Origin of the sequence: Paraburkholderia ginsengiterrae, from assembly GCF_001645125.1 — a bacterium.
Classification (GTDB): domain Bacteria; phylum Pseudomonadota; class Gammaproteobacteria; order Burkholderiales; family Burkholderiaceae; genus Paraburkholderia; species Paraburkholderia ginsengiterrae.
On sequence record NZ_LXKA01000110.1, the window covers coordinates 461,085 to 516,557 of the forward strand.

General features: G+C 60.7%; 53 protein-coding genes and 1 riboswitch (1 of these 54 cut by a window edge). Of the genes, 33 read left to right on the top strand and 20 right to left on the bottom strand.

Going from position 1 to position 55,473, the window contains the following annotated elements; all coding sequences use genetic code 11:
- On the top strand, nt 1–567 hold the final stretch of the coding sequence (locus A6V37_RS10165; protein WP_064267116.1) for an OmpA family protein. Its footprint begins 1,179 nt before the window's first position; 567 of the gene's 1,746 nt are visible here — the last part of the coding sequence; its start codon lies off the left edge, out of view; its stop codon occupies nt 565–567.
- A gap of 100 nt (nt 568–667) precedes the next feature.
- Here the strand turns inward: A6V37_RS10165 and A6V37_RS10170 are convergent, their stop codons facing one another.
- Entirely contained in the window at nt 668–1,630 is a 963-nt protein-coding gene (locus tag A6V37_RS10170; RefSeq protein WP_064267117.1) for a LysR family transcriptional regulator, read from the bottom strand.
- A 169-nt stretch (nt 1,631–1,799) separates the two neighbouring features.
- On the opposite strand from A6V37_RS10170, the gene A6V37_RS10175 reads away from it, so the two are divergent.
- The 11 genes from A6V37_RS10175 (at nt 1,800) to A6V37_RS10225 (ending at nt 14,512) form a co-directional block, all read left to right on the top strand.
- A complete protein-coding gene (locus A6V37_RS10175; protein WP_064267118.1) occupies nt 1,800–2,564 on the top strand; it encodes a glycosyltransferase family 2 protein in 765 nt (254 codons plus the stop codon).
- A gap of 63 nt (nt 2,565–2,627) precedes the next feature.
- Nucleotides 2,628–2,763: riboswitch (S-adenosyl-L-homocysteine riboswitch) on the top strand.
- Nucleotides 2,764–2,796: 33 nt separating this feature from the next.
- The gene (gene ahcY, locus A6V37_RS10180; RefSeq protein WP_064267119.1) at nt 2,797–4,218 is read left to right on the top strand and encodes an adenosylhomocysteinase; all 1,422 of its coding nucleotides are present in this window, start codon (nt 2,797–2,799) and stop codon (nt 4,216–4,218) included.
- Nucleotides 4,219–4,340: 122 nt separating this feature from the next.
- On the top strand, nt 4,341–4,694 hold the full coding sequence (locus tag A6V37_RS10185; RefSeq protein WP_028198543.1) for a phage holin family protein: 354 nt from the start codon (nt 4,341–4,343) through the stop codon (nt 4,692–4,694).
- Nucleotides 4,695–4,705: 11 nt separating this feature from the next.
- Nucleotides 4,706–5,536: a methylenetetrahydrofolate reductase [NAD(P)H] gene (gene metF / locus A6V37_RS10190; protein WP_064267120.1), complete on the top strand. Its 831-nt coding sequence runs from the start codon at nt 4,706–4,708 to the stop codon at nt 5,534–5,536.
- Nucleotides 5,537–5,800: 264 nt separating this feature from the next.
- On the top strand, nt 5,801–7,441 hold the full coding sequence (locus tag A6V37_RS10195) for an ABC transporter substrate-binding protein (protein ID WP_064267121.1): 1,641 nt from the start codon (nt 5,801–5,803) through the stop codon (nt 7,439–7,441).
- Nucleotides 7,442–7,634: 193 nt separating this feature from the next.
- Complete coding sequence (locus tag A6V37_RS10200; RefSeq protein ID WP_064267122.1) at nt 7,635–9,263, top strand: ABC transporter substrate-binding protein; 1,629 nt, start codon at nt 7,635–7,637, stop codon at nt 9,261–9,263.
- Nucleotides 9,264–9,414: 151 nt separating this feature from the next.
- Nucleotides 9,415–10,425 carry an ABC transporter permease subunit gene (locus tag A6V37_RS10205; RefSeq protein ID WP_064285951.1) on the top strand — a complete coding sequence of 337 codons (1,011 nt, stop codon included), beginning with the start codon at nt 9,415–9,417 and terminating at the stop codon, nt 10,423–10,425.
- Between the two features lie 5 nt (nt 10,426–10,430).
- Nucleotides 10,431–11,348: an ABC transporter permease subunit gene (locus A6V37_RS10210; protein WP_064267124.1), complete on the top strand. Its 918-nt coding sequence runs from the start codon at nt 10,431–10,433 to the stop codon at nt 11,346–11,348.
- Nucleotides 11,348–12,352, top strand: coding sequence for an ABC transporter ATP-binding protein (locus A6V37_RS10215; RefSeq protein WP_064285952.1), 1,005 nt, complete (start codon nt 11,348–11,350; stop codon nt 12,350–12,352). Before A6V37_RS10210 ends, A6V37_RS10215 begins: the two co-directional genes overlap by 1 nt.
- The gene (locus A6V37_RS10220; protein ID WP_064267126.1) at nt 12,349–13,368 is read left to right on the top strand and encodes a peptide ABC transporter ATP-binding protein; all 1,020 of its coding nucleotides are present in this window, start codon (nt 12,349–12,351) and stop codon (nt 13,366–13,368) included. The genes A6V37_RS10215 and A6V37_RS10220 overlap by 4 nt, the downstream gene beginning before the upstream one ends.
- Nucleotides 13,361–14,512: a TraB/GumN family protein gene (locus tag A6V37_RS10225; protein WP_064267127.1), complete on the top strand. Its 1,152-nt coding sequence runs from the start codon at nt 13,361–13,363 to the stop codon at nt 14,510–14,512. The genes A6V37_RS10220 and A6V37_RS10225 overlap by 8 nt, the downstream gene beginning before the upstream one ends.
- Nucleotides 14,513–14,539: 27 nt before the next feature.
- On the opposite strand, the gene A6V37_RS10230 is transcribed toward A6V37_RS10225, so the two are convergent.
- The 6 genes from A6V37_RS10230 to pxpB form a co-directional block, all read right to left on the bottom strand.
- On the bottom strand, nt 14,540–16,360 hold the full coding sequence (locus A6V37_RS10230) for a tetratricopeptide repeat protein (protein WP_064267128.1): 1,821 nt from the start codon (nt 16,358–16,360) through the stop codon (nt 14,540–14,542).
- A gap of 215 nt (nt 16,361–16,575) precedes the next feature.
- Nucleotides 16,576–17,532 (bottom strand): DUF979 domain-containing protein, encoded by a 957-nt coding sequence (locus A6V37_RS10235; protein ID WP_064285953.1) that lies wholly within the window; start codon nt 17,530–17,532, stop codon nt 16,576–16,578.
- A complete protein-coding gene (locus tag A6V37_RS10240; protein WP_064267130.1) occupies nt 17,529–18,278 on the bottom strand; it encodes a DUF969 domain-containing protein in 750 nt (249 codons plus the stop codon). The genes A6V37_RS10235 and A6V37_RS10240 overlap by 4 nt, the downstream gene beginning before the upstream one ends.
- Before the next feature lie 190 nt (nt 18,279–18,468).
- Nucleotides 18,469–19,221, bottom strand: coding sequence for a 5-oxoprolinase subunit PxpA (gene pxpA / locus A6V37_RS10245; RefSeq protein ID WP_064267131.1), 753 nt, complete (start codon nt 19,219–19,221; stop codon nt 18,469–18,471).
- A gap of 19 nt (nt 19,222–19,240) precedes the next feature.
- Nucleotides 19,241–20,293 (bottom strand): 5-oxoprolinase subunit C family protein, encoded by a 1,053-nt coding sequence (locus A6V37_RS10250; protein ID WP_064267132.1) that lies wholly within the window; start codon nt 20,291–20,293, stop codon nt 19,241–19,243.
- Nucleotides 20,290–20,943 carry a 5-oxoprolinase subunit PxpB gene (gene pxpB / locus A6V37_RS10255; protein WP_064285954.1) on the bottom strand — a complete coding sequence of 218 codons (654 nt, stop codon included), beginning with the start codon at nt 20,941–20,943 and terminating at the stop codon, nt 20,290–20,292. Before pxpB ends, A6V37_RS10250 begins: the two co-directional genes overlap by 4 nt.
- Before the next feature lie 205 nt (nt 20,944–21,148).
- Here pxpB and A6V37_RS10260 point away from each other — a divergent pair, with 205 nt between their 5' ends.
- A complete protein-coding gene (locus A6V37_RS10260; RefSeq protein ID WP_064267134.1) occupies nt 21,149–21,661 on the top strand; it encodes a winged helix DNA-binding protein in 513 nt (170 codons plus the stop codon).
- A gap of 58 nt (nt 21,662–21,719) precedes the next feature.
- On the opposite strand, the gene A6V37_RS10265 is transcribed toward A6V37_RS10260, so the two are convergent.
- Complete coding sequence (locus tag A6V37_RS10265) at nt 21,720–22,262, bottom strand: 5-formyltetrahydrofolate cyclo-ligase (protein WP_064267135.1); 543 nt, start codon at nt 22,260–22,262, stop codon at nt 21,720–21,722.
- Nucleotides 22,263–22,339: 77 nt separating this feature from the next.
- Here A6V37_RS10265 and A6V37_RS10270 point away from each other — a divergent pair, with 77 nt between their 5' ends.
- The 4 genes from A6V37_RS10270 (at nt 22,340) to A6V37_RS10285 (ending at nt 27,269) form a co-directional block, all read left to right on the top strand.
- Nucleotides 22,340–24,307 carry a lytic transglycosylase domain-containing protein gene (locus A6V37_RS10270; RefSeq protein ID WP_064267136.1) on the top strand — a complete coding sequence of 656 codons (1,968 nt, stop codon included), beginning with the start codon at nt 22,340–22,342 and terminating at the stop codon, nt 24,305–24,307.
- Between the two features lie 81 nt (nt 24,308–24,388).
- Nucleotides 24,389–25,342: a complex I NDUFA9 subunit family protein gene (locus tag A6V37_RS10275; protein WP_064267137.1), complete on the top strand. Its 954-nt coding sequence runs from the start codon at nt 24,389–24,391 to the stop codon at nt 25,340–25,342.
- A gap of 44 nt (nt 25,343–25,386) precedes the next feature.
- Complete coding sequence (locus A6V37_RS10280) at nt 25,387–26,040, top strand: glutathione S-transferase family protein (protein WP_064267138.1); 654 nt, start codon at nt 25,387–25,389, stop codon at nt 26,038–26,040.
- Nucleotides 26,037–27,269 carry a multifunctional CCA addition/repair protein gene (locus A6V37_RS10285; RefSeq protein WP_064267139.1) on the top strand — a complete coding sequence of 411 codons (1,233 nt, stop codon included), beginning with the start codon at nt 26,037–26,039 and terminating at the stop codon, nt 27,267–27,269. Before A6V37_RS10280 ends, A6V37_RS10285 begins: the two co-directional genes overlap by 4 nt.
- A 68-nt stretch (nt 27,270–27,337) precedes the next feature.
- Here A6V37_RS10285 and A6V37_RS10290 read toward each other — a convergent pair whose 3' ends face one another.
- Together A6V37_RS10290 and A6V37_RS10295 are read right to left on the bottom strand one after the other, a co-directional pair.
- On the bottom strand, nt 27,338–27,532 hold the full coding sequence (locus A6V37_RS10290) for a DUF2905 domain-containing protein (protein WP_064267140.1): 195 nt from the start codon (nt 27,530–27,532) through the stop codon (nt 27,338–27,340).
- 10 nt (nt 27,533–27,542) lie between these two features.
- Complete coding sequence (locus A6V37_RS10295) at nt 27,543–28,733, bottom strand: class I SAM-dependent methyltransferase (protein WP_064267141.1); 1,191 nt, start codon at nt 28,731–28,733, stop codon at nt 27,543–27,545.
- Between the two features lie 13 nt (nt 28,734–28,746).
- Between A6V37_RS10295 and A6V37_RS10300 the strand changes: the two genes are divergently transcribed.
- The 5 genes from A6V37_RS10300 to glmS all read left to right on the top strand — a co-directional run bounded on the left by A6V37_RS10300 (nt 28,747) and on the right by glmS (nt 34,412).
- Nucleotides 28,747–29,565 (top strand): SDR family oxidoreductase, encoded by an 819-nt coding sequence (locus A6V37_RS10300; RefSeq protein ID WP_064267142.1) that lies wholly within the window; start codon nt 28,747–28,749, stop codon nt 29,563–29,565.
- A 46-nt stretch (nt 29,566–29,611) separates the two neighbouring features.
- Complete coding sequence (locus A6V37_RS10305; RefSeq protein WP_064267143.1) at nt 29,612–30,007, top strand: dihydroneopterin aldolase; 396 nt, start codon at nt 29,612–29,614, stop codon at nt 30,005–30,007.
- A gap of 3 nt (nt 30,008–30,010) precedes the next feature.
- Entirely contained in the window at nt 30,011–31,039 is a 1,029-nt protein-coding gene (gene ttcA, locus A6V37_RS10310) for a tRNA 2-thiocytidine(32) synthetase TtcA (RefSeq protein ID WP_064267144.1), read from the top strand.
- Between the two features lie 145 nt (nt 31,040–31,184).
- A complete protein-coding gene (glmU, locus tag A6V37_RS10315; RefSeq protein WP_064267145.1) occupies nt 31,185–32,546 on the top strand; it encodes a bifunctional UDP-N-acetylglucosamine diphosphorylase/glucosamine-1-phosphate N-acetyltransferase GlmU in 1,362 nt (453 codons plus the stop codon).
- 48 nt (nt 32,547–32,594) lie between these two features.
- A complete protein-coding gene (gene glmS, locus A6V37_RS10320; RefSeq protein ID WP_064285955.1) occupies nt 32,595–34,412 on the top strand; it encodes a glutamine--fructose-6-phosphate transaminase (isomerizing) in 1,818 nt (605 codons plus the stop codon).
- 308 nt (nt 34,413–34,720) lie between these two features.
- Here the strand turns inward: glmS and A6V37_RS10325 are convergent, their stop codons facing one another.
- Both A6V37_RS10325 and A6V37_RS10330 read right to left on the bottom strand, forming a co-directional pair.
- On the bottom strand, nt 34,721–35,131 hold the full coding sequence (locus A6V37_RS10325; protein ID WP_157447862.1) for a hypothetical protein: 411 nt from the start codon (nt 35,129–35,131) through the stop codon (nt 34,721–34,723).
- Between the two features lie 116 nt (nt 35,132–35,247).
- Nucleotides 35,248–35,514, bottom strand: a complete 267-nt coding sequence (locus tag A6V37_RS10330) for a YlcI/YnfO family protein (protein ID WP_064267148.1) — start codon at nt 35,512–35,514, stop codon at nt 35,248–35,250.
- A 183-nt stretch (nt 35,515–35,697) separates the two neighbouring features.
- On the opposite strand from A6V37_RS10330, the gene A6V37_RS10335 reads away from it, so the two are divergent.
- From A6V37_RS10335 to A6V37_RS39930, 6 genes are all read left to right on the top strand, one after another.
- Entirely contained in the window at nt 35,698–36,087 is a 390-nt protein-coding gene (locus A6V37_RS10335) for a hypothetical protein (RefSeq protein WP_131799842.1), read from the top strand.
- Nucleotides 36,088–37,271: 1,184 nt separating this feature from the next.
- On the top strand, nt 37,272–38,282 hold the full coding sequence (locus A6V37_RS10340; protein ID WP_064267150.1) for an AAA family ATPase: 1,011 nt from the start codon (nt 37,272–37,274) through the stop codon (nt 38,280–38,282).
- Between the two features lie 83 nt (nt 38,283–38,365).
- Nucleotides 38,366–40,915: a S8 family peptidase gene (locus A6V37_RS10345; protein WP_064267151.1), complete on the top strand. Its 2,550-nt coding sequence runs from the start codon at nt 38,366–38,368 to the stop codon at nt 40,913–40,915.
- A gap of 63 nt (nt 40,916–40,978) precedes the next feature.
- Nucleotides 40,979–41,776 carry a DUF6602 domain-containing protein gene (locus A6V37_RS10350; protein ID WP_064267152.1) on the top strand — a complete coding sequence of 266 codons (798 nt, stop codon included), beginning with the start codon at nt 40,979–40,981 and terminating at the stop codon, nt 41,774–41,776.
- An 86-nt stretch (nt 41,777–41,862) separates the two neighbouring features.
- A complete protein-coding gene (locus tag A6V37_RS10355; RefSeq protein WP_064267153.1) occupies nt 41,863–42,978 on the top strand; it encodes a hypothetical protein in 1,116 nt (371 codons plus the stop codon).
- 64 nt (nt 42,979–43,042) lie between these two features.
- Nucleotides 43,043–43,468 carry an AAA family ATPase gene (locus tag A6V37_RS39930; protein WP_082902655.1) on the top strand — a complete coding sequence of 142 codons (426 nt, stop codon included), beginning with the start codon at nt 43,043–43,045 and terminating at the stop codon, nt 43,466–43,468.
- Here A6V37_RS39930 and A6V37_RS40550 read toward each other — a convergent pair.
- The 6 genes from A6V37_RS40550 to A6V37_RS10385 all read right to left on the bottom strand — a co-directional run bounded on the left by A6V37_RS40550 (nt 43,370) and on the right by A6V37_RS10385 (nt 49,423).
- Complete coding sequence (locus A6V37_RS40550; RefSeq protein WP_064267154.1) at nt 43,370–44,047, bottom strand: hypothetical protein; 678 nt, start codon at nt 44,045–44,047, stop codon at nt 43,370–43,372. The two genes, A6V37_RS39930 and A6V37_RS40550, sit on opposite strands and share 99 nt — an antisense overlap.
- A gap of 151 nt (nt 44,048–44,198) precedes the next feature.
- A complete protein-coding gene (locus A6V37_RS10365) occupies nt 44,199–44,771 on the bottom strand; it encodes a hypothetical protein (RefSeq protein WP_131799843.1) in 573 nt (190 codons plus the stop codon).
- Nucleotides 44,772–44,984: 213 nt separating this feature from the next.
- The gene (locus A6V37_RS10370) at nt 44,985–45,671 is read right to left on the bottom strand and encodes an adenylate/guanylate cyclase domain-containing protein (RefSeq protein WP_064267156.1); all 687 of its coding nucleotides are present in this window, start codon (nt 45,669–45,671) and stop codon (nt 44,985–44,987) included.
- A gap of 3 nt (nt 45,672–45,674) precedes the next feature.
- Complete coding sequence (locus tag A6V37_RS10375) at nt 45,675–46,586, bottom strand: TIR domain-containing protein (protein ID WP_064267157.1); 912 nt, start codon at nt 46,584–46,586, stop codon at nt 45,675–45,677.
- A 1,245-nt stretch (nt 46,587–47,831) separates the two neighbouring features.
- Complete coding sequence (locus tag A6V37_RS41265) at nt 47,832–48,044, bottom strand: hypothetical protein (protein WP_064267158.1); 213 nt, start codon at nt 48,042–48,044, stop codon at nt 47,832–47,834.
- A 380-nt stretch (nt 48,045–48,424) separates the two neighbouring features.
- Entirely contained in the window at nt 48,425–49,423 is a 999-nt protein-coding gene (locus A6V37_RS10385; RefSeq protein ID WP_064267159.1) for an H-NS family nucleoid-associated regulatory protein, read from the bottom strand.
- 406 nt (nt 49,424–49,829) lie between these two features.
- Between A6V37_RS10385 and A6V37_RS10390 the strand changes: the two genes are divergently transcribed.
- The 4 genes from A6V37_RS10390 (at nt 49,830) to A6V37_RS40555 (ending at nt 53,175) form a co-directional block, all read left to right on the top strand.
- Entirely contained in the window at nt 49,830–50,690 is an 861-nt protein-coding gene (locus tag A6V37_RS10390; RefSeq protein WP_064267160.1) for an HNH endonuclease, read from the top strand.
- Between the two features lie 35 nt (nt 50,691–50,725).
- Complete coding sequence (locus tag A6V37_RS10395; RefSeq protein WP_244174029.1) at nt 50,726–51,214, top strand: hypothetical protein; 489 nt, start codon at nt 50,726–50,728, stop codon at nt 51,212–51,214.
- Between the two features lie 216 nt (nt 51,215–51,430).
- On the top strand, nt 51,431–52,231 hold the full coding sequence (locus A6V37_RS10400; protein WP_131799844.1) for a hypothetical protein: 801 nt from the start codon (nt 51,431–51,433) through the stop codon (nt 52,229–52,231).
- Entirely contained in the window at nt 52,231–53,175 is a 945-nt protein-coding gene (locus tag A6V37_RS40555; protein ID WP_131799845.1) for a hypothetical protein, read from the top strand. The genes A6V37_RS10400 and A6V37_RS40555 overlap by 1 nt, the downstream gene beginning before the upstream one ends.
- A 163-nt stretch (nt 53,176–53,338) precedes the next feature.
- On the opposite strand, the gene A6V37_RS10405 is transcribed toward A6V37_RS40555, so the two are convergent.
- Both A6V37_RS10405 and A6V37_RS10410 read right to left on the bottom strand, forming a co-directional pair.
- Complete coding sequence (locus A6V37_RS10405; RefSeq protein ID WP_064267163.1) at nt 53,339–54,235, bottom strand: DUF2971 domain-containing protein; 897 nt, start codon at nt 54,233–54,235, stop codon at nt 53,339–53,341.
- Between the two features lie 331 nt (nt 54,236–54,566).
- Nucleotides 54,567–54,839: a hypothetical protein gene (locus A6V37_RS10410; RefSeq protein ID WP_064267164.1), complete on the bottom strand. Its 273-nt coding sequence runs from the start codon at nt 54,837–54,839 to the stop codon at nt 54,567–54,569.
- Between the two features lie 135 nt (nt 54,840–54,974).
- Here A6V37_RS10410 and A6V37_RS10415 point away from each other — a divergent pair, with 135 nt between their 5' ends.
- The gene (locus A6V37_RS10415) at nt 54,975–55,370 is read left to right on the top strand and encodes a rhomboid family intramembrane serine protease (RefSeq protein WP_242665771.1); all 396 of its coding nucleotides are present in this window, start codon (nt 54,975–54,977) and stop codon (nt 55,368–55,370) included.
- Nucleotides 55,371–55,473: the final 103 nt, after the last annotated feature.

The window sequence follows — 55,473 nt, forward strand, 5'->3', positions numbered from 1 at the left end:
GAAGTGAAAGTGGACGGCACGCACGTTGAACTCAGCGGCACGGCGGCCGACCCGAAGTTCGGCTGGCTCGACAAACTGAAGTCGCTATTCGGTGCGTCGTACCAGATCGGTTCATTCGACGTCGCGCACGCGGTCGCCGATGCAACCGCCAATTTCCGCAACGCGGTTAAAGGCCTGCTCGCGCAGGACGGCTCCTGCGCCGCAGCGGACGTAGTCAAGGTGCTGAACCTGCAAGTGATCAATTTCGCGAGCGCGAGTGCTCGTGTGCCGGCTTCGGCGGTGGCAGACCTGGATCAGTCCGCGCAGGTACTGAATGCCTGTGTGCGCAACGGCAAGACAGCACGGCTCGAAGTGGCGGGCTATTCGGACAACGTGGGTGGCGAGCAAACCAATCAGCAGTTGTCGAAGCAGCGTGCCGAAGCGGTGCGTGCGTATCTGGTCAAAACGGGCGTGCCTGCCGATTCGCTGACTGCGCAAGGTTACGGCGAGGCGCGTCCGGTCGCGAGCAATGACACGGCTAGCGGCCGCTTCGCCAACCGCCGCATTGAGTTCATCGCTCAGCAATAGTCGCCGCGCTCACTTCCCCGCTCAGTCGTCCCCCGGAGATTTCCCGCGGGGGTTCTATATTTGGAATACACGCCGCCCGGCTCGCGCCGGGCGGCGTGTGTCATTGGTCCGGCGGTGTGTGAAACGTTGCGGCGATGCCGGTCATACCGACGGCCGGCCCTAGCATGAAATCGTCGCCGGCCTGGCCCGGCAAGGTTTCTCGCGCGACTTCGAGCCACGCGCGCGCGGCGTGCGACAGATACCCGTCGCGGCGCCAACCGATAGCCATTTCCCATGGAATCTCCGGCTCCACCACCGGCCGGCAGGTGAACTTGGCCGGATCGAGCCGCCGGCAATACGGCGCGGGCAAGAGCGCGATGCCCACACCGGCCAGCACCAATGCCGCCATGAAATCCCAGTGCCCGCTGCGGCCGACGATGGTTGGCGCAAAACCGGCGGTACGGCATGCGTTCAATACGACATCGTTGAGCGCCAGACTCTCGCCGTAGAACACGAACGGCTCGTTCGCGAGCTGGGCAAGCGGCACTTCGGGCTGATCGTCCCAGCGCGAGCCGGCGCGCGCGACCAGCCATAGCAGCTGGTGCGTCATGGGCAGCACGTCGATATTTTCCGGGTCGACCGGTTGCAGCACGCCGCCTAATTCCAGCTCGCCGTTGATCAGCGCTGTTTCGATGGCACGCGAACCCTGCTCGAACAGTTTCAGTTCTATCTTTGGATAACGCTGGCGGAACGCGGCGATAGCGGGTGTGAAGAGCGAACCGCCCATCGGCGGAATACCGATGGTGAGTTCGCCGCGGCCGAGCGTGTCGAGATCGTTCAGTTCGGCCTGCAATTGCGCGTGCGCCGCGAGCACGTCCTGACCGCGCTGATAGACGATCCGGCCGGCGTCGGTCAGCACCATCTGGCGTCCGTCACGCAGCAAAAGCGGGGAGCCGATTTCGTCCTCCAGCGACTTGACCATCTTGCTGATGGTCGGCTGCGTGACGAACATCAACTCGGCGGCGACGGTGAAACTCTGCTGACGCACCACTTCGACGAAATACCGCAGCGCACGTAGTTCCACGATCTCAGACTCCAGAATTCCAAATCGGAATGATTTGAGTGATTGTAAGTCATTAAGTTTATGCGGCAGTGCGACTCATGCCGGCGTTTAATCAAGATGGAATCGGCCGCAGACGGGATAACATCGACGTCTATCCCAGTTGCCCCGTCCTTCGCGACCGCTCAGATCCATGCCGCCCATCTCGATCATCATTCCCTGCTACAACGCCGCGGCGACGCTCGCCCGCGCACTGGACAGCTGCCGCATTCAACCGGAAGCGGCGCAGATCATCGTGGTGGACGATGGCTCGACCGATGCCAGCGCGGAGATCGTCGCGCATTGCGGCAGCCTCGATGCGCGGGTGGGCTTGCTGCGCATGCCGTACAACGGCGGCGCGGCGCGCGCGCGCAACTGGGGCGCGATGCATGCGTCGCACGATCTGCTCGCGTTTCTCGACGCGGACGACGAGTACGTGCCCGGCGCGCTGGCCGCCGCGAGTGAGTTTCTCGCGCACAACCCGCAGGCGGTGTCCGTGCGGCTCGACGTCGAGTACACGGATTTTCCGGGCGAGCTCACCGCTCATCCCGACTTTGCCGGGCACGCGGCAACGCTGAGCAATACGGTGCCGAGCAGCCTGGTCATTCGCCGCGCGGCGTACGCGGCCCTCGGCGGTTTTCCCATGGACGACGCGTTTCGGCGCATCGGCGGTGAAGACGGCGCGTTTTCGTGGGCGCTGCGCGAAATTTTCGGCAACCCGCGTCTGGGCGACGTGAAGCGCGTGCGCATGCACTATCACGCGGGCATTCACGCCGAACGTTACTTCCGCGTCGCACTCGGACTGCAAACGCCAGATCCCGCCGACGTCGAGGAAGCGTTCCGCGTATCGAAGCAGTTCGTCGAGCATGCGCGCGCCGGGATCGCGCAATTGCGCTCAGCCAGCGTGGCCGCTGGTTAAGCCGTCCTCCGAAAATCCGCTCCCTCGCCCCGAAGCCATCTCGATTTGCTACAATCGCCGTTCGTCTTCGAGGAGCGTTGCGACGGGTACCGCGAATCCCTATATTCGCCGGCCGCCCGCCAGGCTCGAAGGCTTCAATCGGAGGGGAGAATGCGCATAGCGCTTTTCCACCCACCGCATCGAACCGCGCTCACGTCAAATTTCTAGTCAATTTCTTAGAAAGGAGGGCGTGATGAACGCCGCTGTGATCGATTCCAAAGCTTCCCAGGATTACATTGTTGCCGACATGTCGCTGGCCGACTGGGGCCGCAAAGAGCTCAACATCGCCGAGACGGAAATGCCCGGCCTCGTGCAAACGCGCGAAGAATACAAGGCGCAGCAGCCCCTGAAGGGCGCGCGCATTGCCGGTTCGCTGCACATGACCATCCAGACCGGCGTGCTGATCGAGACGCTGACGGCGCTCGGCGCCGACGTCCGCTGGGCCTCGTGCAACATCTTCTCGACGCAGGATCACGCCGCCGCGGCTATCGCCAAGGCCGGCACGCCGGTGTTCGCGTTCAAGGGCGAGTCGCTCGACGAATACTGGGAGTTCTCGCACCGCATTTTCGAATGGCCGAATGGCGAATTCGCCAACATGATTCTCGACGACGGCGGCGATGCCACGTTGCTGCTGATCCTCGGCTCGAAGGCGGAAAAAGACCGTTCGGTGATCGCCAAACCGACCAACGAAGAAGAAGTCGCGCTGTACAAGTCGATCGCCCGTCATCTGGACGCGGATCCGGTGTGGTACTCCACGCGTCTCGCGCACATCCAGGGCGTGACGGAAGAAACCACCACCGGCGTGCACCGTCTGTACCAGATGGAAAAGGAAGGCCGTCTGCCCTTCCCGGCCATCAACGTCAACGACTCGGTCACCAAGTCGAAGTTCGACAACCTGTACGGCTGCCGTGAGTCGCTGGTCGACGGCATCAAGCGCGCGACCGACGTGATGATCGCGGGCAAGATCGCAGTGGTCGCGGGTTACGGCGACGTGGGCAAGGGCTGCGCGCAATCGCTGCGTGGCTTGGGCGCAACCGTGTGGGTCACGGAAATCGATCCGATCTGCGCGCTGCAAGCCGCGATGGAAGGCTACCGCGTCGTGACGATGGAATACGCCGCCGACAAGGCCGACATTTTCGTGACGGCCACCGGCAATTACCACGTGATCGGCCATGACCACATGAAGGCGATGCGCCACAACGCGATCGTCTGCAACATCGGTCACTTCGACTCGGAAATCGACGTCGCGTCGACCCGCCAGTACCAGTGGGACAACATCAAGCCGCAAGTCGACCACATCATTTTCCCGGACGGCAAGCGCGTGATCCTGCTGGCTGAAGGCCGCCTCGTGAACCTGGGTTGCGCAACGGGCCACCCGTCGTTCGTGATGTCGAACTCGTTCACGAATCAGACGCTCGCGCAGATCGAACTGTTCACGCAAGGCAAGAAGTACGAGAACAAGGTGTACGTGCTGCCGAAGCATCTGGACGAGAAGGTCGCGCGCCTGCATCTGGCGCGCATCGGTGCGAACCTGACCGTGCTGTCGGACGAGCAGGCCGGCTACATCGGCGTCGACAAGAACGGTCCGTTCAAGCCGAACCACTACCGCTACTAAGCAAGCCGCGGGCGGTTGGAACGCATGACAGTTTGAGGACAAAGCGGCGCATCATGCGCCGCTTTGTTCGCCATGCCCGCCTTATTTCATTCAACGGACATCCGGCCTACAAGGAGCTCTACATGACCGTGCTGCTGACCTGGCTGATCAACGCGCTTGCGCTGCTGATCATCACCTACCTCGTTCCGTCGATCCATATCCGCAGTTTCGGCACCGCATTGATCGTCGCGGTGGTGCTCGGATTGATCAACACGATCCTGCGACCGGTGCTGATCCTGTTGACGCTGCCCGTCACGATCGTCACGCTCGGACTCTTCATTCTGGTGGTCAATGCGCTGTGCTTCTGGCTGTGCGCGTCGCTGCTGAAGGGCTTCGAAGTGTCGGGTTTCTGGTCGGCGTTCTTCGGCTCGATTCTGTACAGCATTGTCTCTTGGCTGCTGTCCGCGCTTATTTTCGGCAACCGCAGCATCGGTTGAATCACTGAATCATGAACCCGATCGAACTTTCATTCGAATTCTTCCCGCCGAAAACGCAGGAAGGCGTCGACAAGCTGCGTGCCACGCGCACGCAGCTCGCATTGCTCAAGCCCAAGTTCGTGTCCGTCACGTTCGGCGCGGGCGGCTCGACGCAGCAGGGCACGCTCGATACCGTCGTCGATATGGCGAAGGACGGGCTCGAAGCGGCGCCGCACGTGTCGTGCATCGGCTCGTCCAAAGAGAGCCTGCGCGCGATCCTCAACGAGTACCGCGCGCATGGCATTCGCCATATCGTCGCTTTGCGCGGCGATTTGCCCTCCGGCATGGGCGAAGTCGGCGAGCTGCGCTATGCGTCGGAGCTGGTGAGCTTCATTCGCGCCGAGTTTGGCGACTGGTTCTGGATCGAAGTGGCCGGCTACCCGGAATACCACCCGCAGGCGCGCTCGCCGCGTCACGATCTGGAAAACTTTGCCCGCAAGGTGAAGGCCGGCGCGAATTCGGCGATCACGCAGTACTTCTTCAACGCGGACGCGTACTTCCATTTCGTCGACGACGTCAGGAAGCTCGGCGTTGAGGTGCCGATCGTGCCGGGCATCATGCCGATCACGAACTTCTCGCAACTAATGCGCTTTTCGGAGATGTGCGGCGCCGAAGTGCCGCGCTGGATCGCACGCCGGCTGGAAAGCTTCGGCGACGACCGCGAGTCGATCCGCGCGTTCGGGCTGGATGTGGTGACCGACCTGTGCGGACGTCTCATCGACGCGAAGGTGCCGGGCCTGCACTTCTACACGCTGAACGGCGCTGCGGCGACCAAGGCGATCTGCGAGCGTCTGGGCGCTTAAGGACCGGATGGCGTAGCGAGGACGAAACCGCGCGGCTGAATGGGCCGCGCGGTTTTTTTTGCGCCGGAACGGCTGCGCAGAGAGCGTTGCGACGGCCATCCCGGCGGCGAGCCTGCCACCGAATTTTCGCCCGCCGCTGTTGCTGCGTCGCAACAATGCGCTGCGCTGCGGCAAAGCTTGCGGCGCGTAAGCCCTCATTGAACCCGATTTTTGTGCTGTCTATGATCAAAGCGCAGCTGACGTGGCTGCTGTGCGGAGAACGTAATGACGGTATCCAAGTTGCTGTTTGCGGTTCGCCAAACCTGCTTGCCGGCGCTCGCCACCTGTGCGCTCCTGACTGCCGGATTTTCACCTGCCGCCGGCGCGGCTACGCTGCCCGACAAGACCCTCGTGTTCTGCTCCGAGGGCAGTCCGGCCGGCTTCGACACCGCGCAATACACGACCAGCGTCGAATTCAGCGCCGGCTCGTACACGGTGTACAACCGCCTGATCGAATTTGCGCACGGCAGCACCGATATCGAACCGGGCCTTGCCGAGAAATGGGATGTGTCGCAGGACGGCCTGACTTACACCTTTCATTTGCGGCACGGCGTGAAATTCCAGACCACGTCGTTCTTCAAGCCGACGCGCGAGTTCAACGCCGACGACGTCGTCTTCACCTACCAGCGGATGCTCGATCCGGATCAGCCGTTCCGCAAGGCCTACTCGGTGCCGTTCCCGTATTTCACCGATCTGGGCCTCGCCAAGAACATTGCGAAGATCGAAAAGCTCGATCCGTACACGGTGCGGTTCACGCTGAAGGAAGTCGATGCGCCGTTTTTGCAGCAGATCGCGATGCCGTTCGCGTCGATCCTGTCGGCTGAATATGGCGATCAATTATTGAAGGCGGGTAAAGCATCGGATATCAATCAATATCCGGTCGGCACCGGCCCGTTTATTTTCCGCAGCTACACGAAAGACGACACGATTCGCTTCGACGGTAATCCCGATTACTGGAAGCCGGGCGTCGTGAAAGTCAGCAAGCTGATATTCGCCATTACGGTCGATCCGGCGGTGCGGTTGCAAAAACTGAAGCGCGGCGAATGCCAAGTCATGGCTTATCCGCGGCCCGCTGATATTCCGGCGGTCAAAACCGACGAGACGCTTAACATGCCGCACGAGGTGGGTTTCAATCTCGGCTATATCGCCTACAACACCACCAAAAAGCCGCTCGACAATGTGCTGGTACGCCGCGCGCTCGATATGTCGATCAATAAGAAAGCGATTATCGAATCGGTGTATCAAGGGGCGGGCCAAGCGGCGACCAACCCCATGCCGCCGACGCAATGGGGCTACGACAAGAATCTGAAAGACGCCCCGTATGACGTCGACAAAGCCAAAGCGCTGCTGAAGCAGGCGGGTTATCCGGACGGCTTCGACCTGACCTTGTGGGCCATGCCGGTTCAGCGGCCTTATAACCCCAACGCGCGCCTGATGGCGGAAATGCTGCAATCCGATTGGGCGAAAATTGGCGTCAAAGTAAAAATCGCCACTTATGAATGGGGCGAATACATTCGCCGCGCACATTCAGGCGAGCATGAGGCAATGCTGATTGGCTGGACCGGCGATTATGGCGACCCGGATAACTGGCTGGGCGTATTGCTGGGCTGCGATGCGGTGAATGGCAGTAACTTTTCCAAATGGTGCTACAAGCCTTACGACGACCTGATCAAGAAGGGCCGCAGTACCACGGATATGACCGACCGAACCAAGGCCTATACGGATGCCCAGGAGATCTTCAAGGATCAGGTCCCGTTCACGCCGATCGCCCATTCCACGGTCTATCAGCCGATCAGCAAGAACGTCACGGGTTTCAGGATCGACCCGTTTGGCCCGACGCAATTCATGAACGTCGGCCTGAAATAGTGTTCGTGGGCAGGTTTTTGCCCGGCCTGGCCTCCAGCGCCGCACGCTCCGGCCCACGCCGGCGTGCGGCGGGCTATATGCCTGATTGGTTTCCGATCGTCAACAGAGGGATTTCGTCCGCTTGGTGCTGTGAGCAAAGCTCAAGTAATATCGCGCTACGCCGGCGGGAGCCGGCCACGAACCTGGAGGAAACATGAAGCAAAACAATCTGTTGCGCGCCGCGCGTGTTACGACGCTCGTCGCAGCTGCAGCGGCATCGATGGTGGGCGCAAGTGTCGCGCGCGCCGAGATTCCGAATAAAACCCTGGTCTACTGCTCAGAAGGCAGCCCCGCGGGTTTCGATCCGGCCCAATACACCACGGGCACCGATTTCACGGCTAACACGTTCACTGTCTACAACCGCCTCGTCGAATTCGAGCGCGGCGGCACGAAGGTCGAGCCGGGCCTCGCGGAAAAGTGGGATGTCTCCGCTGATGGCAAGACGTACACGTTCCACCTGCGTCATGGCGTGAAGTTCCAGACCACGTCGTTCTTCAAGCCGACGCGCGAATTCAACGCGGACGACGTCGTGTTCACGTTCCAGCGCATGCTGGACACGAACCAGCCGTTCCGCAAGGCGTATCCGGTCCAATTCCCTTACTTCACGGACATGGGCCTCGACAAGCTGATCACCAGCGTCGAGAAGGTCGATCCGTACACGGTCAAGTTCACGCTGAAGGAAGTCAACGCGCCGTTCATCCAGAACATGGCGATGGAATATGCGTCGATCCTGTCGGCTGAATATGGCGATCAACTGCTGAAGGCCGGCAAGGCGGCCGACATCAACCAGTTCCCGGTCGGCACCGGCCCGTTCATTTTCCGCAGCTACACGAAAGACGCGACGATCCGCTTCGACGGCAATCCGGATTACTGGAAGCCGAACGCCGTGAAAATCTCGAAGCTGATTTTCTCGATCACGCCGGATGCCGGCGTGCGCGTGCAGAAGATCAAGCGCGACGAATGCCAGGTCATGAGCTATCCGCGTCCGGCCGACATCGCGCCGCTGAAGGCTGAAGCGAACATCGACATGCCGTCGCAGCCGGGCTTCAACCTTGGTTACCTCGCGTACAACGTGTCGCACAAGCCGGTCGACAAGCTCGAAGTGCGTCAGGCGCTCGACATGGCGATCAACAAGAAGGCGATCATCGACTCGGTGTATCAAGGCGCAGGCCAGGCCGCGACGAATCCGATGCCGCCGACCCAATGGTCGTACGACAAGAACCTGAAGAGCGCCTCGTACGATACGGACAAGGCCAAGGCTCTGCTGGCCAAGGCCGGTTATCCGAACGGCTTCGACATCACGCTGTGGGCAATGCCGGTGCAACGCGCGTACAACCCGAACGCCCGCCTGATGGCGGAAATGATCCAGGCCGACTGGGCCAAGATCGGCGTGAAGGCCAAGATCGTCACGTATGAGTGGGGCGAGTACATCAAGCGCGCCCACGCAGGTGAAGACGACACGATGCTGATCGGCTGGACCGGCGATAACGGCGATCCGGACAACTGGCTCGGCACGCTGCTCGGCTGCGAAGCGGTGAACGGCAACAACTTCTCGAAGTGGTGCTACAAGCCGTTCGAGGATCTGGTCCAGAAGGGCCGTGTCTCGTCCGATCAGGGCGCGCGCACGACGGCATACACGCAGGCGCAGCAGATTTTCGCGCAGCAACTGCCGTTCTCGCCGATCGCACACTCGACCGTGTACCAGCCTGTCAGCAAGAAGGTGGTCGACATGCGCATCGAACCGCTCGGCTACGCGCGCTTCGACGGCGTCAGCGTCAAGTAACGCGACTGACAAGTCGTCAAGCAAGTCGTAATTTTCGCGCAGTACGCTTTTCGCACGGTTAGAAAACTGGTCGAAATGGTCCGGCGACCGGGGTCACGAGCCCTCGTCGCCGGTTGCGTTTTTTCTTCACCAAGACCATAGGGACAAAACCATGTTCCGCTTTGTTTTGCGCCGCATTGGCATGGTGATTCCGACCTTCATCGGCATCACGATCCTTGCGTTTGCGCTGATTCACCTGATCCCGGGCGACCCCATCGAAGTCATGATGGGCGAGCGCGGCGTCGAGCCCGCCATGCACGCCGCGGCGATGCACCGGCTCGGGCTCGACGAACCTCTGCCGATGCAGTACGTCCACTACATCGGTCGCGCGATGCACGGCGACCTCGGCACCTCGATCATCACCAACACCAGCGTGATGGGCGAATTCCTCGCACGTTTCCCCGCTACCGTCGAACTGTCGTTCTGCGCGATGCTGTTCGCGCTGATCGTCGGCTTGCCGGCGGGCGTGTTCGCGGCGCTCAGGCGCGGCACGGTGGTCGATCACGGCGTGATGGGCACGGCCCTGACCGGCTACTCGATGCCGATCTTCTGGTGGGGCTTGATCCTCATCATGGTGTTCTCGGTGAAGCTCGGCTGGACGCCGGTGTCCGGCCGCATCGCGGTCGAATACGACATTCCGCACGTGACCGGCTTCATGCTGATCGACGCGATGATGTCCACCGACGAAGGCGCGTTCAAGTCCGCGCTGAGCCATCTGATCCTGCCGGCCATCGTGCTCGGCACGATTCCGCTGGCGGTCGTCGCGCGCATGACGCGTTCGTCGATGCTCGAAGTGCTGCGTGAGGACTACATCCGCACCGCGCGCGCGAAGGGCTTGTCGCCGGGGCGCGTGATCGTCGTGCATGCGTTGCGCAATGCGCTGATTCCGGTCGTGACGGTGATCGGCCTGCAGGTCGGCACGCTGCTCGCCGGCGCGGTGCTGACCGAAACGCTGTTTTCGTGGCCGGGTATCGGCAAATGGCTGATCGACGCGATCGGCCGGCGCGATTATCCGGTCGTGCAGGGCGGTATCCTGATGATCGCCACCCTGGTGATCGTCGTGAACCTCGTCGTCGATCTGTTGTACGGCGTGCTCAATCCGCGCATTCGCCATACGAGGTAATCACGATGGCAGACATCCAAAACACAGTCCCCCAGTCGGTCACGCCTCCCAGCGGCCGCGCTATCGCCGCCCGTGAATTCTGGGCGAATTTTTCCCGTAACCGTGGCGCGGTCGGTGCCGGCATCATCGTGCTGGTGCTGATTTTCGTCGCGATCTTCGCGCCGTTGATCGCGCCGCACAGCCCGATCGAGCAGTACCGCGACTCCGTGAAGATTCCGCCGGCATGGCTCGACGGCGGCAACTGGAAGTTCATTCTCGGCACCGACGAAGCGGGCCGCGACATCCTCTCGCGTCTGATGTACGGCGCGCGCCTGTCGTTCTGGATCGGCTTCGTTTCGGTGGTGCTCGCGCTGATTCCGGGCGTCGTGCTCGGGTTGATCGCGGCATTCTTCGAGAAGTGGGCCGACACGCCGATCATGCGCATCATGGACGTGCTGCTCGCGCTGCCGTCGCTGCTGCTCGCGGTGGCGGTGGTCGCGATCATCGGTCCGGGTCTCGTCAACACCATGCTGGCGATCGCGATCGTCGCGTTGCCGGGCTATGTGCGTCTGACGCGCGCGTCGGCACAAGGCGAGTTGCAGAAGGAATACGTGACGGCTTCGCGCGTGGCGGGCGCCGGCACCTTGCGCCTGATGTTCTCGCAAGTGCTGCCGAACTGCACCGCACCGCTCATCGTGCAGGCTACGCTCGGTTTTTCGTCGGCGATTCTCGATGCGGCGGCCCTCGGCTTTCTCGGCCTCGGCGTGCAACCGCCGTCGGCGGAGTGGGGTGCGATGCTGGCCTCGGCGCGCGACTATATCGACAGCGCCTGGTGGATCGTCACCATGCCTGGCTTGTCCATCCTGATCTCGGTGCTCGCCATCAACCTGCTCGGCGACGGGCTGCGCGACGCACTCGATCCCAAACTGAAAAGGATGGCGTAATGACCAGCTTATTGACCATCCGCAATCTCGCGGTGAATTTCAGCGGCATGCCCGCTGTCGATCGGATCAACCTAGATGTCGCGGCGGGCGAAGTCGTCGGCGTGGTCGGCGAATCGGGCTCCGGCAAGAGCGTGACGATGATGGCGCTGATGGGCCTGATCGACGCTCCGGGCAAAGTGACGGCCGACGAGATCACGTTCAACGGCAAGAATCTGTTGAAGGCATCCGCGAAGGAACGCCGCAAGATCATCGGCAAAGACATCGCGATGGTGTTCCAGGACTCGCTCACCAGTCTGAATCCGAGCTACACCGTCGGTTATCAGATCAAGGAAGTGCTGAAGCTGCACGAAGGCTTGCGCGGCAGCGCGCTGGACAAGCGCGCTCTGGAACTGCTCGATCAGGTCGGCATTCCCGACCCGAAGGGCCGCATCGGCTCGTTCCCGCATCAGATGTCGGGCGGCATGAACCAGCGCGTGATGATCGCCATGGCGATTGCCTGCAACCCCAAGCTGCTGATCGCCGACGAACCGACCACCGCGCTCGACGTGACGATCCAGGCGCAGATCATGGAGTTGCTGATCAAGCTGCAGAAGGAACGCGGCATGGCGCTCGTGCTGATTTCGCACGATCTCGCTGTGGTGTCCGAAGTCGCGCAGCGCGTCGCGGTCATGTACGCTGGCGAAGTGATCGAAACCAACCGCGTGCCGGACATCTTCGCGGCTCCGCATCATCCGTACACGGAAGCGTTGCTGGCGGCGATTCCTGAGCACAATGTCGGCGCAGTGCGGCTCGCTGCCTTGCCGGGCATGGTGCCGGGGCGCGACGACCGGCCCAAAGGGTGCCTGTTCGCGCCGCGCTGCAAGTACGTGGTCGACGATTGCATGAAGGCGCGGCCCGATCTCGCGCCGATGCAAGGCCATACCGAGGTGGCGCGCGTGCGCTGCATCAAACCCCTGAACCTGAGCGGCGACGCCAACGTTCACACCCATGGAGGCGCACGATGAACGCAGTACTCGAAACGCGGCGCCAGTCGGACCATGCGGGCGATCACGTGCTGGTCGCCGACCAGCTCGCGCGGTATTACACGGTCAAGCGCGGCATGTTCGCCCAGGGCACGGTGAAGGCGCTCAATGGTGTCTCGTTCGCGCTCGAGCGCGGCAAGACGCTGGCGGTGGTCGGTGAATCCGGCTGCGGCAAATCGACGCTCGCCCGTCAGTTGACCATGATCGAAGCGCCCAGCGCGGGCCGCCTGCTGATCGACGGCCAGGACGTGGCGGGTGCCGATCACGCGAAGATCGCGGCGCTGCGGCGGCGTGTGCAGATGGTGTTTCAGAACCCGTTTGCCTCGCTGAATCCGCGCAAGACCGTCGAGCAGACGCTCGGCGAGCCGCTGGCGATCAACACGCAACTGAGCGCCTCCGAGCGCGCCGAACGGATCGCGCACATGATGCGCACCGTCGGCCTGCGTCCGGAACACGCGAAGCGCTATCCGCATATGTTCTCCGGCGGCCAGCGCCAGCGCGTGGCGATTGCGCGCGCGATGATTCTCGATCCGCAGATCGTGGTCGCCGACGAGCCCGTGTCGGCGCTCGACGTGTCGATCCAGGCGCAGATCCTGAACCTGTTCATGGATCTCCAGGAGCAGTTCAAGACCAGCTACGTGTTCATCTCGCACAACCTCTCGGTGGTGGAGCATATCGCCGACGATGTGATGGTGATGTACTTCGGCGGCGTGGCGGAGCTTGGCGACAAGACGCGGATCTTCTCGAAGCCGCGGCATCCGTACACGCGCGCGCTGATGTCGGCCACGCCGTCCATCTTCGAAGCGGATCGCACCATCAAGATCAAGCTGCAAGGCGAGATGCCGTCGCCGCTGAATCCGCCGTCGGGTTGCACGTTCCATCAGCGCTGCCCTTACGCGATCGACCGCTGCCGCAGTGAAGAGCCGAAGCTGCGTGAAGTGGATGGCCGTCAGGTGTCGTGTCACCGCGCTGAGGAGGTGGGGGACATGGATGCCTGATGTCGTGGCGGCGCGTCGTCTTGCGCGCCGCCCGGGTGATGGCGGCCGTCGTGCTGCTTTCGCACGGCGCTGGCGGGCGCGCGCACTGACCGGTGCCGCGCTCGTCGTCCTTTGTTCCATGATGTATCCGGGCGCGGGGCCGATCGGCCTCGCGCACGCCGCCGGCGCGGCCGCGAATGCGCCGGCTCAGGCAGGCCGTCCGGCCTTGCCGGTGCCCAATGTTCCGGCGCCGCCACGCGCCGCCTTGCCGGGCTTCAAGCCACCAGCCGCCCCGCCGAACACCACGGCGAGCGGTCCGGTGCGCGCGCAACCGGCGCGCATGCCGTTCTATGTCGCGACACGCGGCACGACGACCATCTATGTGCTGGGCACACTGCACGTCGGCGACCCCGCCGACTATCCTGCGGGCCAGCCGTTCCGCGCACCGATCCTCGGCGCACTGGCGGCCTCGCCGACGCTGGCGCTCGAACTTTCACCCGACGAACTGCTCGTCTCACAAGACGATGTCTCGAAGTACGGCGTCTGCCGGCGCGACTGTCTGCCGGGATTGCTGCCCGAGCCTTTGTGGCGCAAGCTGGCGCTCCGTCTGCGCGGCAACCCCGCCGCGCTGGATGCCATCAAGAAGATGCGGCCATGGCTCGCTTCGCTGGTGGTCGAAACCTACGATTCGCTGAGTGCCGGCTTGCAGACCGAGTACGGCACGGAGGCCCAACTCCAGAACGTGTATATCCGCACGCGGGGCAAGATTGTCGGCCTCGAAACGTTGTCGCAGCAGATGCGGGCGTTCACCGGCCTCACGCTCGCGCAGCAGCGCGAGATGCTGGCGCAGGATCTGGTGCAGACGCCTGCGGAGAACGTCGAGGATGTGCAGACCTTGCATCGTCTGTGGCGCGTGGGCGACGCCGATGCGATCGACGCCTGGCAGGCTGCGAAAACCGAAAAACTGGCGCGCGACAAGCGCGTCTCCGATTCGATCGACAACAAGATCGTTTATGAGCGCAACCGGCGCTTCGTGTCGCGGATGCTGCTGATTGCCGCACCGAACAAACCCGTGTTCGTGGCAATCGGCGCGTTGCATCTGGGTGGTCCCAAAGGCGTGTTGCAACTCTTGCGGCAGCACGGGTTTGTGGTGGAATCAGGGTGAGCCACCGGCAGCGGCGCAGCGTTGGGCTTATGCCCCGCCGTCTTGTAGTGCTGCGCACAGGCGCTCGACCACCGGCGCCCAATCGCCCAGCACCGTCTGACGGAACAGCTTCATTCCCGGATACCAGGGCGAGTCGCTGCGCGCTTCCAGCCAGCGCCAATCGGAGTTAGCCGGTAACAGCAGCCACACCGGCTTGCCCAGCGCGCCCGCCAGGTGCGCAACGCCGGTGTCCACGGCGATCACCAGGTCGAGATTCATGATCAGCGCGGCCGTCTCTTCGAAACTAGTCAGGTCGCCGGTGAAATCGTGGGCACGGAAAGCCGCTGGTGCATCGGCCAGCTGCGCATGCGCTGGCCCTTTCTGCAGCGCGTACCAACGGACATTTGGCAACGTGCCTAGCGCGCTCAGGTCGGCCAGCGCCATCGACCGGTAGCGGTCGTTGCCGAAGGTCGGACTCCCGGCCCATACCAGACCCGCTTTGCGAGCCGGCTGCCCGGACGCTTCGCCAAGCCGAACCCGCCACGTTTCGATCTTCGCTTGATCGGCGAACATATACGGCAAGTCCGCGGGCACGCTGGCGAGATCCATGCCGATGCACGATGGCACGCTCATCATCGGCACCCAGAAATCGTATGCGTCGCCGGATTGACTGCCGGGTTGCCCACTGAACGCGCGATGCACGCCAGGTATGCGTTCGACCAATGGCAGCAACGGCGCGCGCACAAGGAGATCAACTGTTGCGCCGCGCTGCGCCAGCACACTAGCAAAACGCAGGAACTGGAAATGGTCGCCGAAACCCTGCTCGCCGACCACCAGCAGACGGCGCCCTTCGAGTGATTCGCCACGCCATTCCGCCACACCCGGCACGGCGAGCGCGTCATAGTCGCTCTTGCGCCAGCGCAGCGCGAATTCGGCCCAGCCCTGGGCGTAATCGCCACGCTTGAGCAACAGCCACGCGAGATTCTGATGCGCGTCCGCGTAGTGTGGGTCGAGTGCCAGCGCCTCACGATAGTAGCCTTCCTCTTCGGCCAGCCGACCTTGCGCGCCGAGGGACCCGCCCAGACACACCAGGTGGGTTGGATTCCGTTTGAGCTCGACCGCGCGCCGGAAATGCGCTTCGGCGCCGCCATAGTCGCCGCCCTTGCCGATCAGACTTCCCAGATTGACGTGCGCCTGCGCGTAATCCGCGCGCAGCGTGAGAGCGCTTTCGAAACTGGCGATTGCCGCGTCCCGATCCCCTTGCGCGTTGTGCGCATTGCCCGCATTGAAATGCGCTTCGGCCGATGTCGGTTCGAGCGACAGAACCTCGCGATAGCACGCCAGTGCCTCGTCGAAACGATCGAGTTTGCTCAACGCGGTACCGAGGTTCAGATGCGCGTCGGCCAGTGCGGGGTTCGCCGCCAGCGCCAGCCGGTAGTGTTCGATTGCATCCGGCAACGCGCCTTGCGCTTGCAGTGCGACGCCAAAGTTGTTGTGCGCATCGGCGAAGTCGGGCTGGAGTTGCAGCGCCTGGTCGTAGCAGATCATCGCTTCGTCGAGATGGCCCAGCGCGGCGGCCACGAGCCCGCGGTTGCTCCAGCAGGCGGCGTTGCGGCGATCGAGTTTGAGCGCACGGCTCATCAGGCTGGCGGCGATATCGTGAGCGCCGCGCTGATAGTGCAGCACGCCGAAGTAGTGCAGCGCGCCCGTATGAGCGGGATCGAGTGTGAGGGCTTCGCGGTATAAGGGTTCGGCGGCCGCGTACTGACCGGCCTGATGCGCGGCGAGCGCGGCGTCGATCAGTGTGGTGAGGTGGGAGGAGGACGCAGAAGCGGCGTGCGCGCCGCGAGGCTGGGAATGCTGTTCCATGGAGATCCGCGGGAGAGCGTCGGCGGCGCATGCGGCACGCACCGGCGCATGTGGATGGGAGACCGTTCAGCATCGTAGGGTCGCCCCCCATTTCCCGACGATCGGACGCATCCTATTTCGGTTGCGTATTCGCCGCGCAGAGAGTCCTTTTCACCGACGTATCGCAGAGATTTCTCGCGACACGTCGGTGTCTGTCGACTGCGACAGTAAGAGTCCTATAGAAACATAAGAAAATTCAGCAACAAGATGTTCACCACCAGCAAGGTCAGGGCAGTGGGTATCTGAACCTTGATCACCGCGTTTTTGTCCGGCAGTTCCAGCAGCGCGGCCGGCACCATGTTGAAGTTCGCGGCCATCGGCGTCATCAGCGTGCCGCAGTAGCCGGAGAACATGCCGATCGCGACCATTACCGCCGGGTTGCCGTGAAAGACGCCCACCAGAATCGGCACGCCGACTCCGCCTGTCATCACCGGGAAGGCGGCGAAACCATTGCCCATCACCATGGTAAAAAGCGCCATGCCGATGCAGTACACGGCCACCGCGATGAACCGGTAGTCGAGGCTGATGTAAGCCGTGGTGACGTGCGCGACCGCCTTGCCGAAGCCCGCGTCGGAGAATACGAGGCCGAGCATGCCGAGCATCTGCGGCAACACCGCGGCCCATGACAAGGCATCGACCAGCCGCCGTGCTTCCTTCATCGACTGGCCGACGGTGTCACGCGTCAGCACGCAGGCAATCGCGAGCGCGATCACGCAGCCGATGCCGAAACCGATCAGCGTGACGTTGGCCTTCTCGATCAGCGGCAGGCCGCCGAAGATCAGGTGACTCGCCGACAGCGTGATGATCACGGTGACGACGGGAATCGTCAGCGCGGGCACGAACAGCTTGTTGCGAAGACGCGCGGCGCTGGCTTTGCGCGCTTCCAGCGACAGCACCTTCGGTTTACCGGCGGTCACCCCGCCGAAGCCGGCGATCAGCGCCATCACGATCACCAGCACGCCGACCACCGACGGCGGCAGCTTGTCGCCGATCAGGAAGATCAGTGCGTAGAGAATCCAGAATCCGCCGGCGGTGAAACGGCGCGGGTGGTCCTTGTCCGTAGCAATCATGCCGCCGATGATCAGCAGCACCACGCCCAGCAGCCAGAACAGATAGTTGATCGTGAACGTCATGCTTTGTCTCCTGCGGCGGATTGCGTGGGCGATACCGCGGCACCGGCGGACGTGGCGTTGCCGCGCAGTTCGCGCTCAAGCTTCCGGTCGAGCAGATAGAGGCGGAACCCGTGAATGATGAACGCGCTGATCGCAGTCGGAATGCCCCACACGGCCACGTGAATCGGCTCGACGATGATGCCCGCCTCTTTCAGGAACGTGGTCATCAGTACGATTGCGCCGAACGCGACGAAGATGTCCTCGCCGAAGAAGAGGCCGACGTTATCGGTCGCCGCGGAGAATGCGCGCAATTTGAAACGCACCGCGTCGCTGATCTTGCCGAAGCGGGTTTCGGTCGCGCCTTCCGCCATCGGCGCAATCAGCGGACGCACCATCTGCGGATGGCCGCCGAGTCCGGTCAGCCCGACTGCCGCGGTCAGTTCGCGCACCAGCAGATAGACGATCAGCAGGCGTCCGGCGGTCGCGGCCTTGATGCCGGCGATCCACGCTTGCGCGCGTTCGCGCAGGCCATGCCGTTCGAGCAGGCCGATCACGGCAAGCGGCAGCAGAATGATCAGCGGGATATTGCGGGTCTTGATGAAGCCGGTGCCGATTTCGGCAAGAATTTTTTCAGGCGGGAAGTGCGCGGCCAGGCCGGTGACGATCGCGGCGACGGCCACGATCAGCATCGGATTGAACCGCAGTAAAAAGCCGACGATGATGACGGCCACGCCAATGAGCGGCCATAGACTGACGGTTGTCTGCATCTGGGTCTCCAAACAGGATTTCAACCTTGCCGCTTGTGGCGGCTAACGTGGGCCGGCGCGTGGTGGTCCATGCGCCGGTTTGCCTTGCTGCCACGGCTCTTGATGGCCGCGTTGCTTCGTCTACTGCTTCAAGCGCTGATTCGTGCTTTGCTGCGTGCTTTGCGCTGCGTTTGCCGCCTGGCCGGCCTGCTCAGGCTCGCGTCGCACCGGCCGCGTGAACTTCGATGCCGGCGTCCTTCAGCGCCCCGCGAATGCGCCGCGCGAACGCGAGCGCATGCGGACCGTCGCCGTGTAGGCAGATGGTTTGCGCGTTGAGCGGCACCCATTGACCGTCCACGGCCTGTACGCGCTGTTCGCGAACCATCGCGAGCGTGCGCCTGAGCACTTCGTCTTCGTCGTCGAGCAGGGCGCCGGGCTCTTTGCGCGGCACCAGCGAACCGTCGGCGCGATAGCCGCGATCGGCGAACACTTCCTCGATGGCAATCAGGCCCGCGTTGCGCGCGGCCGTCACGAGACCGCTGTTGGCGAGCGCGAACACCGCCACTGAAGGGTCGAAATCGTGGACGGCCGAGACGATGGCGTCGGCGATCTTGCTGTCGCGCGCGGCCTGGTTGTACAGCGCGCCGTGCGGCTTGACGTGCGCGATACGGCCGCCTTCGGCCTGGGCAATCGCCGACAGCGCGCCAAGCTGGTACAGCACGCCCGCGTAAATTTCATTGACCGGCAGATCCATTTCCTTGCGGCCGAAATTCTGCGGATCGTTAAAGCTCGGATGCGCGCCGATCGACACGCCTTTCTGCACGGCCCAGCGCACGCAGTCGCGCATTGCGCTGGCGCCGCCTGCGTGCCAGCCGCACGCGATATTGGCCGAGCTGACGAGGTCGAGCAGCGCTTCGTCGGATCCGCAGCCTTCGCCGAGGTCGGCGTTCAAATCGATTTCCATGGTGTTCCTCTGCTTTGTGTTACAGCGCCGCGACGGCCAGTTGGCTCGCGCAGCGTTCTTCATGCATGGCGATCGCGGCGTCGATCTGCCGCAAATACGTGCGTTCTTCCAGTAAAGCCTGACGCGCCTCGTAAGGCGTCGTGGGGATAAAGCGGACGGCCGCGTTCAGGCGCACCTGCCCGAGCTTCCAGAGATCGGCCTGGATCACGGAGCCGATCTTCGGATAGCCGCCGGTGGTCTGAGCGTCGCTCAGCAGCACGATCGGCTGGCCGTTTGGCGGCACCTGAATCGTGCCCGGCAGGACCGCGTGCGAGAGCAGGTCGGTTTTCTGGGTGCGTTTGAGCTCTGCGCCGGCAAGGCGGTAGCCCATGCGATTGCTGTTCGGCGTGACGAGCCATTCGTCTGACCAGAACGACTCGTGGGCCTCCTTGGTGAAGCTTTCGTATTCCGGGCCGGGCAGTACGCGGATCGGCACGGCCCACGGCACCCCGGACGGATGGCGGCCACGCCGCAGCGGCTCGTGAACCAGCACGAACTTGCACCACGCGGGCGCCTTCACGCCGAACTCCGGCGCCTCGGGCGTAAATCCGGCATGGCCGCGCTGCGGCGGCGCGCCGACCGGCAGGCGGTCGCCGTCGCGCAGCGCCCGGCCGCCGAGTCCGCCGAAGTGGCCGGCGAGATCGGTGCTGCGCGAGCCGAGCATCGGCAACACGTCGATGCCGCCTGCCACGCACACATAGCCACGCATGCCGCGTTTGGCCGCATTCAGCACCAGTTCCTGGCCGGCCTGCACCGGCAGGCTCCACCATGAATAGACGGGTTTGCCGTCGAGCGTCGCGCCAAACTCGGTACCGGTGATGGACACCCGCGTCGCGCGCAGAAAGCGCAGCACCGTCGGGCCGAAGGTGATTTCCAGACCGGCCGCGTCGGGCCGGTTGCCGACCAGCCGGTTGCCGACTTCGAGCGACAGACGGTCGAGCGCGCCACCCATCGCGATACCGAGATGCCGGTAGCCGTGGCGGCCGAGATCCTGAATCGTGGTCAGCAGACCGGCGCGAATCACATCGATCATGCGTGTATCCCCGCGATGGTGAAGCGCACCCGGTCGCCCGGCTGCAGCAGCGTGGGCGGCCGGCGCGCCGGATCGAAAAGCGGCAGCTCGGTGCGGCCGATCAGTTGCCAGCCGCCCGGCGAGGTGGCCGGGTAGATGCCGGTCTGCTCGCCGCCGATGCCGACCGATCCCGCCGGCACTTCCAGCCGCGGCGACGCGCGGCGCGGCGTGTGCAGCGCGGTGTCGAGTCCGCCCATATAGGCGAATCCCGGCTGGAAGCCGAGAAAGAATACGACGTAGTCCCCATTCGAATGGCGCTCGACCACCTCGCGCACGCTCAAGCCGGTGTGACTGGCGACCGTGTGCAGGTCGGGGCCGAACTCGCCGCCGTACTGCACCGGAATTTCGACTTCGCGATTGGGCGTGGCCACGCCGCTCGCGGCGTCCCAGGCGGCCTGCAAGTGGCTCACCAGCGCGTCGGGGTCGGCCTGGAGCGGATCGAAAACGAGCGTCAGATTGTTCATGCCCGGCACGACCTCCAGCACATGCGGCCAGTCGCGCGCGGCCTCGGCGGTCGCCCACACGCGCCGCTGGCATTCCAGCGTGGCGGGCGGCGGCACTTCGCAGACTAACGCGGTATCGCCGAACGGAAAGATTCTTGGTTGGCTCATGGCTTAACGGCCCAGGTCGAGTCGGAGAAATCGGGCACAGCGGACCTCCGGCTTTGCCGGTCTCCGGTGCACGATGCATGAAGCGTACATTGTCAATAAATTATCGGCAATTTATCAATAAGCGTTTTTGCCAGGCTCCCCTGGACGGGTTGCTCGTCGTACACTCCTGACACCTTCCCAATCTGTTTCCCTGAGAAACTTCATCATGTCGCGCCATCCCACCAAGATCGTCTCCTCGGAACATCTCGTGTCCGATACCAGCGCGGAACTGTCCGAACTCGAGTACGCGCTCATCATGGCAGGCAATGCATTCAACCGGTGGATGGTGCGCTGCATGTCGGCGGCCGGTGACAAGGACATGACCGCCATCGAAGTCTCGTTGCTGCATCACGTCAGCCATCGCGAGCGGCGCAAGAAATTGGCCGACATCTGCTTCGTGCTGAATATCGAAGACACGCACGTCGCGACCTACGCCTTGAAGAAGCTCGTAGCTAGAGGGTATGTAAAAAGCGAAAAGACCGGCAAGGAAGTGTTCTTCTCGGCGACCGATGCGGGCCGCGAACTCTGTCTGAAGTATCGCGACGTGCGCGAGAGCTGTCTGATCTCGACGTTGAAGGAAAGCGGCCTGACCAACGAGCAGATCGGCGACGCTGCGCAACTGATGCGCAACGCATCCGGACTGTACGATACGGCCGCGCGCACGGCGGCGTCTTTATAGTGGGGAAAAGTCGTTCTGCGCGGCGGCGGAGCCGGCCCGTGTGGCGCTCGCCGAGCGCTTAATCCGCCGGACGGGGATAGAGACCGGCTTCGGTCACGATCAGGTCGAGCGCGATGTCGTGCGCTTCACGCTGCAATGCCGGCGTGCGGCACGCTTCATACGCGATGCCGACGGTAACAGGTCCGCTTGAATCCGGCCATGCGGCGAGCGTGCGGTCGTAGTAGCCGCCGCCGTAGCCGAGCCGGTAGCCCTCGGCGTCGAAACCCACGCATGGCACGAACAGCAATTCCGGAATCACCACGCGCGCGCTAACTGGTTCGGGAATCTTGTGATGGCCGATCTTCATCGGCATGTCGGGCGTCCACGCATGAAACTCGAGTGGCGCGCCGCGCTCCTTGACCACCGGCAAACTCGCCTCGCGCGATGCAGCTGCCGCGAGCCAGACCGAGATCGCGGCGCGTGCGTCGAACTCGCCCGCGAGCGGCCAGTAGAACCCCACGCTGTTCACGCCGTAGCGCTTCAACGCGTCGAGCAGATGCCGCCCGAGCGCGGCATTGCGCGCCGGCTCCGAAGCCGCTTGCAGCCTTGCTTCCAATAGCATTTTGCGCAGCGCCTTTTTCGATTCTGGGACAGGGTTGCATGCTATGCTTGGGTTCAATTCGCGCTCCAGAAACAACGATGTCAAAACGCCTTTACCGAGTATATCGCGCGGCCGGCCTGGCGCTTGCCGCCGCGGCGCTCGTCGCGTGCAGCACGGCCTCCGCCGTCAAGCCCATTCCCCTTTCGCAACTCTCGAACGACGACCAGATTTTCGTCCAGTTACGCGAGGCCGCCCGCAATAACGACGCGGCGCGTGCAGCGCAACTGGCCAGCATGATCCCGAACTATCCGGCGCCTTCGTATCTGGAGTACTTCCAGCTCAAGCCGCAATTGTTCGATTCGAGCGGTCATGCGCGCATCGACGCGCCGGATGCGCCGGTGCTGGCATTTCTGCAGAAGTACGACGGCCAGGCGATCGCCGACCGCCTGCGCAACGACTACCTCACGGTGCTCGGCACGCGTCACGACTGGCCCAACTTCGATCAGCAATACGCCCGCTTCGTGCTGAACGACGATACGCAGGTGAAGTGCTACGCGCTCGAATCGCGCGCTTCGCGCGGCGAAAACGTGGCCGACGCCGCTCGTGCGCTGCTGGTCGATCCGAAGTGGTACGGCGACGGCTGTGTCGATCTGATCACCGCGCTGGGCGTCAACCGCCAGTTCAGCACCGACGACATCTGGCAGCAGATCCGTCTCGCGTACGAGCAGAACTACACGAATACGGGCAGCAAGCTCGTCGACGCGCTCGGCAACGCACCGCCCGATCCGGTGGCGTTCGGTCAGGCCGCGAATACGCCGCCGTTGTTGCTGGCGCGCGGCGTCGGTCCGGACTCGCAATCGCATCAACTGGCGTTGCTGGCCATCACCCGCATGGCGCGCAACGACCCCGCCATGGCCGCGGCCACGTTCTCTTCTGTGGCGCCTTCGCTGAACTCGCCCGAGCGAGCCATCGGCTGGGGCACGATTGCCTATCAGGCGGCCCTCAAGCAGATGCCGAGCGCGGTGGACTGGTATCGGCTGTCGGCGAATGCGCCACTGTCGAACCCCGCGTATGAATGGCGCACCCGCACCGCGTTGGTCGCGGGCGACTGGACCATGGTGCGCTGGTCGATCGAACAGATGCCGGCGGCGCTGCGCAGCCAGCCGTCGTGGGTGTACTGGCATGCGCGTGCGCTCAAGCAGGGCGGCGACACGACCACGGCCAACCAGGAATTCGAGTCGATCGCGCAGGGCTTCAACTTCTACGGCCAGCTGGCTGCCGAAGAATTAGGCCAAAAGATCACCATTCCGCCGAAAACCACCGTGAGCGACGCCGAAGTGCAGCAGGCCGGCAACACGCCCGGCCTCGATCTGGCGCAACGTTTCTACGCGCTGAATCTGCGGCTCGAAGGCAATCGCGAATGGAACTGGCCGCTGCGCAACATGAGCGATCGGCAGCTGCTCGCCGTCGCCGAATACGCGCGCCGCATCGAGTTGTATGACCGCACCGTCAACACGGCGGACCGCACGAAGAGCGAGCACGACTTTTCGTTGCGTTATCTGTCGCCGTTCCGCGATATCGTCGAGCGCGATGCGCAGTCGAATGGGCTCGATGTGGAATGGGCCTACGGCCTGATTCGCCAGGAGTCGCGCTTTATCATGAACGCGCGCTCGGAGGTCGGCGCGAGCGGGTTGATGCAGTTGATGCCGGGCACCGCGCAGCTGGTCGCGAAGAAGATCGGCCTGGGTACGATTTCGCGCGAGCAAATGAACGACATCAACACCAACATTCTGCTCGGAACGAACTATTTGTCGATGATTTACAATCAGTTCGACGACTCGGCCGTGCTGGCCACAGCGGGCTACAACGCCGGCCCGGGCCGTCCGCGCAACTGGCGGCAATCGTTGCAGCATCCCGTGGAAGGGGCGATCTTCGCCGAGGCGATTCCGTTCCAGGAAACGCGTGACTACGTGAAGAACGTATTGTCCAACACGGTCTACTACGCGGCATTGTTCGAAGGCCGTCCGCAATCGCTGAAGGCGCGCCTGGGTTTCATCGCACCGTAAGCGCCGAGCCGCCGCCCCCTCTTTTCGAGGCGGCGGCGGGGCACGTCAGCTGTTGCCGCGGCTTCCACCAGGGAGTCGAAAATGCGACATCAAGCCATTGCGATTATCGGCGGCTCCGGTTTTATCGGCAGCCATCTCGTCAATGCCCTGGTTGAAATGGGCAAAGACGTGCGCATCGCCACCCGGCGGCGCTACAACGCCCGGCACCTCACCTTGCTACCCATCGACGTGATCGAAGCGGATGTGTTCGATCCGGTTCAGCTCGCGCGCTTCGTCGAAGGCGCCGACTGCGTGATCAACCTCGTCGCCACGTTGCACGGCAAGCGCGGCACGCCGTATGGCGCGGACTTCGCGCGGATCCACGTGGAATTGCCGACCAGAATCGTCGCGGCCTGCGAAGGCAAGGGCGTGCACCGGCTGCTGCATGTCAGCGCGCTGGGCGCCGACTCGCACGGGCCGAGCATGTATTCGCGTTCGAAAGGCGACGGCGAGAAAGCCGTGCACGCGGCGAACCTGGCATGGACGATCTTCCGGCCGTCCGTGGTGTTCGGCCCCGAAGATCAGCTTCTCAACAAATTCGCGTTCCTGCAGCGGATGTTTCCCGTGATTCCGCTCGCCATGCCGGACGCGAAATTCCAGCCGGTGTATGTCGGCGATGTGGCGAAGGCGATCGTCAACGTGCTTGATCTCGACGCCGCCGGCGGCCGCACCTATGAACTGGGCGGGCCGACGGTCTATGCGCTCGAGGACCTGGTCGAGTATTGTGGCACCGTGATCGGCAAGCACGCGCGCATCATTCGTCTGCCGGAGTCGTTGGCGCGCCTGCAGGCGCTGACTTTCGAAATGGCGCCCGGCGAGCCGGTCATCTCGCGAGACAATCTGGATTCGATGAAAGTCGACAACGTGCTGAGCGGGCCGCTTGCGCCTGAACTCGGCATCGAGCCGGCCAGCATTGAAACGATCGCGCCGATCTATCTGACCGGCGCGTCGACGCGTTCGCGCTTTGATGCATTCCGCGCCACCGCGGGGCGCTAAATATTCCGATCAGCCTCTTTCCACCCTTCCCATTGAAACAGCGCATGAAACTGCTCATAGGTGACAAGAACTATTCGTCGTGGTCGATGCGTCCGTGGCTGCTGCTGAAGCATTTCGGCATTCCGTTCGACGAAGTATTGATTCAGTTGGGCGAGTCCAGCACCACCCGCGAAATCCTCGCGCACGCGCCGAACGGTCCGGGCAAGCTGCCTTGCCTGATCGACGATAAAGGCGTCGTCACATGGGATTCGCTGGCGATTGCCGAGACTCTCGCCGAGCGCTTTCCGCAGTACGCGTTGTGGCCGCGCGACGCGGCGGCGCGCAATCACGCCCGTTGCGTGAGCGCCGAGATGCATTCGGGTTTCGGTGACCTGCGCTCGAACATGTGGATGAACATTCGCGCGTCGTTCCCGGGCAAAAACGCGACGCCCGGCACGCTCGCCGACATCGCGCGCATCCAGGCGATCTGGGGAGAGTGTCTCGACACCTACGGCGGACCTTTCCTGTTCGGTGAGTTCAGCATTGCCGACGCCATGTACGCGCCGGTCGCCATGCGCTTCAACACATGGCAGCCGGTGTTGTCGGAGGCCGCTTCGGCCTACGTCCGCCGGATCACCGCGACGCCCGCGGTAAAGGCATGGATAGACGACGCGCTGCGCGAAACGCACGCGATTCCGTATCAAGACGTATGCCCATGAATATCTACGCAGTAGGCGGCGCGATCCGCGACGAATTGCTGGGCGTGCCGGTCCAGGACCGTGACTACGTGGTGGTCGGTGCGACGCCGGAACAGATGGTGGCGCAAGGCTTCCGTCCGGTGGGCAAGGATTTTCCCGTGTTCCTGCATCCGCAGACGCACGAGGAATACGCGCTCGCGCGCACGGAGCGCAAGACGGCGGCGGGTTACCACGGCTTCCAGTTTTTTTACGCACCGGACGTGACGCTGGAGGAAGACCTTGCGCGCCGCGACCTGACGATCAACGCGATGGCGCGCGAAGTGCGCCCGGACGGGCAGTTGACCGGAGAGGTGGTCGACCCGTTCAACGGCCGGGGCGACTTGCAGGCGCGGTTGTTCCGTCACGTCAGCGATGCGTTTCTTGAAGACCCCGTGCGGATTTTGCGGATCGCGCGGTTTGCTGCGCGCTTCGTGGATTTCACGGTTGCGCCGGAGACGCTGGCGCTGATGCGCAAGATGGTGGCGGATGGCGAAGTCGATGCGCTCGTGGCCGAACGCGTGTGGCAGGAAGTGTCGCGCGGCCTGATGGAGAAAAAGCCTTCACGCATGTTCGAGGTGCTGCGCGAGTGCGGTGCGCTGGCGCGGATTCTGCCGGAGATCGACGCGCTGTTCGGCGTGCCGCAGCGGGCCGACTATCACCCGGAGGTGGACACCGGCGTGCACGTAATGATGGTGGTCGACCATGCCGCGCAGCGGGGGTATGCGTTGCCGGTTCGGTTTGCAGCGTTGACGCACGACCTCGGCAAGGCGACCACCCCCGAAGACGTGCTGCCACGGCACATCGGCCATGAAGAGCGCAGCGTAAATCTGTTGAAGCCCTTATGCGAGCGGCTGCGAGTGCCGAACGATTGCCGCGACCTTTCGCTGCTGGTCGCGCGCGAGCACGGCAATATTCATCGCGTGATGGAAATGGGTGCCGCGGCGCTGGTGCGACTGCTCGAACGCAGCGATGCGATCCGCAAACCGGCACGCTTTGCCGAGGCCTTGCAGGCGTGCGAAGCGGATGCGCGCGGGAGGCTGGAGTTCGAGATGCAGGATTATCCGCAGGCTGAGCGGCTGAGGGTTGCGCTCGTCGCCGCGCGCGCGGTGGATGCCGGCGCCGTAGCGAAGCGCTTGGCCAATGCGCCCGCCGGCATCAAGGACGCCGTGCATCAGGAGCGCGTGCGGGCTGTAGAGGCGGCGATAGTCTGAACACGACCGCCTGACGTTCTGCCTTTGACGCGGTGAACCGTTCGCATCGGCGTCAAAGGCAAGCGCCCCTATAGCAGTCTGGCGATTAGGGAAAGCAGCATCGACAGTATCAGCGTCGACATAAAGGGAAACGGATACTCCCGCCCGAAGAGCCGCAAGGTCACATCGCCGGGCATGCGCCCGATGCCGATTTTCCTGAGCCACGGCCAGCAACTCGACAACACCGCGACTGCGATAAACGTCGTCAATAGCCAGCGGATCATCGCCCGTTCCTCACAGCGTGTGCGACCGGTCGCCGCTTGAAAATGCTTGCAGCGTGTCGTCCAGTCCGCGTGAAAATGCGATCACCTTGAACAGTTCGCCCATCTCCGCCTCGGACAACAGCTTCTGCACGGCATTTGCCGCGGGCAGGAAGCGCATGGTGTCCGCCGGGTCGAGTTCCGACAACGCCTCGGTGATCCCGGCATTCAGCAGAAACCGCGCTTGCGACGTAAAGCCCAGCAAATCCGCGCCGGCCTCGACGCCGGCTTCGGCGATGCCGGTGAATTCCACGTGCGCGGTGATGTCCTGCAAACCCGGGTAGAGAAAAGGATCGCCGTGTGCCCGGTGCCGATAGTGGCACATCAGCGTGCCTTGCGCGCGCTGCGCATGGTAATACTCGTGGCGCGGGAAACCATAGTCGATGAAGAAGGCCGCGCCGCGCGCCAGCATCGTACAGATGGTGCGCGTGAATGCGCTCGCTGCTTCGTGCGTTTCGGTAACGTAGTCGTCGCCGGTTGTTTCGATTTCCGACAACAGCGCAATGTCCGCCGCGTTGGATACGGGACGGTCGTCGAAGGAGAAGGCCGCGTCGCGCCAAGCCACCCCGCGTTCGTACCAGGCGCCGCCGGTAAAGGCGAAGAGGCGCACCGGCATCGCGTCCAGCACCTCGTTGCCGATCACCACGCCCTCGAAACGCTCCGGCAACGCGTCCAGCCAGCGTACTTTGGCGGCGAGCGCAGGCGCAGCTGCTTCGATCGTCTCGCGTTGACGTTCGCGCAGTTCGCCCGACAGGTCCACGATCGAGTAGCTGTCGAATTCCGCGCCCAGCGCGTGAAGTGCGCTCAGGACGCCTGCTGCTAGTTTGCCCGTGCCGGCGCCGAACTCCATCAGGTCGCGCGTGCCGCTTGCCTGCAAGGCCTCGGCAAGCGGGCGCGCCAGCGTGGCCGCGAACAGCGGCGAGAGTTCCGGCGCGGTGACGAAGTCGCTGCCGTCGTCGCCGCGCAACCCGAATTTGCGGGCGCCGCCGCTGTAATAGCCGAGTCCCGGCGCATAAAGCGCGCGCTCCATATAGCGGTCGAACGGCAGCCAGCCGCCGGCGGCGTCGAGCTCCGAACGGAGCTGCGCAACGAGCGCTTCGGACTGCGCGAGCGCGCTTGGGCCGGGAGCAGGTAAACTATCGGGTTGGTGAGCTTTCGGATTCATCCCCGCATTGTAAATGACCGCCTCTCTGGATACCGCCGCCGCCCGCGCGCCCGAAACGCCGCGCGTCGTGCTGATTACCGGTGCTGCACGCCGGATCGGGCGCTCGCTGGCGCTCGGCTTTGCCGCGCGGGGCTGGGACGTGGCCGTCCATTACGGCGCCTCGGGCGAGGAGGCCGGCGAACTGGTCGCCGAAATCGCGGCTCTGGGCCGCCGGGCGGTCGCCTTGCAGGCCGAATTGGGCGACGAGGCTCAGGTCGAACGGCTGTTGCCGGCGTGCATCGCCGCGCTTGGGCGGCCGGTGTGCATCGTCAACAACGCGTCGCGCTTCGAAGAAGATACGGCGCAGACTGTCGGTTACGACCTGCTGCTGAAGCTGACCGCGATGAACGTCGGCGCGCCGCTGGTGCTGGCGCGCGGGCTGTACGAGGCGACGCCGGAGGCGGCGCGCACCGACGAAAGCCTGCGCAGCGTCGTCATCAACGTGCTGGATCAGAAGCTGTACAACATGAATCCGGATTACCTGTCGTACACGCTGACGAAGGCCGCGTTGCAGACAGCCACGGTGGCGCTGGCGCAGGCTTTGGCGCCGAAAGTGCGGGTGGTCGGGCTCGCGCCCGGGCTGACGATGCAATCCGGCGACCAGACGCCGGACGGTTTTGAAGCAGCTCACCGTACTACGCCTTTGGGCCGCGCGTCGCGGCCGGAGGATATTGTCGCCGCCGCGCTGTATCTTGCGGATGCAGCGGGCGTGACCGGAACGACGCTGGTGGTCGACGGCGGGCAGCACCTCGTGCCGCTGCCGCGCGACGTAATGTTTTTGACGGGCGCCTGAAGCGCCCCTTTGCGTGCTCCGCACGCTTTTTTCGACTGGAACGAACATGTTTGCCGCTCTTTCGCATCCCCGGCTCGCCGATTGCCGCCGGCTCTTTCTGCGCAACTACGAAGTGCACATCAATATTGGTGTGCACGACTTCGAAAAGCGCGGCGAACAGCGCGTCGTGATCAACGTCGAACTGTATGTGCCGCTCGCGCTGTCCACGCCGGTCCAGGACAAGCTGAACGAAGTCGTCGACTACGATTTCATGCGTTCGACCATTGCGCGCCGCGTCGAGAAGGGCCACATCCATTTGCAGGAAACGCTGTGCGACGACCTGGTCGCGGCCATGCTCGAGCATCCGCAAGTGCGGGCCGCGCGCGTGTCGACCGAAAAGCCGGACGTTTATCCCGACTGCGACGCGGTGGGCGTCGAAGTGTTCCGTATCAAAGAGGACTGAGCCATGAATGCTCCGGAAATCCTGAACGGCACCGCCGCGGTCGATGCGGTCGACACCGCCGCCGCGACCGATGCCAAGCAAGCCCACGCTCACGCCGTGCGGGCCAAATCACCGCTCACGCGCCGCGAACAGAAGGAAGCGTACGAGAATAACAAGCTCTTCAAGCGGCTCGCGCGCCAGGTCGGCCAGGCGATTGGCGATTTCAACATGATCGAGGACGGCGACAAGGTGATGGTCTGCCTGTCGGGCGGCAAAGACAGCTACGCGATGCTCGACGTGCTGATGCGGCTGCGCGAGCGCGCGCCGATCCACTTCGATATCGTCGCGGTGAATCTCGACCAGAAGCAGCCGGGCTTTCCTGAGCACGTGCTGCCCGAGTATCTGAAGCAGCTCGACATTCCGTTTCACATCGAAAACCAGGATACCTACAGCATCGTCAAGCGGCTGGTGCCGGAGGGCAAGACTACCTGCTCGCTGTGCTCGCGGCTGCGGCGCGGCATTCTGTATCGTGTGGCCGGCGAGCTCGGCGCGACCAAGATCGCGCTTGGCCACCATCGCGACGACATTCTGCAAACGCTGCTGCTCAACCTGTTCTACGGCGGCAAATTGAAGGGCATGCCGCCCAAGCTGCAATCGGACGACGGCAAGAACATCGTGATCCGCCCGCTCGCCTATGTGAAGGAAACCGATCTGGAGAAGTACGCGGAGCTGCGCGAATTCCCGATCATTCCGTGCAATCTGTGCGGCAGCCAGCCGAACCTGAAGCGCGCGGAAATGAAGGCGCTGGTGCGCGATTGGGAGAAGCGCTTCCCGGGCCGCATCGAAAACATGTTCAACGCCTTGTCGAACGTCGTGCCGTCGCATTTGATGGATCACAAGCTGTTCCCGTTCGCGGGCCTGCGCGCAACCGGCGAGGCCGATCCGCACGGCGATATCGCCTTCGACGAAGAGCCGTGCTCGACCGATTCCGGCGATGCTGGGGCGCTCAACGGGGCCAAGCCGATTTCCATCGTCCAGTTCGACGATGTTTGACGAGCTTTGACGACTTTGGCGTAAGCGCCCGTCATACGGGCGTTTCAGCGCATTCCAGCTTGCCACGGGGCCGCGTCTGCGGCCTTTTTCGTCACAGGGTGCGTGATAGAATCGTCGGCTCCAAACTCGTCTGATTTGCCGTGCCATGAACATTGTGATTTTGGCGGCAGGCACGGGCAAGCGCATGCGGTCCGCGCTTCCCAAAGTGCTTCATCCCCTGGCCGGTCGGCCACTCCTCGCTCACGTTATCGACACGGCTCGCACGCTCAAACCCACGCGTCTCGTCGTGGTGGTGGGCCATGGCGCCGAAGCCGTGCGCCAGGCCGTGGCGGCGCCGGACGTGCAGTTCGCCGTGCAGGAGCAGCAACTCGGTACGGGCCACGCGGTGCAGCAGGCGTTGCCGTTGCTCGATGCGTCCGCGCCCACACTGGTGCTCTATGGCGACGTGCCGCTTACGCGCGCCAGCACCCTGCGGGCGCTGACCGATCGCGCGGGGCAGGGCGGCTACGGCGTGCTTACCGTCACGCTCGCTGACCCGAGCGGCTATGGCCGCATCGTGCGCGATCAGCACGGCAAGGTCGCGCGCATCGTCGAGCAGAAAGACGCGAGCGCCGAACAGCTCAAGATTGCTGAAATCAACACGGGCATCATCGTTGCGCCGACCGAGCGCCTGGGCGGCTGGCTTGCCGCGTTGAAGAACGACAACGCGCAGGGCGAGTTCTATCTCACCGACGCGGTCGAGATGGCGATCGAAGCCGGACTCGAAGTCGTCACCACGCAGCCGGACGACGAATGGGAAACGCTCGGCGTGAACAGCAAGCAGCAGCTTGCCGAACTGGAGCGGATTCATCAGCACAACGTGGCGGAAGCGCTGCTGGTTGCGGGCGTGACGCTCGCGGATCCGGCACGTCTCGATGTGCGCGGCACGCTCGAATGCGGCCGCGACGTGTCGATCGACGTGAACTGCGTGTTCGAGGGCAACGTCACGTTGGCCGACAACGTCACCATCGGGCCGAACTGCGTGATCCGTCACGCGAACATCGGCGCCGGCACGCGTGTCGACGCGTTCACGCATATCGAAGGCGCTGAAGTCGGCGCGAACGTCGTGCTTGGACCGTATGCGCGTTTGCGCCCCGGTGCGTCGTTGCACGACGAGTCGCATGTCGGCAACTTCGTCGAGGTGAAGAACGCGGTGCTCGGCCGCGGCTCGAAAGCGAACCACCTCACGTATATCGGCGACGCGGATATCGGCGCGCGCGTGAATATTGGCGCGGGCACCATTACCTGCAACTACGACGGCGCGAATAAATTCCGCACGATTATCGAAGACGACGTATTCGTCGGCTCGGACACGCAACTGGTTGCGCCGGTGCGCGTGAAGCGCGGCGTGACGATCGCGGCGGGCACGACCGTCTGGAAGGACGTCGAAGAGGGCGCGCTGGTCCTGAACGACAAGACTCAGACTAGCAAGACGGGCTACGTGCGTCCGACCAAGAAGAAGAGCTGATCGACATCATGCGCGCACGTGGCGCGCAGCATTGAAAAGGAATGAGCCATGTGTGGCATTGTCGGCGCGGTAGCGCAACGTAATATCGTTTCCGTCCTGGTTGAAGGACTGCGTCGCCTCGAATATCGCGGCTACGATTCGTGCGGCGTGGCCGTGCTCGGCGACGCCGGCCCGCGCCGCGCCCGCACTGTGGCGCGCGTGGCCGATCTCGACGATCAGGTGCGCGAGAACCATCTCGACGGCATCACGGGCATCGCGCACACCCGTTGGGCAACGCACGGCGCGCCGGTGACGGACAACGCGCACCCGATTTTCTCGAAAGATGAACTCGCGTTGGTACACAACGGCATCATCGAGAATTACGAAACACTGCGTGAAATGCTGCGTGGCAAGGGTTACGTCTTCGTCTCGCAAACCGACACAGAGGTTATCGCGCACCTGATTCACAGCCTGTATCGCGGCGACCTGTTCGCCGCGGTGCGCGAAGCCGTCGGGCAGTTGCACGGCGCGTACGCGATCGCCGTGTTGCACAAGGACCAGCCGCATACGGTGGTCGGCGCCCGGCAGGGTTCGCCGCTGGTGGTCGGCCTCGGCGACGGCGAAAACTTCCTCGCTTCAGACGCGCTCGCGCTTGCGGGCAGCACCGAGCGGTTCATCTTCCTCGAAGAAGGCGACGTTTGCGAGTTGTCGCTCGGCGGCGTGCGTATCGCCGATCGCGCCGGCAACGAAGCACAGCGCGAAGTGCGCCACGTGGCGGCGTATGGCGGCGCGGTCGAACTTGGCCCGTATCGTCACTTCATGCAAAAGGAAATTTTCGAGCAGCCGCGCGCGATCACCGACACGATTCCGCCTACGGATTCACTCGACGCGTCGCTGTTCGGCGAGGGCGCGGACAAGGCCTTCGCGGAGATCGACAGCCTGCTGATTCTGGCGTGCGGCACGAGCTACTACTCGGGGTTGACCGCGAAGTACTGGCTCGAATCGATCGCGAAGATTCCGACTCAGGTGGAAATTGCCAGCGAGTACCGGTACCGCGAGTCGGTGCCGAATCCGAAGTCGCTGGTGGTCGTGATCTCGCAGTCGGGCGAAACCGCGGACACGCTCGCAGCGCTCAAGCATGCGCAGTCGCTTGGGCACAAACATACGCTGTCGGTGTGCAACGTCGGCACCAGCGCGATGGTGCGCCAAACGGAGTTGTCGTTCCTCACGCACGCCGGCCGCGAAATCGGTGTGGCCTCGACCAAGGCGTTCACCACGCAACTCGTCGCGCTGTTCGTGCTGGCGGCGACGCTGGCCAAGCTGCGCGGGCAGTTGAGCGAGGAGCAGGAAGCCGGCTATCTGAAGCAGCTGCGTCACTTGCCGGCGGCGCTGAATAGCGTGCTGGCGCTGGAGCCGCAGATCATCGCGTGGTCGGAAGAGTTTTCGCGCAAGGAACATGCACTGTTCCTCGGGCGCGGCCTGCACTACCCGATCGCACTCGAAGGCGCGCTGAAGCTCAAGGAGATTTCCTATATTCATGCCGAGGCCTACCCGGCTGGCGAACTGAAGCACGGGCCGCTCGCGCTCGTGACCGAAGCGATGCCGGTGGTGACAGTGGCGCCGAACGACGCGCTGCTGGAAAAGCTGAAGTCGAATATTCAGGAAGTGCGCGCGCGCGGCGGTCAGCTGTATGTGTTCGCCGACGCGGATACGAAGATCGTCAATGACGAGGGCTTGCACGTGATCCGGATGCCGGAGCACTACGGCCTGCTGTCGCCGATCCTGCACGTGGTGCCGCTGCAGTTGCTGGCGTATCACACGGCGTGCGCGCGTGGCACGGATGTGGACAAGCCGCGCAATCTGGCGAAGTCGGTGACGGTGGAGTAACTGGCCGCGCTTACAACTCCGGCCGTGCGAAACAGAAATAGAAGCGTTTACAGGTAAACGCTTCTAGCTGTTCCCGCCCAGCTTTTTGTCGACACGACCTTGTTTGCAAAGCGTAAATGCTTCTAATTGCGAGGTCGAAATTTGGCGGCTTTGGTGGGCAAATTTCTCAAAATACCACTCGGAATGATGCGCAAGTAGGGGCCGTCGCCGGTTTCGACTGCGGCTCTCCGCGGCCCTTGCGATTTAGTCAGCAATAGGCCAATCGGCTTTCGCCGCTACGTGACGTGCTCGAAATGCTCAAGCGCAGCCTAACGCGGTGACAACTGCAATAAGAGCCACTCCACCGCCCCCGCCGGATAATCCTCCGGCCACCCCCTTGTCAGCAAATCCACTGCTCCCCGCACGCGCATCCGCATCCGCAGCGCCCCCTCGTCGTCGCTCGCGCCCACGCGTTCGACCTTCATTGTTTCCAGCACCGATTGCACGCAAGCCACCCGGTCCGTCGCCCGGCGCTGCCGCACGAAACTGGCATCAGAAATCCCCGCGTCTCGTGCCGCAACTTCGATGTCGGTGAGGGTATCTGCCAGCAGAATAGATAACAGTTCAACGGCTTCGCGTCCAATATAAGTGAGCGCTAACTCACCTTGGCGTGGTGGCAGGTCGAGGGGCGGGGAATTCATTGCCAGTGAAGCAATGCCGTTTAAATGCTCATGTCGCACGTCCGGCGCATCTGCACGCGCGGCTGCCTGTGTTCAGACGCTAGTGCGCGGATTGGTCGGCATGTAAGGTCTTCTCGCGTCGTAGCGAAAGAGAGGAAGCTACTTTCTTCAAGCCGCTATCGCAAAGAATTTCTTGCAGCAGTCAGCCGGCGCTCAAGCTCCGAAAGGACGTCGTCCGCACTGAAATATTCGTTGTCGCGACCTGCCTGCTTCGCTGAAGCGAGACCTCTCGAGATAAATCCATTTTGGACGCGGCGGCGCGCAATGCCCTCGCGCAGCGCCGAATCCATGAATTCAGGGAGCGATTCGTTTTTGCGGAGCACACCTTCGGCTGCCATCCGAAGTTCCGGGTCGACACGAAGGGTCAGGATGGTCGTCGTCATGGGTCGCCGCCTCACAAATTACGTCGAAGACATTTTGGCCGCAACACTAAGCACTTGCAACGCTCCCGCTCGCGCGGGGCTTGCCACACCTGCAAGTCTGGATTCGGCAACGAATGCTATGTAATATCGCGTGTAATACAAACGTAAGTGCAGCATGCACAGATAGAGAAATCGGGGGTGAGTTTGAGTGAACTAGACGAATTTTACGGTGAGGCAGTCAGGCAGTTCGAAAGCGGTGAGCGACGCGACGACATCTGGGGAAAAGCGTTCTCGCAATGCAAGGGGGACGTGCAGGCGACCAATGGGGTCTACGTCAAGTTGCTCGCGTTACAGCTAGCACGCGAGGCGAATGTGTATATTCCGGCCAAGGGTCTCGCGCTGGCCGGAAAGATAGCGGTAACCGTTCTAGGGCCACTACTTTTCGCTATCCTTATTAGTTTAATTTTGCGTTCAGATGGGGCCTTCGTCGGGGCGCTCGCGCTCGGTGCGTTCCTCGCTTTCTATCTGCTCTGGTCGAAAGAGTCGCCGCTGCGCAAGAAGCCCATCACCGTGGAGCAGACTAGCGCTCCCTGACGGGCGCCGCGCTGCGCGCTGCCCCTGCTCAGCCCACGCAACCCAGCGTTGACCCCCTGGGCCAGAGGCTAACCGGCAACTTGGCCCAGCAGGGGGGGCGTTCGTGCTGCCAGGGGTAATTTTTAGGGATGGTCGCCCCCGAAAAGCGGACGTCACATCTCGTCGTCCGCTGCGGTTCCGGCACAAGCCACTCCACCGCCCCGGTCGGGTACTCGTCCGGCCACCGCCTTGCCAGCAACTCCACAGCTTCCCGCGTGGCCGCAGAGATTGCTCTCGATGAATCTCTGGTGTTGCCCTCGACCAAAGACGGCGTCGCACTGCACGCTGCGCTGCCGGCAATTTCCCTCACTGTTTCCAGTAGCCTTTGCGCGCAAGCAACCCGGCCGCGTGCTCGCCGCAGCCGAAGAAAGCTGGCGTCCGATAGCCTCAATTTGCGTGCCAGGACGCTGATATCACTTTGTGCATCGCCCAAAATGAAGCAGAGCAGTTCAATAGAGGCTTGCTGGCATCAGGGCATGTCTCCGATGCTGCGGCAGATACCCTAGAGTTTTCGATTGAGCGTTCCATGCGGAATGTAGTCGCCCCATTTATATAGGCTCGTCGTCCATCAGGGAACAGAACTGATTCCAAAGTGTCGGCTGCTGTAGCGGGTTTGTCCCGTCTCCCGTACGCGCCTCCGCATCCACGGCGCCCGCTCGTCGTCGCTCGCGCCCATCCTCCATCCACCGTCTGCAGCACTTTGAGCGCAATTTAATCGTCGCCAAAGTGGCATAAGGCTTTGATACTGTATATATATACAGTATCGGCAGCGCTTGTCAGCGACCGGCAAGGCTTTCAAGGAGTACGACAGTCCGTTTCGCGTTTTCCAGGGCGCCTTCGACACCCTCAGCATGTGATTGCTCACTTACTGCGTCTGCAAGGCGCGCAAGGCAATAGTTGATGAGGTGCGTGGGTGCGCCAAGCTGTTCCGACTCATACCTAGAGAGGGAAGACTTGTGGACGCCCGCTGCAGCCGCGAACTCTGCTTGCGTGCTGTCGCCGCGTGCCCACCGTACCAACTCACCTTGACTTCGAGGCGGAAACATTCGTTTTGAAGGTGCTGTAGTTGCAATTGAGTTGCTATAATAGCAACTTCTCGGCAGCGTGAAGTCTATACTCCGCACCAAGACACGTTGAGGCTCCTGATGGCACGTTCCGACCAAGTGAAGGCATTACTGCGCGCATATGCTGGTGACAATCACGAGCATTTCTTCGCGGTCGCCATGCAAATGGCGGCAGACGAAGCGCATCGCGGCCACACCAAGCTGGCGGCAGAACTGCGTGACCTCGTTGATGCAGCGAAGGCTGGAAAGAAACCGGGACTTTCATCTGTCCGCAGCAAGGGGGCCGGTGGGCCGGCGATTCCTCTCGCCCAGCCGAAGGGTGAGCTCTCCGAGCTGCTGACGGTGCAGTATCCGGACGAGCATTTGCAGCAAATGGTGCTGTCAGACTCTGTTCGTACAAAGTTGAATCGAGTGCTTCGTGAGCAACGGCACCACGAACAGTTGCGCGGTCATGGGTTAAGCCCGCGCAGGAAGTTGCTTCTTGTCGGGCCGCCGGGCACGGGTAAGACCATGACGGCCGCGGCGTTGGCCGGCGAGTTGCGTTTGCCTTTGTTTACCGCGCGGTTTGACAGCCTCATCACCAAGTTCATGGGTGAAAGCGCGTCAAAGCTGCGCCTGGTGTTCGAAGCGCTAAAGTCGACCCGCGGCGTCTATTTCTTTGACGAGTTCGATTCGCTGGGGCTCCAGCGCGGTAGCCAACACGACGTAGCCGAGATGCGCCGCACGTTGAATATGTTCTTGCAGCTTATCGAACAGGACGCATCCGACAGCCTTCTAATTGCGGCGACAAATCACGGCAAGGACTTGGATACAGCTCTCTTCCGTCGATTCGATGACGTCATCAAGTACGAAGCGCCCGACGAGCGGCAGATTGAAGCGCTGCTGAAGAACAGCCTCAGTGTGTTCGCAACGCCAGATATGGACTATCGCCGACTCGCTCTTGCAGGCAAAGGTGAGTCACACGCCGATATCGTCAAAGCCTGCCTCGACGCATTGAAAGACGCGATTATGGAAGGCGAGAAAACTGTAAGTGAGGCGAGCGTAATCCTCCATCTGGAGGAGCGAGCGCAAGGCCACAATCTGAACCGGTAAAAGCCGATGTAGCGCGGAGGAAAAACAGGGAAATGTTGCTGTAGACTCTCAAGTCAATAAAACGAAATCTAGAACTTGAGAGAATGGCAGACGAACTGTTGAGCCACTTGCTGATTGCTGGGCGCGTGAGAGGCATTCCTTTCAAACCGCCACTGGCAGTCCCACGAAAGCACAAATACAACCGCAATGTCGGCGAACACGGTCGCCGACTGCTTGCTCAGCTCGACGAGCTGGCTGCTAGCATTGGAGTACTCGAAGCCGTCCGCGAAGCACTCGAGTTGCCGCTCCAGCGGGGCATGTCAATCGCAGTGGAGTTCACGCCGCGCGGCAAATTCGACTGCAGCAAGGTCGACTGGAGCCAGGACAAGATTGAGCTTCTCACCGTCCAGGCTCACACAAACTCCGACATCGCGGTACTGCATATCCCAGACGGGAAGCTCGCCGCGCTCGTGCGCCGTATTCGCGATTACGTAGAAACCGAAAATGAGCCCACCATTAAACAGGCGGCTCTTGTCGACGCAATTGAAAACATCAAACGTGCGGCCTTCGGTGAAATGTGGACGGACCCGGGCGACCCGCCTACTGATGGAAAGAAACATTGGTTCCAAGTTTGGCTCCGCCATTCTCACGGCAATGCAGGCGATATCGTCGAAGAGTTCACTCAGCTGTCCGCGCGGGTGGGCATTCAAACGGACCCGGGATACGTTGCGTTCCCGGGGCGCCTTGTTGTCGCAGCGCTTGGCACCAAAGAGGCGTTTGAGCAGGCCGTCGAACTTCTTGACCTGATTGCCGAGATACGCCCTGTCGAACCGACCGCTGAGTTTTTCCTCAGCAAACTTAGCCAGTCGGAACAGGCAGACTGGACTAAAGACCTGCTTTCAAGAACAACTTTCCCGGACGGTGAAGCGCCACATTTATGCCTAATGGATACGGGAGTGAACCACGGGCATCCGCTTCTGGCTCCCGCGCTTGCCGATGAGGACATGCATACATACGACCCGGCGTGGCAGAAAGCCGACCACGCGGGTCATGGAAGCGAAATGGCCGGTATCGCTGTGTGGGGCGACCTCACCAAACCGTTGTCGTCCGATAATGAGGTACTCGTCCCTCACCGACTCGAATCAGTAAAAATCCTTCCTCCCGTCGGACAGACTGCGCCGAAGCTGTGGGGCAAGGTAACCGCAGAATCGGTCTACCGGGTTGAGGTCACCGCGGCAGAACGTTCGCGGGTCTTTGCAATGATGACCACAACGGTCGGACATCTGCTTGGGTTGCCTTCTGAATGGTCGGCCACCATAGACCAGCTTGCCTTCGGACGTCCCGCAGTCGACGTCGCCAATGTTGGACGCGCGAAGCAACAGCCCGTCCGGGTCCCTCGTCTTTTTGTACTTTCTGCAGGCAACGTGCCGTGGGCCGACTGGGGCGAATATCCCGCCAGCAATCACAAGAGTCCCATTCAGAATCCCGCGCAAGCATGGAACGTGTTGACCGTGGGAGCGGCGACCGCGCTCACCGAAATCGACAACAAGACCTATCCCGACCTTAAGCCACTTGCCACGGCGGGCGACCTTTCGCCGTCGTCGACAACTTCACTGCTGTGGTCAAACACCGCGTGGCCGTTAAAGCCAGATGTCGTAGCAGAGGGCGGCAACGCCTCACGCGACAAATACTCGGTAACAGTCGGGCCTGACGCGCTTCGGGTTCTGACGACGTCGGATACACCAACCGCCGCACTTTTCGCAGCGACTGGAGATACGAGCGCTGCAGCGGCCGAAGTAGCGCGGCTGTGCGCCCACCTGCGCGCCGAGTATCCCGACTATTGGCCCGAGACGATTCGCGCGCTGGTTGTCCATGGAGCCGACCACACGCCAGCAATGCGTGAGCCGTTTCCTAAAGTCCTTAAACAGGACCACAAGGACCGCCTGCTGCGCATGTACGGCTTCGGCCTTGTGAATCATGACTCCGCGCAGTTCTCAACCGCACACCGCCCGACCCTTGTAGTGCAACGTTCGTTCGCCCCCTATCAACGACAGGTGGGCGGGTACATCGGCTCGGGCCCGATGCAACTACATGATTTACCGTGGCCAGCAGACGAGCTCAAGCACATCAGCGAGAAGCAAGTCGAGTTGCGCGTCACCCTGTCGTATTTCGTAGAGCCCAACCCGAGTGCGCGTGGCTGGCTGAGCAAGTTCCGGTACCAGTCCTTTGGCCTGAGGTTTCTCGTAAAAGGCGCTTCTGAAGATGACGCTCAGTTCTTGCTGCGGGTGAACCGACAAGCGCGCGAGGAGCTCTCCGAAGAAGAGCTGGAAGACGAGTACAACGACCCTGACGTTAAATATTGGCGATATGGGCCAAAGATACGTACCCGTGGCTCCGTCCACTCGGACGTGTGGACAGGCACTGCAGAACAACTTGCTGCCAAAAACCAGATTGCGATTGTCCCAGTGGGTGGCTGGTGGAAATACTGGAAGAGCGCCAAGCAATACGGCATGGAAGCCCGGTATGCCTTGGTCGTTTCGTTGCGCGTCGACGAGGACGTCGATACTGACGTCTACACGCCTATCGTGACCATCCTCGCGCCTGCGGCCGTCATCGATATCGATGTGGACGGTGGAGACGAAGACTTACTTTAAGTGGCCGACACGGATGTCGCCCTTTCTGAAAAATGCTGACGTCAGTACGTCAAAGTGAGAAACATGGCAATCGATATCGTAGGCTATCTAAAGTCATTAACCGCAGAATGTAACGCCCAAAAGGACAGGGTTCGTCATTTCATTGGCCTGAACCACCTGCTATCCGATGGCGCGTGGAAAGAATCGGTTCTTCGCGCGATGATTTCAAGAACCATGCCGGCAACGTATGCCGTCGCCTCCGGCTTCGTCGTTACTGAAGACGAAGTTTCCACACAGATTGATGTCTTGATTTACGACACATCAATCCCCGTCTTATACAAAGGTGGCGACCTGGTCTTCGTCCCGCCGGCTGCATGTGTTGCAATTATCGAAGTGAAGTCAAGATTGAATGCTACGCAGTTCCGCAACGCTACGCAAAAGCTCGCAGACATCTGTGACCTCGTTAAGCGGTATGAGCCACAGAAGCGGCTTTTCGCTGGTCTGTTCGCATACGAGCAAGACGGGGGCAATTATCAAACTTTGCTTGAGCATATCGCTGCTGCCGCCAATGGTTCGTCCCAACGAGTGGTCAACCATGCCGCGATAGGAAACAATACTTTCATTAAATATTGGCCCGAACATCCTGACTCGGGGGCTGAGGGATACAAGACGTGGCACCACTACACGTTGACAGATATGGCGCCTGGCTATTTCCTGCATAACCTAATGTCCTACCTGGCCCGTGAGAATCTTATTCGCGGAAACAATGTTTGGTTTCCGGGGGACGGCAAAGAAGCCCGATGCGATGGTACTGAAGCTTTGATAGCGGCGGCTCCACCTGCGCCCGAGCCTGCAGCGCTGGAGCCACGGCAAACGGATTAACGAAGACAACAATACCAAAACTGGCGCGGAAGGCAGTCTCCCCCGGGCCTGCGTCCCTTTCGCTTCTTGACTGTTCGAAGACAGCTATGGCCATCGACCTATTTGCAGACACCGGCAAGCAAGAGTCAGAATTGCATCCGCAATACAAGAGTCTTCGAGACCTTCCGGGCTACGCGCCCGCGCGCAGTCTGATTCGAGAGTTGCAAAAGAATTTCTCTGACCCGGATGGAAACTTTGTTGAGCAATTCCAGACCTTCGGGTTCGATGCGCGCACGTTCGAGTTCTTCCTATCCGTAATGCTCGAGGACGTCGGCCACGAAGTCGACCGGACCCACGACCGACCAGACTTTCTCATCACCAAAGACGGACTAACAGCTGCCGTAGAAGCCGTTACTGCGAATCCGCCACCCAACAGCATGATTCAACCCTATACGAATCTTCCCAAGGGAGGTTCGGTCCCTGACGCAATCGAGCATCTCGAACAAACGATTCCCGTCAGACTGGGCAGTCCGCTTTACTCAAAGCTAAAGAAGAAGTACTGGACTCTCCCCCAGATGCAGGGGAAACCGCTCATTCTCGCGATTCAAGATTTCCATACCGCTGGGGCGTTACTTTCGACGAGCACTGGCCTCGGCCGATATCTCTACGGCCAAGGCCAGAAGTGGTGGCACGACGAAGACGGAAATCTCGTGATAGAGGGTCATGCTCTTACAGAGCATAAGTTGGGGACGAAGAGGATTCCATCCGGATATTTCAACCAACCGGATGCCGAGAATATTTCCGCTGTTATGTTTTGCAACACAGGCACCGTTGCCAAGTTCAATCGAATGGGTCAACAGGACAAGCACCGCCACAAGCGCGTGCGAATGATTCGCTCGGGAACTTGTTATCGGCACGACCCAAACGCCGCGCTGCCTGCTGCCTTTGTCTACGAAGTCGGCGCCCCGGAGGAAGGCAAAGAAACGTGGAGAGAAGGCACTGTGCTCTTTCACAATCCGAATGCCTTGCATCCGCTTCCGAGCGAGTGGTTTGGCGCTGCGTTGGAAGATGAGCTGGTAGGCGGAGAAAGAATCTGCACATTCGCGGAGCCATTCCTTCCCTATGCTTCGATAACTCAGATATTCGAGGACGCTCCTCTCGCGCTGGTACAGGAATATGTGGACATGCAGGTCCGCGTGCTTACCTCGATTTTCCCCGAGTGACAATCACGCGAGTACGGCGGCGGGGTGAGTCAATGCAGGCGTCTGCGATATGGGCGGTGAGACCATGGCAAAAATCAGAAAAATTGAAATCAGAAACTTCCGAGGCATTTGCGAGCTCGACTGGTTCCCGTCCGCAGGCATCAACTGTCTGATAGGCCCAGGAGACACGGGTAAATCGACGGTGCTTGACGCCATTGACCTCTGCCTCAGCGCTCGTCGAAACATCGTGATTGCCAACTCCGACTTCCACAAGTTGGACGTCGAGCAGCCTATTGGCATCACGCTAACGCTATCCGGTCTTGCGTACGGAGGTTATGCGCAGCCAAGGTACGAGTGGGCTCGGAGGCACGAATCAGAACGGGCCGCCGAGCCCCGCATCAGCGCTCACTCATTAGACGCCAGACAAGTCTCGGGAATGATGGCAGTGACACACGCCGTTGCCCCGCGTCGATTGCGGTGCGCTACCATCATGATGCCAGCCCCCCTTTAGAAGGTAGAAGGCCACCGCCTCAATGGCACGCACCTCGCTGACTTCATATCCGAAAAACGCCGTCGCCCATTCCAAGGCCCTGTTCGCATCGGCCGCGTCGACCAGGCGAACGCCATCGAGGTAGTCGCGGTAGAAGTCCAGCGCATACGCAGAACTGTGCGGCTTGCCGCTCAGCAACTGAAGCCAGCTGTCGGTGATGGGGAAGTGAGTCGGCGCGTAGAAATGGAGGAACTTCGAACCGCCGACCATCGAATTGTTTACAACGCGACTCGCGAGGTACGTCAGCCGCGCCACGTCGAGTTCGGTTTTGTTCAGCTCGGCCGCGAGCTCGCGGGCTATCGTCCGGTCGACCTCGAATTTCGTCGCCCGCTTCATCCACGTGTACACCTTGTGCAGGCCATCAACGACCTGCTCTTCATCCCAGGCCCGCGCAACCGTAACTCTCGCGAAGTGTGCGACGTACTGCTGATAGGTCCGGATGTAGAAATCGGCCGGCGCCGGTGAATCGGGAATCTCTACGGTCCAGATGGCCAGGTGAAAACGTTGCGCAATCAGCGCGGGCGTAGGACGACGTGCCATGGGAGCCTCCGTGCGTTAGGAAGGGCTCGACTTTGCCTTGGCCGCGCTGATATACCAACCTGTTGTTGTTTGCACGCCATGTTCGAGTACTGGTCCTACTTGACGCGCCAGGCGCTGCGGCGTCGGGCATGGCGCCCTGAGCGATGAGGTGCTACTTGGATGCTACGCGGTACCCGTCAACAGACTTGACTCTTGTTTTAATAAAACTCAGGAGGCCCCCCTTCGAACTCGGCCATCCACTCCTCACTGACTCTGAGACGTGAACTGTGTTCGTGCCGCCACTGAGTTTGGTCGCCTCCCATACGCACTCGCCTATCGCTTTCGGTTGCGCGTCCTGGTCATCGCCCACGAGCGATATCAGGGCTTTACTCATCGACAATCCCGCGCCGATGTGAATTTCCGGCAAGTCGAAACGTGCCTGCAGATGACGATTCACGATATCGCGCGATTGCCCGACGCAATGCTTTGCAGCTCGGTATGCTTGGCGAATGGTCTCAACCCTGTCCTCCGGGTCAACGCGGAAGAGGATTAGTGCGCCGTCTCCGAGGTATTCAGTGACCACGCCCTCATTGAAGGCACAGGTTACGGAGACTGCCGGCAACAGCGCTGACGTTTCGTAATAGACGCGCTGGAAGCCGTACTCAATCTTTGCGGATGCTCTGCGGGATTTCAGATGCTCCGAAGAGTTGCGCATGTCAACAACTAATGCGACAAATTCGTCCACAGTCGGCCGGTCCCCCGAGACCCATGGGTGCCCCGGGATGGATGACGGCTTCGAGCGTGCCTCCTCCAGTGCGTGGTCAAATACTGGCTGAGATTTAGCAAGTACAACCTGGCGCCCGACAGACTTCCAGGTCGCTTCCGCACGGTTCAATCCGCGCTCGACGGCGTCGGAAACCTGTCTCTCTTGGGTAGATGTCAGCATGTAAAGGCTAGCTTAGGTGAATGCAATATGCCACGTCGACCGGAAAACTTGGTAATTGAGAGAGTTGCTTTGCCACGTCTCCCATACGGCAACGCCGTTGACAGCCCGAAGTCCAATGTCGAGCTGGCCGAAAACAGCAGGTGTTATGTACGTCTGGTGGGTATCCGGGGACGCGGCCAGTTTCGCGGCGTGATTTGCGGCCGGTCCGACCCACACCAAGTCGTTCGCGCCACGTATGCCAGTCCGGGCGACGAACAGCGGGCTGGCATCGATACCGACCACGTGCTTAAGCACATAGCTGTCAGCCGGCCACTTTGCTGCCTTTGCCGGTCGTATCACGTCACTAACCGCGAAATTAAGCTTCATCGCGGCGCGAACAGCACGGTTTTCTTTGTTGTCACCGATGAAGACTGCCATAACACGGTCGCCGTCGTATGCCGTTATCGCGCCGCCGGATTCTCGAATGATTTTCGCCGCGCAATGAAGGAAAACCTTGTAGATGTCCGCTGCGAACCATGCATTCCACCGGTCCACCAGAACGGTGGAATCAGACAGGTCGGCATACAGGACAACTGCGTCTAGCTGGACGGCATCGTTCCCGAGGGCAATGTCCGTTTCCACCGGAACGACCTGGCCGTTACGAGTTGTCCAGTTGGTGTCGAAGACCGAATTGACGTACTGGGTCAGTTGCTGACGCATCGCTTAGCCCTTGAAAACCCCGTTTTCAAGAATATGGGCAAGCAGTCGGTCAGTCGCTGGCTTCATCGCACCAGCGAGGTCGTAGTTCTTCGGCAGGGCATATCGAATAGTCGTAATGCCTGCAAGGTCACTGGGCAGCTTGACTTTTTGTCCCTGCGGTTCCATGAGAATGGCGCGCGTGCGTCCGAGACGCCCCATGAAATACCCGAGCTCGAAGACCACGTTGTCGCGCGGCGCCGGCCAATCTTCATCCCTGAATTCCACTTTGTCGTCAGGATGTGCAATTGCTACGGCGAAATCCGATGCGTCGAGTTCGGCCTCAAGGTCTTCAAGCGTGTAGTTCGCAACCTTGAAGACACCATCAGTCCAAAGTCTCACGACCACATCCTCGTGCTTGAGTGCTTCCTCAACGTTCTGGGCAATCGCAAGCGCCTCAGTCGACGAGATGACAAAGACCTTGGTTTTCGTGCGGGGCGCGGCGATGAGCGCGTTGCGCTCCAGAAGTCGCTTGGCAAGGTCTCGAGCCAAAGATAGATAGATGTCTGGGTACTTCCGGCCCAGCTCGAGCAGCGTCGGACCAGGCAACATCGCGACAACACTCGCTTCGGCGGCTCGAACGGTTGCCGACCGCGGCTGCGGCGACAGGGCTGCCATTTCCCCAAAGCAATGGCCCTCGTGGACCCGCTTAATCGTTCGCCCGTTGATGACAATGTCAAAGCTACCCGTCAGAGCGAAGTACACGTCGGTCGTCCGGTCGTTTTGTTCGATGACTACCTGACCTGCCTCTACATCCATCAAATTGGCAAGGCCTGCAATCTCTGACGCCAGTTCCCTGTTGCCGCCGATGGCTCGCTGGACTGACAAGGTCTGAATCAGAAGGTCACGATTGTGCTCACCCTCGAAGCGCTCTTTCACGTGTGTTCCCCGTATTTTTTAGGCGTGGGCAGAACCGGCTACGTCCTTTGTGGTTCCGGAAGTCCTTTCGTACCCAGATGCGTCACGACCCGTTTATCAAACAAATCGCGCGACAGGTGACGTCCGGACACTCAGTGCTTTTTCAACCGAATTTTGCCCGATAGTGTATCGGAAGGGCTGCCTCAACGCAGCGCGAAACACACGCGATGTGGCGCGGATAGGTGCGAGGACGAGTGGCGTGAGGGCCTGCTGCAGACTGTCGGTCTGACCCGAGTACCGACGCATGAGGAGTCGCCGTCCGTGTATCGTGTAGGTCATGGCCCACCTACGACGTGCGTCCCGCGCATCCAACGCGATGGACCGGCAGTCAGTGGTCAAAGCCCAGTCTCGGTCTCCATCTCACGTACCTCGGCAATTCGACGCCGTTCAGAAAAGCGACGAAGATTTCCTTAACCTAGTTCGCCATGAAACACCCGTCTGCATTCAGCGCAATTTGCTGGACCGGGCCGTGCGGGCGACGGTGAAGTACCAGGCTTCAATGCTTGCGATGCGATATATTGACGTGGTCATCCGTTGACCGAAAAGACTATGTCCCGCCTTGGCATCGAACACGAAAATGGCCTCATCTATGAAGGCACCGACAATCCGAGCCATCTCACGGTCCCGGCACCGATAATCTCGCAGTGTGCGCTCGTCGAGTCCCCTCCTGACCTCGAGAATTTGCCCCGCGGTATGCTGAGCGACCCGTTTCGATGGATTTTCCGTGAGGACTCCTTTGACCCAGTGTCTCGAGTTCGACGAGGCCGTCTTTTTCAGTCATTCACAAAGGCCAATCGGGAATTGGTCTTGGTCGAGGCTCACCCTAATTTGTTATCCGACAGTAGACGGAGCCGGTCGGACGGTCGAGTACACAAAGAACTGAATGTGTTCATCCATTGCACTGAATTGCTGGGACGCCCGAACCGGGCGGAAGGTCTTCAGCTTGCGATAGGTCACGTCGGAGCACACTCGCTTTGGCGAATATTGCAGACTGAACAAACGGTCAGCCAGGACGTGCTGGTTACTGTTCGAGCTGAGTCTGCGTTTGGCATACTGCCCGCTCTCAACATGGCGCAAATTCCGGAGGGAAATCGGAAATCCGTCGTGGATGCTTACGACCGCGTCATGAAGGTGGCGTATCGCGATTCTCCAACTTCTGTTGTAGACCAATGCCGAAACCTGTGCGCGGTTCTCGCTGGCCGGTGGTTACGCCAATTGAGCGGTGACGAGAAAGCGGTCCACAAAGACCTGGGTCCATGCCTCACGGCAATCGGAAAACATGTTGGTGAAAATGAGCGACGGCTGATTCGTGCGGCTCTCGAGACCGTCAACCTTCTTCACCCGCGTGGGAAGGATAATGAGCGTGAGCGTCTCGACCTGCGGGAGGTATCGAACGCGGACACCGAGCTTGCCTTGCATGCAACGGGGTTCGTTCTTAGAGAGCTCGGTTGGGGCCAATAACGCTTTCCGTCGATTTTTCGCTGGTGAAACGCTGGTCGCGCAACGGCACCAAATTCATCAATGGTTTCGCGTCAGTTCACGACTAACGATGTCGTCCATATCTGCGATAACTGTTTCGGCTAGCCTCTCGACCGGATGCCGCGATATGTCGAATTGGGCACCAAATTGTCGGAGAAGCTGACGTCCAGCGAGCTCTTTTCAAGCTGTTTAAACAGCTGACGGAAGTTACCGACTCAATTGTCGGACAGATTAGAAGCTAGGCCTAAAAGAACGTCTTTGGCTTGGTGTACCCGGTGGAACCAGAAATCGCTGGTCCACCGGGCACATGACAACTGCGTTCAGGTCGTCAACTCGGCGGCAGACTCGACTGCGTCCACCGGAGCGGGCACGGCCACGCTCTGGCGCGGCGCAGTTTTCGCCGGCGTCTTTTTAGCCGGCACCTTCGGGTTCACGGCCTTCGTGACAACCGCTTTCTTCACCGCAACCTTCTTCGTCGGTGGGGTCTTTGTCGCTGCGACCTTCTTGACGACGGCTTTCTTGGCAACCGCCTTTTTGGCGGAAGGCTTCGTCTCCGCCGAAGCACTCACATCGGCCGCCGCGCCGGCGCCATCAATCAGAAACTTGCTGCGGTCTTTTGCGCCGGCTAGCCACGCCGGAGCAGGACCGCGTCCGCTCCAGGTCGCGCCGGATTTCGGGTCGCGATACTTAGCCGGCTGCGGACCTTTCGGCTGACCCTTGGCTGAAGTCGCACCAACTGCCTTCGAGGCCTTCTTCGCCAAAATCTTCGCCTTGCTCACGACACCTGCGCTCGCCGCGCCAGTCGCTTCGGCACCACCTGCAATCAAAAACTTATTACGGTCTTTGGCTTCAGCAATCCAGGACGGCGCACGTCCACGACCGCTCCATGTCGCGCCTGATTTTGGGTCCTGATACATCGCCGGCTGCGGACCGCGGACGTAATTACCAGCAGCCTTCACCTTGCCAGCAGACACCGTCTTCGCCGTCGCCACACTGCTGTCAAAAAGGAATTTGTCGCGATTCTTCGCGCTTGCAATCCAACTTGGCGCACGACCATGCCCGGTCCAAGTTGCTCCCGTCTTCGGGTCGCGATACTTCACCGCGCCAGAGCTCCCTTTGCTGACAGTCTTTGCTCCGGCCTTCTTCGCGCGTTTTTTGCCGCCAACATGCGCATCAATATCCGCGGTCGTGATGCCGTGTTTCTCCATGAGCTCATGGATGGTCTTCAAGACCGTTGTCAATTCCTTTGCAATCAAAGCGTCCGCCTGGGCTTGCAGTTTTTTCATCTTCGCCTGAATTGCTTCCAAAGTCGTTGCCATCAAGTGGCCTCCTCATGAATGTGGTCGCAATATGCCATGGTCGCGCTTGAAGACGCTAGCGCATTTCGCAGAGAGGCAGGTCACCACCTAGGGAAACTAACTGCTAACCATTCTGTGGACAGAGTTACGCAGCCCGAATTCCCTTCACGGTGCTTAACTTTTGAGGCCGCCGCTAAGCGCCCCCGTAGAAGCGGGTGTCGTTGAACACAGGTACATGACGATGCCTCAGAATCAACTGTCGAAGTAAGTAACTTTCATTCCCGTTTTGTCACACGTCGCCGCGGACGGCAGTCGAGCCTGTCGGGTGCTCGCCACAGCCGGTCTTACATAGCATTCGGAAGTTGAGTGGGCGAAACCGAAAAGCACGCACTACAATTGCTCCTGCTACTTTCAGCGGAGACTAGTCGTGGTTCTTGATAAGAACGAATTTTCCCGACGCTTCACGGACGGCAAGCAAGCCGTCATGCTGTACCTGACTGCCGGGCAACGCCCAGACCAATTCGATTTCAATGAGGACGCGCACACTCTTTCGACAGGTTACTGGCCGACGCCTCTCAAGGAATATGAGCGGGTTATTGTCTACAAGCGAGCTGAGGCCGGAGGCATGGCGCAAGTGTGGGTCGGCGACAATGCCGGCCTAATTCCTGATGGTAATCAATGGCACTACCGCGCACGCAATGTCCAGATGTTCGAAGCGAACGACGACTTTAAGACGCTTTTCGGATTGCATCCACCTCAACGCATCCGTTATCTGTATCCAGAACAAACAAACTCGAAACGCGTTGCGTCCTATTTGCGCGAAGCGGTGGCAGACGATGATGACGTACTTAAGCTTCCGCTTGGTGCGGCGACCACGGTCAGGCGGCTGCAGCAAGCTCGCTTGCACCAGCAGAAATTTCGCGATGCATTGTTGCTGCGTTGGCAGGGAGCCTGCGCAGTGACCGGCATTGAAGAACCAATGCTTCTTCGAGCATCGCACATCAAGCCATATGCCGATTCCTCGGCTGCCGAATGCGTAAGTGCCCACAACGGCCTGCTCCTTGCTGCGGGCCTGGATGCTCTTTTCGACAAGGGCTTCGTGACTTTTGACGAAAATGGGAGACTACTGCGCTCCGACTTACTCACTCCGGATGTGGCTGCTGCATTTGGCCTCAAGGAGAAAATGCAGCTTAGCGATATCCTTACCGCGGAGGCGCATAACTTCATGCGCCTCCACCGAGAGAAGATATTTCTCAAGGCAAGGTCGGCGCGTCGCATGCGAGCATAGTGGCCCGGTCGTGACGGAGTAACTCAGACTGGCCGTTGAACGGGCGCTGGTCGGGTTACGTCAACCCGTTCGAGACTGCATGCGTTCTGTACGCCGCGGCTGCCAAAGCTGGCTCTAACGAAGAAACGAATAACGGAGTCACCACCGAAATGGGATACGACGTTCACATCACGCGTAAAGAGAACTGGTTCGACGACGGGCCTGAAATCAGTCTTGACGAGTGGAAATCCTTCATAGAAAAGGATGATGAAATGCGGCTCGATGGTTACGCTGAGGCAAAGCTACCGAACGGCGCCGCGCTGCGTGTAGACAGTGACGGTCTAGCCGTCTGGACCGCATACAGCGGCAGCACGGCCGGCGGAAACATGGCGTGGTTCGATTTCCGGTCCGGTAATGTTGTCGTCAAGAATCCCGATGTCAGCATTCTCAGCAAGATGTGGCAAATCGCTCAGAAGCTCGGCGCTCGCGTGCAAGGTGATGATTGCGAGATTTATGGTTCTGACGGAAGCATCGTCGCGACATGAGACTCGCTTGCCCCCGGATAGTCTCCCGGAAGGTCAACGACTCTGCGAGACCGACATCTACACGCCAATCGCAAATATAATCGAACAAGATGTTGCTATCGATATCGACGGGGCAGGCGGCCAACAAAGCTAACTTCCTCTCGCATCGATGTCTCGGGCATGCGCTGCTTCATACGCGTGCCTCGCGTTATGCACTATTCAAAAAGAGAACATAAAGTGTCAACAGTAGCCGCAGCTCCTATCGTCTCGCCGCATGCAGCAATGCGGCTTTATCAATGGGTTAAAGGGTTTGCGCCACCTGCCGAGAAGCTTCGCTGGGTGCATACGACAGATGCATTTGCGTTTAGGGCAATTCTCGAGCAACGAGTGCTAACGCCTCAGGAATGCAAGGTATTTGGCGACCCGCTAACGTACCTCTTCTACGGCAGGCCCGCATATCGCTTTAACCGACGAGATAACATGAGAAGCTCTTACCACGCGCCGGTGGTTCTGATATTCCGTGAACGCATCCTGGACCATACCTTCAGACTCTTCCCCTTCGATACGGGAGCTTTCAAAGGCAAGCGCTACGACACATGGTTGCACAAGGGAATGGAGCTCGAGTCATTTGAGTATCCTGGAAAGGAGGGCAATGAGGGAAAGCATGTGACGGCGTTCTACGGCGGGAATCACCGATATTGGAACGGAGAAGGAATTGCAATAGGTAACATTTCCGGCGAATACGAGGTTGAAGCCGTCCGAGACATGATTAGCGACAAAAACATGAATGTTGCCGATGATAGAAGATTGGTCGTCGAACTTCTTGTCAAGGACGACATACCGTTGACCGCGGATTACCTCGAAGCAATATACGTCCCGAGTTCAATAAAAGACGCGGAGTTTTTAAAGATATTTGAAAAGGATGTTAACGTCTCCGTGTACACCTACCCTGCCAACGGGATGAAACCAGCAATTGAGTATCAAGCGCTTCTGGAACACTTTCTGTCAGAATTCCATGAAGACATGGGAGCGCTATAATGATGCCGCCTAAAACTGCAACTGTTTGTGGCTTCATTCAGACGGTTCCGTCGTATCCAGCGTTTGTGGTACCTGTCTTTCGCAGCGGCCACTCGCCTTGGAGATTGGTACAACTGGTTAGCGAAGGGATAGTAAGAGATTTTATTGCCGCACCCGAATACGATTTTTTCGTTGAAGCGACTTCGCACGCTGATAGCTGGATTGGTTCGTCCCCAGTCTACGGATTTGCCTACGCCGAACACGATGCGTTCTTCGGAAAAGAAATGGATGTGGCAATGGATTTATTTGATAACCGCAAGCGGCTTTCCAGAAATCCTCATGTGCTTGCTGAGGCAGCTGACTTCTATCTTCATTTTTTTCAAGGTAATCGCCGTCGCAACGAAGGTTCCACTTATATCCTCGATGATTTAGTCCACGAGAGTAGTCGACGAGCACGCGAAACCCTGATGGGAGTGCCAAAATCAAGTCGACGCCCGTTCCGGAGTGAGGTAGTGGTAGCGCGCAACACTGGCTTCAACGACATTAACCGTATCCGACATCTGGCTGAGAGGTCCGTCCACGTAAATCTGTGGACCTTATCGTCGATGGTCGATTGGGTTGACGGAGTTTCACCTGATAACAGGATGCGATGGTTTAGACGGGTTGTTGAAGACCGATTTTCCAATGCAACGCACGTGGTCGTTATGGGAACAACCGCTAACCCGCACGAGCGCAGATATCTCGACCTAATCTTAGATGTGGCATCAAGCGGAACATCCAAGCTTGTGCGCCTCTCTGACACGAACGAGCTCGAACAGTGGATGCGATATGAAGAGCAGCTACGCACGCACTCTTCCAATGAGTCGGATAAAGAGTACGTCGCGAATTTATTCGGATTAGACGAAGCTTTCGGAAGCAGCTTTCCATCCAAAGGGCGTTCAAAAAAGTCTGGTTACAGTTGGTGACTTGACCGACTGACGCCGTGCCAGTCGAGACGGCCACCCTACAGCAACCACTGCGGAAAGCATCCCTGAAAGGTGCGATGCCTGCCGCTGAAAAATGCACGGTACATCACTTCGGTCAAAAGCGGAGCATCTAGCGGGGCTTCGCTTCAGCTTGGATGCTCGACTACAAGGTCTTGTTCACGAGCTTACTGGTCGGATGATTTTCAATCATCCATCGCGCCATCTCTGAGAATGGAGAATTCGTGCCATCGAATATGTGCGCGGTTCGTGGAGAGATAGTTGGATTCCGGAAGTCGCCTGGGTAGAGAACAATCTCCTGGCGGAATCCGTAGCCCACATTGTCGACGGCCGACAAAGTCAAACCGATTTTCGTCTTGTGTAGCAGCTGAAAAATCTCCTTCTGCTCCGGCACGGGTGTCCGCTCACCCATCGAGACAAAATGGATGGCTTCCTGAGGCACCTCTGCTGTGAACACGGGGAAGCCTCTTGCGTCGAGAACTTCTGTTTTATTGCAGTCATGTAGAGCGCGAATAATGCGAACCTCCTGCTCGTACTGCCACTCGACGGATTTGGCGCAAAGTTCGGACAATGGTACAGGCGCAGCTTTATAGGAATCGATGTGTTTTTTCGGCCGTTCATCTACGTACTCGACCGGTATTTGACCGGTGAAGAACTCGTGGTCGGCATCGAAGGCGATGACGGCGCCTTGATACTGGTCGGCATAGTGCGACCACATTAAGATTGAGTTGGGAGATTTCGACAGGCAGAGAATGCCGACCTGTCGATTGAGCTGGTCCAGGATATTTCGGGACGTGAAATCGCTGGCCACGTGTCCGTCCGTCACCTGGACGACAGTGTCGAGCGGAGCTTCGCGTCGAGGCGAGAGAATGTCGAACGAAAGGTTGATTTGTTCTTCCGCCTGGTCAGTCCGAACAACTATCTCCGGCAGCAGCTCGAATGGGTCATTGAACGCCCCAGGCTGGGTCAGGCGGATGGCCCCTCCAAGTATCCGCTTCAGCGTTGAAACGTTGACGTACTTGTAGAGCAGGTTCTTCTCCATCAATGCCTCGTTTCAGTGTGCAGTGAGATGCTGCTCGTTGCGCGGTGGACGCCGCTCCGGACGGCCTCTAAGCGTGAGGTCCTGGTGCGGAAGCTTTTCCGTCGACTTGCCGGCAATGTCGGCGCATGGCGCGTAGGGTTGAATCCAAAGGTCCATTCGTCAGTTGTCGGCAAATTTGAGCGACATGCGGCCATGTCGATGCTGGTAGAAAGCATAGGTTCCAAAGCAAGGAATATCTGCGACGGGGCGTCGCAAGATAGACCATTTGAGGTAAGCGCATCGTTAGTGCGCACGCCGTCAACTACGAACAACGAATCGATGTCTTTCGCAGTTAGTCCCCAAACGGGTTGCCGGTGTCTTTCACTTCGGTATTGAGGTTGTACTCCGCACGCACGGCCTTGAGCACGCCCTCGATGTCGCGCTCGAAGCCGACGGCGTTGCCGAAGTGGGTCATGTTCCAGTTGCAGCCGGTTTTGTCAGCCTCTTGCACCTGCGGCCGCGGCACACGAATCTTCACGCCATCCTCGACGATTTCCTGCAGTCGATGGATTCGCCGGTTGACCTCCTGCTGTAGCTGTGAGGCATTGAGTATCTTGCGTATCATCGAAGTCTCCTTCCGGTTGCTCAAGCCAGTCTAGCGCGAGTGATGCGACCCACAACCTGCCGATACCACTCTGGAGAATCGGAGAAGTCGCAACCCGGTGTTTCAACCACCCCATCGCGAGCCGCCGGCTCGTTCGTGGACCAGCTCAAGGCCCGAGTTGCGCTGCTCGCCCTTTTTGTCGGTTCGATGTGGGTGACGTTCTTTCTATCGGTTTCAATGCCTTTCCTGCATCTGAACCGCCACGGCGTTGTCCCTCGCACGCTCGGCGGCCTGCAGGGCATCCTGTTTGGGCCGTGGCTGCACGCCGGGCTGTGGCACATCACCGCCAACACAGGCGGACTGCTGGTGCTTGGCTGGCTCACGATGTGGCCGCGTATTGTGAATTTCTGGCAGGCGACCGCCTGCGCCATCCTTGGCGCAGGATTTTGTGCGTGGCTGCTAGGCGCGCCTAATTCTGTGCACATCGGCGCGAGCGGCGTGGTGTTCGGATATGCAGGTTATCTCGTTGTGTCGCGCGCAGTTGTAAATTGATACAGCAACGCAGTTAGGAATTGATACACCTCGTTGTAGGGTTGCTCATTTTGGGCGGCCCGTGATCAGCTACGAGGAGTACATGGAAATCGAGATTCTGCGT

Excerpts from the sequence above, each read along its gene's own strand:
- A6V37_RS10175 (WP_064267118.1), top strand. The coding sequence starts at position 1,800 with ATGCCGCCCATCTCGATCATCATTCCCTGCTACAACGCCGCGGCGACG.
- ahcY (WP_064267119.1), top strand. The coding sequence starts at position 2,797 with ATGAACGCCGCTGTGATCGATTCCAAAGCTTCCCAGGATTACATTGTT.
- A6V37_RS10185 (WP_028198543.1), top strand. The coding sequence starts at position 4,341 with ATGACCGTGCTGCTGACCTGGCTGATCAACGCGCTTGCGCTGCTGATC.
- metF (WP_064267120.1), top strand. The coding sequence starts at position 4,706 with ATGAACCCGATCGAACTTTCATTCGAATTCTTCCCGCCGAAAACGCAG.
- A6V37_RS10195 (WP_064267121.1), top strand. The coding sequence starts at position 5,801 with ATGACGGTATCCAAGTTGCTGTTTGCGGTTCGCCAAACCTGCTTGCCG.
- A6V37_RS10200 (WP_064267122.1), top strand. The coding sequence starts at position 7,635 with ATGAAGCAAAACAATCTGTTGCGCGCCGCGCGTGTTACGACGCTCGTC.
- A6V37_RS10205 (WP_064285951.1), top strand. The coding sequence starts at position 9,415 with ATGTTCCGCTTTGTTTTGCGCCGCATTGGCATGGTGATTCCGACCTTC.
- A6V37_RS10210 (WP_064267124.1), top strand. The coding sequence starts at position 10,431 with ATGGCAGACATCCAAAACACAGTCCCCCAGTCGGTCACGCCTCCCAGC.
- A6V37_RS10215 (WP_064285952.1), top strand. The coding sequence starts at position 11,348 with ATGACCAGCTTATTGACCATCCGCAATCTCGCGGTGAATTTCAGCGGC.
- A6V37_RS10220 (WP_064267126.1), top strand. The coding sequence starts at position 12,349 with ATGAACGCAGTACTCGAAACGCGGCGCCAGTCGGACCATGCGGGCGAT.
- A6V37_RS10225 (WP_064267127.1), top strand. The coding sequence starts at position 13,361 with ATGCCTGATGTCGTGGCGGCGCGTCGTCTTGCGCGCCGCCCGGGTGAT.
- A6V37_RS10230 (WP_064267128.1), bottom strand. The coding sequence starts at position 16,360 with ATGGAACAGCATTCCCAGCCTCGCGGCGCGCACGCCGCTTCTGCGTCC.
- A6V37_RS10235 (WP_064285953.1), bottom strand. The coding sequence starts at position 17,532 with ATGACGTTCACGATCAACTATCTGTTCTGGCTGCTGGGCGTGGTGCTG.
- A6V37_RS10240 (WP_064267130.1), bottom strand. The coding sequence starts at position 18,278 with ATGCAGACAACCGTCAGTCTATGGCCGCTCATTGGCGTGGCCGTCATC.
- pxpA (WP_064267131.1), bottom strand. The coding sequence starts at position 19,221 with ATGGAAATCGATTTGAACGCCGACCTCGGCGAAGGCTGCGGATCCGAC.
- A6V37_RS10250 (WP_064267132.1), bottom strand. The coding sequence starts at position 20,293 with ATGATCGATGTGATTCGCGCCGGTCTGCTGACCACGATTCAGGATCTC.
- pxpB (WP_064285954.1), bottom strand. The coding sequence starts at position 20,943 with ATGAGCCAACCAAGAATCTTTCCGTTCGGCGATACCGCGTTAGTCTGC.
- A6V37_RS10260 (WP_064267134.1), top strand. The coding sequence starts at position 21,149 with ATGTCGCGCCATCCCACCAAGATCGTCTCCTCGGAACATCTCGTGTCC.
- A6V37_RS10265 (WP_064267135.1), bottom strand. The coding sequence starts at position 22,262 with ATGCTATTGGAAGCAAGGCTGCAAGCGGCTTCGGAGCCGGCGCGCAAT.
- A6V37_RS10270 (WP_064267136.1), top strand. The coding sequence starts at position 22,340 with ATGTCAAAACGCCTTTACCGAGTATATCGCGCGGCCGGCCTGGCGCTT.
- A6V37_RS10275 (WP_064267137.1), top strand. The coding sequence starts at position 24,389 with ATGCGACATCAAGCCATTGCGATTATCGGCGGCTCCGGTTTTATCGGC.
- A6V37_RS10280 (WP_064267138.1), top strand. The coding sequence starts at position 25,387 with ATGAAACTGCTCATAGGTGACAAGAACTATTCGTCGTGGTCGATGCGT.
- A6V37_RS10285 (WP_064267139.1), top strand. The coding sequence starts at position 26,037 with ATGAATATCTACGCAGTAGGCGGCGCGATCCGCGACGAATTGCTGGGC.
- A6V37_RS10290 (WP_064267140.1), bottom strand. The coding sequence starts at position 27,532 with ATGATCCGCTGGCTATTGACGACGTTTATCGCAGTCGCGGTGTTGTCG.
- A6V37_RS10295 (WP_064267141.1), bottom strand. The coding sequence starts at position 28,733 with ATGAATCCGAAAGCTCACCAACCCGATAGTTTACCTGCTCCCGGCCCA.
- A6V37_RS10300 (WP_064267142.1), top strand. The coding sequence starts at position 28,747 with ATGACCGCCTCTCTGGATACCGCCGCCGCCCGCGCGCCCGAAACGCCG.
- A6V37_RS10305 (WP_064267143.1), top strand. The coding sequence starts at position 29,612 with ATGTTTGCCGCTCTTTCGCATCCCCGGCTCGCCGATTGCCGCCGGCTC.
- ttcA (WP_064267144.1), top strand. The coding sequence starts at position 30,011 with ATGAATGCTCCGGAAATCCTGAACGGCACCGCCGCGGTCGATGCGGTC.
- glmU (WP_064267145.1), top strand. The coding sequence starts at position 31,185 with ATGAACATTGTGATTTTGGCGGCAGGCACGGGCAAGCGCATGCGGTCC.
- glmS (WP_064285955.1), top strand. The coding sequence starts at position 32,595 with ATGTGTGGCATTGTCGGCGCGGTAGCGCAACGTAATATCGTTTCCGTC.
- A6V37_RS10330 (WP_064267148.1), bottom strand. The coding sequence starts at position 35,514 with ATGACGACGACCATCCTGACCCTTCGTGTCGACCCGGAACTTCGGATG.
- A6V37_RS10340 (WP_064267150.1), top strand. The coding sequence starts at position 37,272 with ATGGCACGTTCCGACCAAGTGAAGGCATTACTGCGCGCATATGCTGGT.
- A6V37_RS10345 (WP_064267151.1), top strand. The coding sequence starts at position 38,366 with ATGGCAGACGAACTGTTGAGCCACTTGCTGATTGCTGGGCGCGTGAGA.
- A6V37_RS10350 (WP_064267152.1), top strand. The coding sequence starts at position 40,979 with ATGGCAATCGATATCGTAGGCTATCTAAAGTCATTAACCGCAGAATGT.
- A6V37_RS10355 (WP_064267153.1), top strand. The coding sequence starts at position 41,863 with ATGGCCATCGACCTATTTGCAGACACCGGCAAGCAAGAGTCAGAATTG.
- A6V37_RS39930 (WP_082902655.1), top strand. The coding sequence starts at position 43,043 with ATGGCAAAAATCAGAAAAATTGAAATCAGAAACTTCCGAGGCATTTGC.
- A6V37_RS40550 (WP_064267154.1), bottom strand. The coding sequence starts at position 44,047 with ATGGCACGTCGTCCTACGCCCGCGCTGATTGCGCAACGTTTTCACCTG.
- A6V37_RS10370 (WP_064267156.1), bottom strand. The coding sequence starts at position 45,671 with ATGCGTCAGCAACTGACCCAGTACGTCAATTCGGTCTTCGACACCAAC.
- A6V37_RS41265 (WP_064267158.1), bottom strand. The coding sequence starts at position 48,044 with ATGCAAGGCAAGCTCGGTGTCCGCGTTCGATACCTCCCGCAGGTCGAG.
- A6V37_RS10385 (WP_064267159.1), bottom strand. The coding sequence starts at position 49,423 with ATGGCAACGACTTTGGAAGCAATTCAGGCGAAGATGAAAAAACTGCAA.
- A6V37_RS40555 (WP_131799845.1), top strand. The coding sequence starts at position 52,231 with ATGATGCCGCCTAAAACTGCAACTGTTTGTGGCTTCATTCAGACGGTT.
- A6V37_RS10405 (WP_064267163.1), bottom strand. The coding sequence starts at position 54,235 with ATGGAGAAGAACCTGCTCTACAAGTACGTCAACGTTTCAACGCTGAAG.
- A6V37_RS10410 (WP_064267164.1), bottom strand. The coding sequence starts at position 54,839 with ATGATACGCAAGATACTCAATGCCTCACAGCTACAGCAGGAGGTCAAC.